The 56696-nt window shown below is 63.3% G+C and carries 56 protein-coding genes (2 of these 56 running past the window's edge); 31 read left to right on the top strand and 25 right to left on the bottom strand.

What is annotated here, in order from left to right; genetic code table 11:
* From YUO_RS0120260 to YUO_RS0120240, 5 genes are all read left to right on the top strand, one after another.
* On the top strand, positions 1-723 hold the 3' end of the coding sequence (locus YUO_RS0120260; RefSeq protein ID WP_035727121.1) for a PAS domain-containing sensor histidine kinase. Its footprint begins 1104 nt before the window's first position; only the last 723 of its 1827 coding nucleotides appear in the window; its start codon lies off the left edge, out of view; the stop codon is at positions 721-723.
* Positions 716-1447, top strand: a complete 732-nt coding sequence (locus tag YUO_RS0120255) for a peptidoglycan-binding domain-containing protein (protein ID WP_028348919.1) — start codon at positions 716-718, stop codon at positions 1445-1447. The genes YUO_RS0120260 and YUO_RS0120255 overlap by 8 nt, the downstream gene beginning before the upstream one ends.
* Positions 1448-1522: 75 nt before the next feature.
* Positions 1523-1798 carry a type II toxin-antitoxin system TacA family antitoxin gene (locus tag YUO_RS0120250; RefSeq protein WP_028348918.1) on the top strand — a complete coding sequence of 92 codons (276 nt, stop codon included), beginning with the start codon at positions 1523-1525 and terminating at the stop codon, positions 1796-1798.
* On the top strand, positions 1788-2279 hold the full coding sequence (locus tag YUO_RS44845; protein WP_083754646.1) for a GNAT family N-acetyltransferase: 492 nt from the start codon (positions 1788-1790) through the stop codon (positions 2277-2279). The genes YUO_RS0120250 and YUO_RS44845 overlap by 11 nt, the downstream gene beginning before the upstream one ends.
* Positions 2280-2376: 97 nt before the next feature.
* A complete protein-coding gene (locus YUO_RS0120240; protein WP_028348916.1) occupies positions 2377-2721 on the top strand; it encodes a DUF1491 family protein in 345 nt (114 codons plus the stop codon).
* A 13-nt stretch (positions 2722-2734) separates the two neighbouring features.
* On the opposite strand, the gene YUO_RS0120235 is transcribed toward YUO_RS0120240, so the two are convergent.
* A complete protein-coding gene (locus YUO_RS0120235) occupies positions 2735-3712 on the bottom strand; it encodes a DUF2336 domain-containing protein (protein WP_028348915.1) in 978 nt (325 codons plus the stop codon).
* A gap of 241 nt (positions 3713-3953) precedes the next feature.
* Here YUO_RS0120235 and YUO_RS47810 point away from each other — a divergent pair, with 241 nt between their 5' ends.
* Together YUO_RS47810 and YUO_RS0120225 are read left to right on the top strand one after the other, a co-directional pair.
* A complete protein-coding gene (locus YUO_RS47810) occupies positions 3954-4154 on the top strand; it encodes a hypothetical protein (protein WP_028348914.1) in 201 nt (66 codons plus the stop codon).
* Positions 4155-4227: 73 nt separating this feature from the next.
* The gene (locus YUO_RS0120225; protein WP_235782767.1) at positions 4228-4944 is read left to right on the top strand and encodes a hypothetical protein; all 717 of its coding nucleotides are present in this window, start codon (positions 4228-4230) and stop codon (positions 4942-4944) included.
* Positions 4945-5075: 131 nt separating this feature from the next.
* On the opposite strand, the gene YUO_RS47210 is transcribed toward YUO_RS0120225, so the two are convergent.
* Together YUO_RS47210 and YUO_RS47205 are read right to left on the bottom strand one after the other, a co-directional pair.
* Complete coding sequence (locus YUO_RS47210; RefSeq protein ID WP_235782773.1) at positions 5076-5465, bottom strand: aspartate racemase/maleate isomerase family protein; 390 nt, start codon at positions 5463-5465, stop codon at positions 5076-5078.
* Entirely contained in the window at positions 5410-5850 is a 441-nt protein-coding gene (locus YUO_RS47205) for a hypothetical protein (RefSeq protein WP_198028057.1), read from the bottom strand. The genes YUO_RS47210 and YUO_RS47205 overlap by 56 nt, the downstream gene beginning before the upstream one ends.
* 247 nt (positions 5851-6097) lie before the next feature.
* Here YUO_RS47205 and YUO_RS0120215 point away from each other — a divergent pair, with 247 nt between their 5' ends.
* Complete coding sequence (locus YUO_RS0120215; RefSeq protein WP_235782766.1) at positions 6098-6418, top strand: DUF6678 family protein; 321 nt, start codon at positions 6098-6100, stop codon at positions 6416-6418.
* Between the two features lie 158 nt (positions 6419-6576).
* Here YUO_RS0120215 and YUO_RS0120210 read toward each other — a convergent pair whose 3' ends face one another.
* Both YUO_RS0120210 and YUO_RS0120205 read right to left on the bottom strand, forming a co-directional pair.
* Positions 6577-7425, bottom strand: coding sequence for a class I SAM-dependent methyltransferase (locus YUO_RS0120210; protein ID WP_028348911.1), 849 nt, complete (start codon positions 7423-7425; stop codon positions 6577-6579).
* A 265-nt stretch (positions 7426-7690) separates the two neighbouring features.
* A complete protein-coding gene (locus YUO_RS0120205) occupies positions 7691-8551 on the bottom strand; it encodes a LysR family transcriptional regulator (protein ID WP_028348910.1) in 861 nt (286 codons plus the stop codon).
* A gap of 93 nt (positions 8552-8644) precedes the next feature.
* On the opposite strand from YUO_RS0120205, the gene YUO_RS0120200 reads away from it, so the two are divergent.
* Entirely contained in the window at positions 8645-9502 is an 858-nt protein-coding gene (locus YUO_RS0120200; RefSeq protein WP_028348909.1) for an MBL fold metallo-hydrolase, read from the top strand.
* 140 nt (positions 9503-9642) lie between these two features.
* On the opposite strand, the gene YUO_RS0120195 is transcribed toward YUO_RS0120200, so the two are convergent.
* The 4 genes from YUO_RS0120195 to YUO_RS0120180 all read right to left on the bottom strand — a co-directional run bounded on the left by YUO_RS0120195 (position 9643) and on the right by YUO_RS0120180 (position 14273).
* Positions 9643-10245 (bottom strand): DUF4337 domain-containing protein, encoded by a 603-nt coding sequence (locus tag YUO_RS0120195; protein WP_051379532.1) that lies wholly within the window; start codon positions 10243-10245, stop codon positions 9643-9645.
* Positions 10246-10639: 394 nt separating this feature from the next.
* Positions 10640-11260, bottom strand: a complete 621-nt coding sequence (locus YUO_RS0120190; protein ID WP_028348907.1) for a DUF1254 domain-containing protein — start codon at positions 11258-11260, stop codon at positions 10640-10642.
* Positions 11257-11835, bottom strand: coding sequence for a DUF1214 domain-containing protein (locus YUO_RS0120185; RefSeq protein ID WP_028348906.1), 579 nt, complete (start codon positions 11833-11835; stop codon positions 11257-11259). The genes YUO_RS0120190 and YUO_RS0120185 overlap by 4 nt, the downstream gene beginning before the upstream one ends.
* Positions 11836-11987: 152 nt before the next feature.
* A complete protein-coding gene (locus tag YUO_RS0120180; RefSeq protein ID WP_028348905.1) occupies positions 11988-14273 on the bottom strand; it encodes a transglycosylase domain-containing protein in 2286 nt (761 codons plus the stop codon).
* A 275-nt stretch (positions 14274-14548) separates the two neighbouring features.
* Between YUO_RS0120180 and YUO_RS0120175 the strand changes: the two genes are divergently transcribed.
* A complete protein-coding gene (locus YUO_RS0120175) occupies positions 14549-15064 on the top strand; it encodes a YcgN family cysteine cluster protein (protein WP_028348904.1) in 516 nt (171 codons plus the stop codon).
* Positions 15065-15225: 161 nt separating this feature from the next.
* A complete protein-coding gene (locus YUO_RS0120170) occupies positions 15226-16800 on the top strand; it encodes an MDR family MFS transporter (protein ID WP_028348903.1) in 1575 nt (524 codons plus the stop codon).
* 149 nt (positions 16801-16949) lie between these two features.
* Here the strand turns inward: YUO_RS0120170 and YUO_RS0120165 are convergent, their stop codons facing one another.
* Entirely contained in the window at positions 16950-18608 is a 1659-nt protein-coding gene (locus YUO_RS0120165; protein ID WP_283806419.1) for a thiamine pyrophosphate-requiring protein, read from the bottom strand.
* 375 nt (positions 18609-18983) lie between these two features.
* Here YUO_RS0120165 and YUO_RS0120160 point away from each other — a divergent pair, with 375 nt between their 5' ends.
* Positions 18984-20582 carry a porin gene (locus YUO_RS0120160; protein ID WP_028348901.1) on the top strand — a complete coding sequence of 533 codons (1599 nt, stop codon included), beginning with the start codon at positions 18984-18986 and terminating at the stop codon, positions 20580-20582.
* Between the two features lie 100 nt (positions 20583-20682).
* On the opposite strand, the gene YUO_RS48515 is transcribed toward YUO_RS0120160, so the two are convergent.
* Positions 20683-20811, bottom strand: coding sequence for a hypothetical protein (locus YUO_RS48515; protein WP_283806418.1), 129 nt, complete (start codon positions 20809-20811; stop codon positions 20683-20685).
* A gap of 216 nt (positions 20812-21027) precedes the next feature.
* On the opposite strand from YUO_RS48515, the gene YUO_RS44310 reads away from it, so the two are divergent.
* A complete protein-coding gene (locus YUO_RS44310) occupies positions 21028-21192 on the top strand; it encodes a Flp family type IVb pilin (RefSeq protein WP_063830309.1) in 165 nt (54 codons plus the stop codon).
* Between the two features lie 222 nt (positions 21193-21414).
* On the opposite strand, the gene YUO_RS0120145 is transcribed toward YUO_RS44310, so the two are convergent.
* Both YUO_RS0120145 and ku read right to left on the bottom strand, forming a co-directional pair.
* On the bottom strand, positions 21415-21651 hold the full coding sequence (locus YUO_RS0120145; protein WP_028348900.1) for a hypothetical protein: 237 nt from the start codon (positions 21649-21651) through the stop codon (positions 21415-21417).
* 40 nt (positions 21652-21691) lie between these two features.
* Positions 21692-22657, bottom strand: coding sequence for a non-homologous end joining protein Ku (ku, locus tag YUO_RS0120140; protein WP_028348899.1), 966 nt, complete (start codon positions 22655-22657; stop codon positions 21692-21694).
* A gap of 263 nt (positions 22658-22920) precedes the next feature.
* Here ku and YUO_RS47200 point away from each other — a divergent pair, with 263 nt between their 5' ends.
* The 4 genes from YUO_RS47200 to YUO_RS0120120 all read left to right on the top strand — a co-directional run bounded on the left by YUO_RS47200 (position 22921) and on the right by YUO_RS0120120 (position 27076).
* On the top strand, positions 22921-23073 hold the full coding sequence (locus YUO_RS47200) for a hypothetical protein (protein ID WP_176722012.1): 153 nt from the start codon (positions 22921-22923) through the stop codon (positions 23071-23073).
* 286 nt (positions 23074-23359) lie between these two features.
* A complete protein-coding gene (locus tag YUO_RS0120130; RefSeq protein ID WP_028348898.1) occupies positions 23360-24031 on the top strand; it encodes a response regulator transcription factor in 672 nt (223 codons plus the stop codon).
* A gap of 98 nt (positions 24032-24129) precedes the next feature.
* Positions 24130-25503, top strand: a complete 1374-nt coding sequence (locus YUO_RS0120125) for an ATP-binding protein (RefSeq protein ID WP_028348897.1) — start codon at positions 24130-24132, stop codon at positions 25501-25503.
* A 166-nt stretch (positions 25504-25669) separates the two neighbouring features.
* On the top strand, positions 25670-27076 hold the full coding sequence (locus YUO_RS0120120) for a hypothetical protein (RefSeq protein WP_028348896.1): 1407 nt from the start codon (positions 25670-25672) through the stop codon (positions 27074-27076).
* 20 nt (positions 27077-27096) lie between these two features.
* Here the strand turns inward: YUO_RS0120120 and mntR are convergent, their stop codons facing one another.
* Entirely contained in the window at positions 27097-27585 is a 489-nt protein-coding gene (gene mntR, locus YUO_RS0120115; RefSeq protein WP_430649554.1) for a manganese-binding transcriptional regulator MntR, read from the bottom strand.
* Between the two features lie 221 nt (positions 27586-27806).
* On the opposite strand from mntR, the gene YUO_RS41210 reads away from it, so the two are divergent.
* Positions 27807-30974: a TonB-dependent receptor domain-containing protein gene (locus YUO_RS41210; protein ID WP_156908696.1), complete on the top strand. Its 3168-nt coding sequence runs from the start codon at positions 27807-27809 to the stop codon at positions 30972-30974.
* Between the two features lie 49 nt (positions 30975-31023).
* On the opposite strand, the gene YUO_RS41205 is transcribed toward YUO_RS41210, so the two are convergent.
* The 3 genes from YUO_RS41205 to exbB are packed head-to-tail and all read right to left on the bottom strand — an operon-like array spanning position 31024 to position 33070.
* Positions 31024-31776: an energy transducer TonB gene (locus tag YUO_RS41205; RefSeq protein WP_051379530.1), complete on the bottom strand. Its 753-nt coding sequence runs from the start codon at positions 31774-31776 to the stop codon at positions 31024-31026.
* A complete protein-coding gene (gene exbD, locus YUO_RS0120100; protein ID WP_028348894.1) occupies positions 31773-32198 on the bottom strand; it encodes a TonB system transport protein ExbD in 426 nt (141 codons plus the stop codon). Before exbD ends, YUO_RS41205 begins: the two co-directional genes overlap by 4 nt.
* Positions 32199-32203: 5 nt before the next feature.
* Entirely contained in the window at positions 32204-33070 is an 867-nt protein-coding gene (exbB, locus tag YUO_RS41200) for a tonB-system energizer ExbB (RefSeq protein WP_083754644.1), read from the bottom strand.
* A gap of 324 nt (positions 33071-33394) precedes the next feature.
* Between exbB and ccmI the strand changes: the two genes are divergently transcribed.
* From ccmI to YUO_RS0120070, 5 genes are all read left to right on the top strand, one after another.
* Positions 33395-34498 (top strand): c-type cytochrome biogenesis protein CcmI, encoded by a 1104-nt coding sequence (gene ccmI, locus YUO_RS0120090; RefSeq protein WP_028348893.1) that lies wholly within the window; start codon positions 33395-33397, stop codon positions 34496-34498.
* A gap of 41 nt (positions 34499-34539) precedes the next feature.
* A complete protein-coding gene (gene ccmE / locus YUO_RS0120085; RefSeq protein WP_028348892.1) occupies positions 34540-35031 on the top strand; it encodes a cytochrome c maturation protein CcmE in 492 nt (163 codons plus the stop codon).
* Positions 35028-37010, top strand: coding sequence for a heme lyase CcmF/NrfE family subunit (locus YUO_RS0120080; protein ID WP_028348891.1), 1983 nt, complete (start codon positions 35028-35030; stop codon positions 37008-37010). The genes ccmE and YUO_RS0120080 overlap by 4 nt, the downstream gene beginning before the upstream one ends.
* A 4-nt stretch (positions 37011-37014) precedes the next feature.
* Positions 37015-37512 (top strand): cytochrome c-type biogenesis protein, encoded by a 498-nt coding sequence (locus YUO_RS0120075; protein WP_028348890.1) that lies wholly within the window; start codon positions 37015-37017, stop codon positions 37510-37512.
* 74 nt (positions 37513-37586) lie between these two features.
* Positions 37587-38108 (top strand): DUF1993 domain-containing protein, encoded by a 522-nt coding sequence (locus tag YUO_RS0120070; protein WP_028348889.1) that lies wholly within the window; start codon positions 37587-37589, stop codon positions 38106-38108.
* A gap of 24 nt (positions 38109-38132) precedes the next feature.
* Here YUO_RS0120070 and YUO_RS43855 read toward each other — a convergent pair whose 3' ends face one another.
* The 3 genes from YUO_RS43855 to YUO_RS0120055 form a co-directional block, all read right to left on the bottom strand.
* On the bottom strand, positions 38133-38648 hold the full coding sequence (locus YUO_RS43855) for an MAPEG family protein (protein WP_028348888.1): 516 nt from the start codon (positions 38646-38648) through the stop codon (positions 38133-38135).
* Between the two features lie 12 nt (positions 38649-38660).
* A complete protein-coding gene (locus tag YUO_RS41190) occupies positions 38661-39101 on the bottom strand; it encodes a hypothetical protein (protein ID WP_063830307.1) in 441 nt (146 codons plus the stop codon).
* Between the two features lie 95 nt (positions 39102-39196).
* Positions 39197-39934 (bottom strand): TSUP family transporter, encoded by a 738-nt coding sequence (locus tag YUO_RS0120055; RefSeq protein WP_028348887.1) that lies wholly within the window; start codon positions 39932-39934, stop codon positions 39197-39199.
* 113 nt (positions 39935-40047) lie between these two features.
* Between YUO_RS0120055 and YUO_RS41185 the strand changes: the two genes are divergently transcribed.
* From YUO_RS41185 to YUO_RS0120030, 5 genes are all read left to right on the top strand, one after another.
* Positions 40048-40926 (top strand): LysR substrate-binding domain-containing protein, encoded by an 879-nt coding sequence (locus YUO_RS41185; RefSeq protein WP_035727118.1) that lies wholly within the window; start codon positions 40048-40050, stop codon positions 40924-40926.
* A 169-nt stretch (positions 40927-41095) separates the two neighbouring features.
* Positions 41096-42691, top strand: a complete 1596-nt coding sequence (locus tag YUO_RS0120045) for a Do family serine endopeptidase (RefSeq protein ID WP_028348886.1) — start codon at positions 41096-41098, stop codon at positions 42689-42691.
* Positions 42692-42982: 291 nt separating this feature from the next.
* Positions 42983-43663 carry a response regulator transcription factor gene (locus YUO_RS0120040; protein ID WP_028348885.1) on the top strand — a complete coding sequence of 227 codons (681 nt, stop codon included), beginning with the start codon at positions 42983-42985 and terminating at the stop codon, positions 43661-43663.
* On the top strand, positions 43647-45113 hold the full coding sequence (locus YUO_RS0120035; RefSeq protein ID WP_028348884.1) for an ATP-binding protein: 1467 nt from the start codon (positions 43647-43649) through the stop codon (positions 45111-45113). The genes YUO_RS0120040 and YUO_RS0120035 overlap by 17 nt, the downstream gene beginning before the upstream one ends.
* Positions 45110-48046, top strand: coding sequence for a bifunctional [glutamine synthetase] adenylyltransferase/[glutamine synthetase]-adenylyl-L-tyrosine phosphorylase (locus YUO_RS0120030; protein WP_028348883.1), 2937 nt, complete (start codon positions 45110-45112; stop codon positions 48044-48046). Before YUO_RS0120035 ends, YUO_RS0120030 begins: the two co-directional genes overlap by 4 nt.
* A 133-nt stretch (positions 48047-48179) precedes the next feature.
* On the opposite strand, the gene YUO_RS0120020 is transcribed toward YUO_RS0120030, so the two are convergent.
* From YUO_RS0120020 to YUO_RS0120010, 3 genes are read right to left on the bottom strand one after another with little or no spacing between them, the layout of a single operon-like run.
* Positions 48180-48545, bottom strand: a complete 366-nt coding sequence (locus tag YUO_RS0120020; protein ID WP_028348882.1) for a hypothetical protein — start codon at positions 48543-48545, stop codon at positions 48180-48182.
* A gap of 28 nt (positions 48546-48573) precedes the next feature.
* Positions 48574-51702 carry an efflux RND transporter permease subunit gene (locus YUO_RS0120015; RefSeq protein WP_028348881.1) on the bottom strand — a complete coding sequence of 1043 codons (3129 nt, stop codon included), beginning with the start codon at positions 51700-51702 and terminating at the stop codon, positions 48574-48576.
* A 12-nt stretch (positions 51703-51714) separates the two neighbouring features.
* The gene (locus YUO_RS0120010; protein WP_028348880.1) at positions 51715-53373 is read right to left on the bottom strand and encodes an HlyD family efflux transporter periplasmic adaptor subunit; all 1659 of its coding nucleotides are present in this window, start codon (positions 53371-53373) and stop codon (positions 51715-51717) included.
* 569 nt (positions 53374-53942) lie between these two features.
* On the opposite strand from YUO_RS0120010, the gene YUO_RS0120000 reads away from it, so the two are divergent.
* Positions 53943-54152 (top strand): hypothetical protein, encoded by a 210-nt coding sequence (locus YUO_RS0120000; protein WP_028348879.1) that lies wholly within the window; start codon positions 53943-53945, stop codon positions 54150-54152.
* 18 nt (positions 54153-54170) lie between these two features.
* On the opposite strand, the gene YUO_RS0119995 is transcribed toward YUO_RS0120000, so the two are convergent.
* Positions 54171-54392 carry a hypothetical protein gene (locus YUO_RS0119995; RefSeq protein ID WP_028348878.1) on the bottom strand — a complete coding sequence of 74 codons (222 nt, stop codon included), beginning with the start codon at positions 54390-54392 and terminating at the stop codon, positions 54171-54173.
* A gap of 276 nt (positions 54393-54668) precedes the next feature.
* Between YUO_RS0119995 and YUO_RS46350 the strand changes: the two genes are divergently transcribed.
* Both YUO_RS46350 and YUO_RS0119990 read left to right on the top strand, forming a co-directional pair.
* On the top strand, positions 54669-54929 hold the full coding sequence (locus YUO_RS46350; protein WP_156908695.1) for a hypothetical protein: 261 nt from the start codon (positions 54669-54671) through the stop codon (positions 54927-54929).
* A 140-nt stretch (positions 54930-55069) separates the two neighbouring features.
* Positions 55070-55960 (top strand): LysR family transcriptional regulator, encoded by an 891-nt coding sequence (locus YUO_RS0119990; RefSeq protein WP_028348877.1) that lies wholly within the window; start codon positions 55070-55072, stop codon positions 55958-55960.
* Between the two features lie 2 nt (positions 55961-55962).
* Here YUO_RS0119990 and YUO_RS0119985 read toward each other — a convergent pair whose 3' ends face one another.
* Positions 55963-56696, bottom strand: partial view of a PAS domain-containing sensor histidine kinase gene (locus tag YUO_RS0119985; protein ID WP_028348876.1) — the final stretch only. The gene runs 1585 nt beyond the window's last position; the window shows 734 of its 2319 coding nt (coding positions 1586-2319); the start codon falls outside the window, past its right edge; the stop codon is at positions 55963-55965.

Genomic DNA, 56696 nt, shown 5'->3' with positions numbered 1-56696 from the left:
ATGATCGTGCACGAAGAGGCGATGATGCTCGACGCCGCGCGCCGCAGGGAATATGCGCAGTTGATCAACGATTCCGGCCAGCATCTGTTGTCGGTCGTCAACGGCATCCTCGACATGTCCAAGATGGAAACCGGCAATTTCGAAATTTCGCCGGAGCCGTTCGCGCCGCGCGCGGCACTGCTGCACTGCTGCAATTTGCTGGCGCTGAAGGCGCGCGACAACGGCGTCGACCTGATCACCCGCGCAGCGGAGGACTTGCCCATGATGAACGGCGATCCCCGCGCGTTCAAGCAGATCGCGCTGAACCTCATCACCAACGCCATCAAGTTCACCGAGCGCGGCGGCAGCGTGACGGTTTCCGCTGCGGTCGAGGGATCGCGGCTGATGCTGAGCGTCACCGATACCGGGGTCGGTATCGCCGCCGAGGATCTCGCGCGGATCGGCGATCCGTTCTTCCAGGCCGGCAAGACCTATCAGCGCAAGCACGAAGGCACTGGCCTCGGTCTGTCGATCGTCAAGGGTCTGGTTGGATTGCACAACGGCGAGATGAACGTGCAGAGCAGGGTCGGCGAGGGTACCACGGTGGCTGTTACCTTGCCGCTTGACTTTGCGCCTTCGCTGACCACTTCGAACAACGTCGCGACGCTGAAACCGGCGGAGCGACCCGAATCTCAGGATCCCGAATCTCAGGATGAAGTCCATCAGGTGAAGAAACGTGCCTAGGCGTATTGACGACGATGACGAGATGCCGCGCCGCCGCCGTCGCAGCGCGAAAGCGGTTGCGATCGAAGCGGAGGAAGGGCGCGGCCTCGTGATGCGCATTGTCCTGCACAGCCCGAAAGACATGATCGCGGGCCTGCTCGCGGCTGCCGCAATCTGCGCTATTGTCGCCAATGCGCTGTTCCTGCAGGCCGGCCGCCATCCCTCGCCGATGTTCGGCTCAGTCGTGACGCTGCCGGCGCCGCAAGCTGCGGTCGTCAGTCCGCTGCCGCGCCCGCGCCCGGTCGAGATAACAAGGCCGGTCGATTCTGATCCGCCGGAAATCAGGCCGGTCGAGGTGAGGGGCGCCGATCCCAAACACGTCGAGACCAAGAGCGCCGAGTCCAGGAACGATTCCAGGAACAACGATTCCAAGAACGCCGATCCGATGGCCAATCTCGTGGTCAAGTCGACCGGCGCGCCCACCGCGGCCCCTTCCAATGTGGCACGTCCGCCGGCGCCGATTCCGGCGAATGGGCAAAACGCCGGCGCGCGTCGCGTGGCGGCGGTGCAGCGCGCACTGACGCAATATGGCTACGGCCAGTTGAAGCCGACCGGCGCGGTCGGTGCGGACACCCAGGCCGCGATCTCGAAATTCGAGCGCGACCGCAAGCTGCCGGTGACCGGCCAGATGTCCGATCGCCTGGTGAAGGAGCTCACGGCGATGATCGGCCATCCGATCGACTAGGGGCGAAACGGACTGTTATTTGTAATGACAATGTCATTGCAAATCGGATATGGTTCCAGCAAAGGAGATTGGACCATGTCGGCGACTGCCCGTGACACCCTGAATATGCGCATCAAGCCCGAGGATCGGACCCTGTTCGATTGGGCGGCCAAGGCTCAAGGTAAGACGCGCACGGACTTCATTCTCGAGGCGGCTCGACGCGCTGCCGAAGAGGCGTTGCTCGATCGCGCGGTCATCCAGGTGAGTGCCAAAGCTTACGCGAAGTTTGTTGCGCGGCTCGAAGCGCCACCATCGCCGAACAAGCGCCTCAAGCGCACCATGCAGGCGAGGGCCCCCTGGAATGAAGCTTAGCCCTCCGTCACCGATCGAGGGCAGTTACGACGTTTCAGCGTTTTCGTGTGGTCATTCAGCTCTTGACGACTGGCTCAAGCGTCGCGCGCTAGCCAATCACAAGAGCGGTGCATCGCGACCGTTCGTCGTCTGCGAGGAAAATCGTGTCGTTGCCTACTACGCTCTCGCGGCAGGCGCGCTTGCCTGCGCGGAGGCGACCGGAAGATTCCGGCGCAATATGCCTGACCCGATTCCGGTAGCCATCCTCGCCCGACTTGCCATCGATACCGGCTTCCAGAAACGAGGCTTGGGACGTGCCCTGTTCCGCGACGCCGCGCTGCGCATATTGAGCGCGGCCGATGCCATCGGCATACGCGGACTTTTGGTGCACGCAATATCCGAGGAAGCTGCAAGTTTTTATCGCGCTATCGGCGTGGAATCCTCACCGGCAAACCCGCAGACGCTGATGGTTACTTTGGCCGATCTGCAGGCGTCTCTTTGAAACACTCGATCGTGCGAGGTAGATATGCCGCGAAGCGTCACGGATCGCAGGCTGGCGGCACTAGCTTCCGCCTGGTCGCTGGCCTATCGTCCGTCACATGCGATTGAAATCAAGCATCTGGGTGGCCGCATACCTGCGCCGCTGCCAGAACGAGGGAATTTTTGGCGCCGTGCGCAAGCGCGGGGCAGAGGAGGCGGGGGCGGTTTTCGTCAAGGTGGCGCTGCTCGACGGCAACGCCATGCTGTATGCGCCTGCGCCGCAGACCGTCTATGACGAGAGTCGTCCAGCCGAGCGGCTGTTCGCGCCGGCCTCGCCGCAGCCGGTGCCCGAGCAATCGGTGGAGGAGCGTCTCGCCAAGGAACTCCGTTTTGATCCCGACGCCTGGATCGTCGAGACCGAAGATCGCGCAGGGCGGCACTTTCTCGATTTGGCCAAAGCCTAGAAGCGGCGAAGGCCTAGCGCTTCGAGCCGTCGGTGCCGGTGCGTGTGGCCGGCGCGGTTCCAGGCTGCACCACGGGACGTATTTGCGAACCCGCCGCACGCGCGCGGTGACGTTCTTCGTCGTAAAGCGCGGCGCGATATTTGGCGCGGCTGACTGCCATGGTCGAGCCGCGCCATGCGGCCAGCATGACGAGCGCGGATCGCTCGCTCAAACGGTCGTAAAGTCGCGACAAGCGATAGACGTTGTGCACGGATGAGCCGAATTCCGGATTGAGGAACAGCAGCACGCGCTGGAAGACTGCACTCGGCATGTCGAGCGCCTTCGCTGCGCATGCCAGCGGCTCACAGCCGGGATCATTGACGACTTGCGTTGCGATCCGCGATGGCAGGATCAGCGCGTCGCCGAGTTCGAGTGCGAAGTTCTCGGCGTCCTCGGCGAACGCGGCCATTTCCAGGATATGAAGCGCTCGCGCGGCGCGGGCTGCGGGAATTCGCGCCGAGGCCTTCAGCGGCGTGTCGGCGAGATTGTGCAGGATCAGCGCGCGCTCGCTGGGACCGGCCATGAAGAACATATCGCTGATTTCGGCAGCATCGTTGGGCCGCATTGCCAGATTGGACGCCATCCGCAACTGCGCCTCGGTCGGCGCCTTCACCGTCGGCGCGTCGGTTGGGGGAGCGGTGATTGCGGCCGCGAGCGGCAGGGGCTGGTCGGGGTGCGGACGCCGCAGGCCGAGCCTGTGCACGATCTCGGCCGGTGTCGCCGGATAGATCGCGAGCCGCGCCCGCACCGCCGCGCGGGTGGCGTCGTCGACCTGGTCGATCAGGCGGGACGTCAGTTCGACGAACTGCCGCTCCTCGTCGGCGGAATGGGCGCTGGCCTGGACATAAAGGTCGGTCAGGACGCGCAGCAAGGTCGGGCGGATATCGACGCCCTCGCGGCGCGAGAGCGTCATCAGCCCGTCGAATCCCGGAAACAATGGAGCTGCAGTCATGTCAGGTGTACGCGACTTCGGTAATCCCTCGCGTCAGGCTACGCAGCGCGCTTTAATGGTTGGTTAAGGAAAACAGCCCGTGAAGGAATTCGATAAAATGCGAGCTTTTCGAACGGAGTGGAGCCGCCGAACCCGTAACTGTACCGGTCCCTCAAATTAAGATGCCGTTAACCACGTTCTGTTCTGAATGATGGCGTGTCGCCGGCCAAGTGGTGTCGGCGGCAACCAGAGAGAACGGAATATGGGCACCATCATTGAATTTCCGGCGGATGCGGCTTCGCGGCGGCCGGGCTCAACCATGGATGGCGCTCCACGCGATGGCTTGGGTACCGTGCTGATTCTTCCTGTTGTCCGTATCGAACGCGAAGCCGGCGGAACCGGTGATGGGCGCGGGCCGGAAGAGGGGACGGCGCCCGGTCGCCGTCGCCGGCGGCGCCCCTGAACGACGGACGTTTGCAATGCCGGAAAAGTGCCTCCCGATCCGGACCAGCGGGCTTCGGTCACTCCCGGCCTTCATGCTGCTTGTTGTAAGCGCAGCGCTCGGCGGTTGCAGCGGCGGCGATTTCGGCCGCACCCGCGCCGATATGCGTAACGACGACATGCACCGCTGGCTAGGGGCCGAGGCCACGGCCAGCGTCGGCCTCAAGCCTTCACACTTCCAACTCACCGAAAACGAACGCCAGCTTCGCGATCTCGCCTATCCCTTGATCGAACCGCCGCATTCGCGGCCCGCCTGGAAGAGCGTGTTCGGCGATTACCAGCCATTGCCTTCGCCATGGCGGCAGAAGGTGGTGTTCGATCGCACCACCTACGGACGCGCGCTGATCGACGAGCCGCACCGCTCGCACACCTCGCGTTATCAGCAGTTGATCGAGGACGTTCGCAACGACATCACGAGGTTCGAGCCGTTCTTTGCCTCCGCCATCCGCGTCATCGAACTCGACCGCAAGCGCAGCGCCAGCCTGAAGATGGTGTCGGAATTGTCGCCGCGCGAACAGGCGGATGCGATCGCGCGCATGGAAGAGAACACGCTGATCGTGCAATGGGTCCAGCAATGCCTGGAGCGGCGCATCTCGTCGTATCGCTGGGCGCTGGAGCGGCTGGTGATCCACGCGCCGGACGGTATCGCAGCCGACGCCGACCGCCTGATCGGCGAGCTCGCGGCGCAAACCGCCAATCCGCCAGTTGCGGCCCAGCCCGTGATCGGACGCGCGGTGACGGTGAAGGGCTAAACTAGGCGGCCTTACTCATAAGTCTGAAAGGAGCCATTTACTTGGCGATGTCCGGATTACGCGCTCAGAAGCGGACACTGGGCGAGTCTGCTTTGGGGCCATAAACGGAAGTCACCTCCACGCACTCGTCTTCAATGCGGTAGATCAAATTCAAATACTCGACCGTAGTTGGTAACTGATGCTCGCGTACCGGAGTGGCGCAAAGCGCTCCAAAACGCGACTTGGTTCGCAGTCAGAACTGGTCGATTAAGACTATCCTCAAGCGCCTTGATCACTCCAATGGCGCGAAAGCCGTTGCCGCCGACGAAAACGGCTTCGGCGCTCGCGGGCACGTGAGAACTGACCCAATCGTAGAGCTGTTCTGGCTGAATAGCTTGCTGATCTGATGGCAACCCGGCCCGTCCGCTGGAAACAACCTCAAACCCGCTGTCCTGAAAATAACGGGCACCCTGCCGATCCATTTTATCAGAGAACCACGGTGGACTTACTAGCGCGATCCGTTTCGCGCCGAGCGCAGTCAGCGCGGTAGAAGCCGCCGCACAGGGGACTACGACCGGTATGCCCCCGTGTGCGAGCCTCTAAACGGGACTTCAGCGCCGCGTCATCGGCAACGCCGCGAACAAAACTGCTGCTGGCGATGCCAAAGACAATCGCGTGCAATGGTGCCATCGCAAGCATTTCGGCGGCATCATCCACCGAAGGTGGATCGGCAATGGCGCGCACGGGATCGCTCGCAATGGTAGGGTCCATCACGCCGCCCGGCTTGTAACCACCAAAGGGGATGTGCGCGGCATGAATTGAAACTCCGTTAGGAGCCAGCGCGCTGAATTCGATTTCTGGGACTATGTCGGCGTGCGGCGTAAGGATACCGATCCTCGTTTGACCCCACCCGTCCGGTTGCCACATGACATTTCCCCCAGTCGTTTGGAAGAGAGCTAAGATTGGCATGTTGGTCGATGCACTATGTCGGTTTTGGGTCACGAGCATCGCCCACTGCGATAGATGGTGGGCTGTCGATTTCCGCATTGCCTTGTAAGCGACCAACGTCCTTTGGCGGTGCAAAATATGACGCGATGGGCCAATAGATGACATCGCGGGCCTCATCCAATATGAAAAGGACCGCCAACAGCGGCGGCCTGACGGGGTAAACGAAGTGGCTCAAAACCTTGGCGTGATGAACAATACAAAATGGGAAGAATTGCGCTTGGCAATGTATGCCATTGAGCCTGCACCAAGGTATCGATGCATGACGATTGCCGGCTACTATTCGGACGAGGACGCCGAGTGGTTTTATCACTTCCGAGCCGGCGGATATGACGACATTCGTTACGTCGATATATTCGTTGAAAGCCAATCTCATCGAGAACAAGTCCGACGCGCCCTGAAGAAAATTCATCTACCCGGAGAGGAAACGGTCGAAGCCTTTAGGGTGTACGGCTACGCGCTGCCGGGACAGAGCCTCGATTACTTGTAAGATGGAGGCCTCACCGGAACGTCTGCAATGGGGCACGAGCGTCGCCCTCTGCAATACTCGGTTGTCCGACAATTTCCGCTATGCCCTGTTAGCGACCGAGGTCTTGTGGCCGTGCAACAACTCGCTCAGGGCCAAGAGCAGTCTTCAAGGGACGAAAACTAGCTTGGTCGGGTACCCGACCCGATAATGAGTTCGAACTCGGTCTCGAAGCCGCCGCTGGTTTCGAGCTGCTTCAGGGATTCGTAAACCTCGTTCCAAGCGGTAGATTTCGCCGCGTCGCTAAGATCCGCCACCACCGCGCGGTATGCCCCGGCGGCCTCCCGCATCAGCTGCAGAGCGTCGGCCGCGCTCGGCAGGACGAGCCGTGCTCGAACGGCTTTCGTTTTCACATCTCCAAGACCACTGTCCTTCATCAGACGTTCCAAGACGCCTTCGCCTCCTAACGCGAATATTCCGGGTTGTCCGGGCACGGGAGGGGACTTGCCAGCATGGCGCAGAAGGATCGCCATCGGCGACGCCATAAAGGGATTGTTGGCTGGCGTCGTAAAGACCAGCGCCGCGAACCGCGCGCCTGGCTTCAGTACACATTGGACAGCTTCCAAAGCTTCATGCGGTGACGGGAAAAGCATCAATCCCAATCGGCAAATCGCCGCATCGAACGGCGCCTGCTTCTCATCCAATTCGTCCGCTGCACATTCAAGCGTTTCGATATTCGTAAGACCGGCGCGAGTGGCGTTTCGGCGCACATGTTCCAGCATGGTGCCCGATATGTCACTTGCTACCACTCTACCGCTGCCACCCACACGCATCGCCGCTTGGATGCTCTGGCTACCGGCGCCGCAGGCTATGTCAAGTACGCGCATTCCAGGCCGGATACCGGCCATATCGATCAGCGCATCAGGGGCATCGGATAGGCTGGCGGCGAACACATGCTCCCACCTCGCCCAGCCGGGTGCTGCCGACTCCCACGTATTGCGAAGTTCCGACTTCAATGTGTTGTCGGCCATCTACAGCCCTCAAGAGCTGCCGCCTCGACGAAACTGGAATAACGCTGGAGCGATGCGTGCGGAACTCCGGTTCTAGCTCATGTCGGATGTTCCGAGAAGCGTTCACCACTTCGGCGCACCACAGTTATCGACGTGCGCAATCCCCACGCTATTTCCCCCTCATCACTGGTCAAGGTCGCCAATGGGTCAAAACGCGAAATTCCGGAGTGACCAGCGCATGTCTGCTTTTGCCTCAAAAGCAGAGTCTCGTTTCATGAGTGCACGCCTAGCGCTCGGTCTTGCCCGCCGATTTGACGCGGCCCGTTTTAGGCCGCTGGCTCTGCAGTTTCGCGATAAAATTCTGCAGCACCTTCGACGGCGGCCGCGCCGCGCTGTAGGCGAGCCCGACCTCGCGCTTCACGTCGACATCGATCTCGCGCACGGCGACATCGGAATTGGCGCGCGCCACGCCTTCGGGAACGATGGCAATGCCGACGCCGGCCGCCACCAGCGCCATCGCCCAGTCTTCCGATTCGGCAATCGCCGCGGGCACGCGCGACGGCGATGCTGCGCGACTGAAGAATTCGCTCTGCTCGCAATGGCAGCGATCGACCATGGCGGCGCCGGCGAGATCGGAGGTGCGTAGCCGCTCCTTCAGCGTCAGCGGATGCGACGGCGGCAGGGCCGCGACGTAGCGCTCGACCCAGAGCGGAACGAAATGCTCATCAGCGCGCAGCAGATTTTTGGAGATGATCCGCGCATCGGCGGCATCATCGACGCCGACGAGCCGGAGCGCGATGTCGGAAGTCCCGGTCAGCGGCTTCAATAGCGCAATGGTTCGCGGGCGGTCGAGCGTGCGCATCAGGCCGAGCGTCAGCGCGTTCCGCGTCGCAGGTTTTCGGAACAGGTTTTTCGCGGCGTCTGCCTCGTCGATGATGCGGCGGGCAACGGCGTGGAATTGTTCGGCGGCTTCCGTCGGCGCCACGCCCTTCTTGTGCCGGATGAATAGCGCCGTGCCGAGCTCGGCTTCCAGATTGGTGATGGCCGCCGAGATCGAGGGCTGCGAGATGAAGCAGCGCTTGGCGGCTGCCGTCAGGTTGCGCTCCCTGAACACGGCGGCGAAGTAGCGGAGCTCGCGGATATCCATAGGTCGGTCCTATTGATGCTATCGGATATCAATATTTTACCTATGAGAGACCAGATGGCAAGCAAGGTGCCTCACCCCAAGGAGGCATCGTCAATGCGCGTCCATCATCTCAACACCGGCACCATGTGCCCGATCGGCCGGCGCCTGGTGAACGGCACCGGCAGCATTTTCCAGCGGGCGCGGATGGTCTGTCATTGCTTGCTGGTCGAGACCCATGACGGGCTGGCGCTGGTCGATACCGGCATCGGATTGGACGATATCGCGAACCCGCCGCGGCTCGGTCCCAAATGGGTTCGGCAGACGACGCCACGGCTCGATCCGGCCGAGACCGCCGTACGGCAGATCGAGACGCTCGGCTTTTCGCGCGACGACGTGCGGCATCTGCTGCTGACGCATCTCGACCGCGATCATGCCGGCGGCATTCCGGATTTCCCGAACGCAAAGGTGCATGTCCATCGCCGCGAATACGACATGGCGGTGGCGCGGACGGCGTCCGCGCCGAAGGGCCGCTACATCACCGATCAGTGGAAGCACGGTCCGGATTGGGCGTTCTACGGGGAGGGTGGCGAGGATTGGTTCGGCTTCAAGGGCGTGCGCGCGCTCGGCGACCGCGAACCCGATATCCTGATGATCCCGCTGCCGGGCCATACGCTCGGTCATTGCGGCATCGCCGTGCGGAGCGGGGACAAATGGCTGCTGCACGCGGGCGATGCCTATTTTTTCCATGGCCAGATGCAGGCTTCGCCGCGAATGCCGCTGGTGCTCGGCATGTTTCAGCGCCGCGCCGACATGGATCGTGCCACGCGCATCCAAAACCAGGAGCGGTTGCGGACGCTCAAGGCAAAGCACGGCAATGCCGTGACGATCTTCAACAGCCATGATCCCGTGGACTACGAGCGCTGCCGTTGCGGGCAGCACCAGGGACAAATCACGAAGTCGGCCTCCTGCTGAGAGTCAGAAGCGGACATTGGCTACGCGACCAATATGTTGGCTAAAAGCCAACACCGAGGAATGCGCTGCCTGTGTCACATTGTCGTCGCTCCCCTCGTCCTTGCCAAACAGCACTTGCACCACCATCCGCGTGGGGACCTCTATGCTGCCAGAAACGGTATCTCGACCGCCAGTGTGTAGCCGTTGACCATAAGCAGGCCACCCGCGGCACCGACGATGCCGCCGACGATCGCAAGCCAGGGCAGCGTCGCGACGATCGAGACCGAGATCAGCACGATGGCGATCTGCAGAAGAGCTTCGGCATAGTCGAAGTAGGGATCCTGCTTCAGCGCATGGTCGCGCCTGCTCTCGTAGTCCTTGGCCCGCGCCATCAATTCCTTCTTGCCCTCCTGCGTCTCGGGCTCGGACTCGTAGCGTGCCGCCGTCTTGCGATAGGCCTCCGCTTTTGCCTTCAGGGCCGTCCTGGCCTCGGCGTTGAGGCTTCCGTCCTGCAGGAACGCCAGTTCGATCGCGTCGGCCGCGAGGTTGTAGTCGGTCTGGCGGATGTTCTTGGCCTGGTAGAAGGCATAGTGGTTCGCGGCATAGATGTTGTTGTTGGTCGCCTCCTTGCCGGCGTTGGCGCCGCCAAGCCCGGTGATGGCCAGCAGCATCGCCAGAATGGCGATGCCGACCGCCGCGCGCTGCTTGAAGCGGTCGTTCTCCTTCTCCTGATCCATCATGTCCGCGGCGTCTTCGGCTTTCATCGATCGGCTCCTCCTCGCTCCTAAAGGGCAGGCACGATAAACAACGGCGTTATGTCAGCATCGCGACGCACGAGCACGTTGATTTGTTCCGCAGAATGCGGCAGGCGCGATCGGTCATACGAACGGACCGGCAATTCCCACGCAGCGATCAAGGTTTACGCAAACGTTGGGATGCTTCAGTTCAAGCGTCACAGGAACGGCGCGCCTTTACGGAGAGAGGTCACGGGAGAGAAGTCGACCAATATGAGGTCGAAACAGGCCAGCCACAAGGCCAATACAAACGGTCCGGGATTCCCTAGTCGTGGCAGCGTGTACGCATTACCCCGCCAAAGCGGACATCTCGGATTTATGAGTACACGTCCTAGGTAAGTGTCGGCCCCGACCAAGTCGTCATTCAGCGCTTGGATTTTGGCGCGGGCGCAGGGGCTGGCACGGGCGGTGCGGGCTCGGGCTGCCTGGCCGGCGTCGGCTCGGTCTCTACGGCGCAACGCGACGCCGCGAGCGCGGCTTGCGCCTGCGGCATCAGGCCGGGCTCCGGCGCCAAGGCCTTGAGCACGATCAGGCCTGTCGTGGTGGGAGAGTCGATGATCAGCCGGTCGGCGGCGGTGACTTCCTCATCCTCTGGCAATTCGCTGTGTTGCTCCTCCGTCATCAGATCGAGCTCGATCACCTTGCGGCCGGCCGAGCGGTCGTTGATGGCGTAGTAGGCGACCTCGTTGCGGGTATAGAACGACACCGACGTATAGGCCTGACTGACCGGCACTGTCAGCTTGAGCGGTCCCCCGGAGAGGTCGTAGCGGCAGATCGCGACCGCAAAGGCAGGGTCCATGAATGGCATCGGCGCGTTGTTCGGTTCGGCGAGCGGCAGCGCCGTGACGGCGTTCTCTTTGGTCATCGGTGTCAGCCGCGAATAGGCGTCTTGCGTCGCGATGCGCGGCAGCGCGAGCACGCTGACGAGATGCACCACGCCGCCCAGCAGCACGCCTGCGATGATGGTGAATGCCAGCCGGATCATGGGCAGTTCACCGTGGTAATGGCGGGCATCGGCGCGTCGCGCTGCGTGCGCGTCGCAACACCGACCGGCGTATCGTAAAGCCGCAGCATCAGCGCGTAGCGCTCGATGCCGCCGGTCGGCAGCCAGTTGCCGGCCCGCGAACGCGCCGCCACCCTGATCTCGAACCCGCCGTCGGAGCCGCGGACGATTTCCTGGCTGGTGAAGCCGTAGCGTTGCAGCGAATTGGCGACCAGATGGCCCTTGCGGTCGAACAGCGTCAGCGTCCAGAACCGGGCCGCCGGCGTCACACCGCTGACGATGACGTCGCAGCGCCCGTCGAGCGGCTTATTCTTGTCGTCGGTAGTGGCCGTGAAGGCGATGCCGTCGCCGGTGCCAACAGGCAATTCGCCGCTACGGGCAATCGAGGCACGCGAATAGGGATCGATTTCGGAACTGCCGGCCTTGGGCCGTGCGGTCCAGGCGCCGATCGTGAGCGTGCCGAGATCGGTGCCGCGCGTCGCCGTCAGGTAGGTCGAGCCGAGACCGACGGCCGTGGCAAGCGCCAATGCCAGCAAGGTGATGAAGATCAGCCGCACAGGCCACTGCTCCGAACTCTCACGGCATCAGATTCCGCTTGAACCGGCTTCATCCGAAACCTGAAGCGCTGCTCTTGTTTCGAACATGTCGGGGCGGACGCTTCGCATCTGTTCCGAGGAACGCCGGTTAAGATTCTGCCGGATCATGCCTTTTAATTCTTCCGCTCCGCCGGCGCGGCCCGCTCGCCAGCGGCTGCGACATAATTCTCGGGAAACGCCAGCGCGCCTGACGTGATCGGCTTGGAGGGCTGCTTCTGGTCGTTGGACGAGGTCTTGCCCGCGGCCCTCCCGGCCTCGTCGAGCAGTTTCTCGACGCGCACCAGAATATCCGCGCCGCGCTTGGTCAATACCGGCGGCGGCCCCGGCTTGGTCTCCGGCGCCCGTGCCGCGCCGTTGGCCGCGGCACTGGCGGATTGGGCGGGCTGGGGCTGCTTCGTGCCCATGCCGTAGCCTGGGATCTCCTTCACCTCGACGCCCTGATGCGCGACCACCATGATGTCGTGCCAGGTTTGCGCGGGAAGCGAACCGCCGGTCATGCGGTTGGTGGGCGAGTAGTCGTCGTTGCCGTACCAGACCGCACAGGTGAAGTTGCCGGTGAAACCGACGAACCAGGCGTCGCGGTAGGCGTTGGTGGTGCCGGTCTTGCCCGCGGTCGGGATGCCGTCGATCGCGGCGCGGCGGGCGGTGCCTTCGCTGACGACATGGCTCATCATTTCCGACATGTCGGCAGCCACGGAGGCGGGAATGGCTTGCACCGGCTTCTTGCCGTCGCGGTCGAAGCGCCAGACCAGGTCGCCGGCGCCGGTGCGCACTTCCAGCACCGCGTGAGGTTTCACCGCCTTGCCCTTGTTCGGGAAGGTCGCGTAGGCAACCGCGTGTTCGAGCACGGTGACTTCATCGGAGCCGATCGGCATCGACGGCGTGTCGGGCAGGGGGGCGGTCAGGCCGAACCGGCGTGCCACCTCGGTAATCTTGGCGCGCCCGGCCTTGGCCGGGTTCGCCACCTTGCCGCCGAGCGCAATCGACAGCTTCACCGGCACGACGTTGATCGAGCGGGTGATCGCCTGGGTCAGCGTCACGGAGCCGGAATAGTTGTGGCCATAGTTCTGCGGGCACCAGTTTCCGATGCAGACCGGGCCGTCGACCACGATCGAGGTCGGCTTGTAGCCGTTCATGAGCGCCGTGGCATAGACATAGGGCTTGAATGATGAGCCCGGCTGTCGATAGGCGTCGGTCGCGCGGTTGAATTGGCTCGCGCCATAGTCGCGTCCGCCCACCATGGCTCGGACGCCGCCGTCGAGGTCGGCAACCACGACGGATGCCTGCGTCGCGTGGTAGTCGCGGCCGAACTGGCGGAGCTGATTTTCGACCGTTTCCTCGGCGGCGCGCTGCACGTTCATGTCGATCGCGGTCCGGACCACGAAGACGCGCTCGGTGTAGGATTTCGGGAAGGTATCAACCAGCCTGCGCATTTCCTCAAAGGCGTAGTCGAGATAGTAGTTCGGCGAATTCTCGTCGCGGCGATCGACGGCGAAGGCCGGGTTGCGCCGGGCGCCGAACACCTGGCCTTCGGTCATGAAGCCGGCATCGACGAGGTTGTCGAGCACGATGTTGGCGCGGGCGCGGGCGGCGGGGAGGTTGATGTGCGGGGCGTATTTGGTCGGCGCCTTGAACAGCCCGGCCAGCATCGCCGATTCCGCCAGAGTGACGTCGCGCGCCGACTTGTTGAAGTAGAAATGCGCCGCGCCGTCGACGCCGAAGGTGCCGCCGCCCATATAGGCGCGGTCCAGATATAGTTTCAGGATTTCGTTCTTGGTCAGCCGCGTCTCGAGCCAAATCGCAAGGAAAGCTTCCTTCACCTTGCGCTCGATGGTGCGCTCATTGCTGAGGAACAGGTTCTTCGCCAATTGCTGCGTGATCGAAGAACCGCCCTGGCGCACGCCGCCGGCCTGCGCGTTGGTCACGAGCGCGCGCGCGGTACCGGGGAAGTCGATGCCGAAATGGTCGTAGAAGCGGCGGTCTTCGGTCGCCAGCGTCGCCTTGATCAGATTGTCCGGAAAATCTTCCAGAGGGATCGAGTCGTTATGTTTGATGCCGCGGTTGCCGATCGGGTTGCCGTAGCGGTCGAGGAACTGCACCGCGAGATCGGATTTCTTCAGCCAGTCGTCATCGGCGGTTTCGCGAAACGCAGGGATTGCCAGCGCCAGCATCACGATCAGCCCGCCAAGGCCGATGGTGGCGGCTTCCGAAAACGGCTCGATGAACACCCAGCGCTTCCAGCGGCCGACATAGAAGCGGTCCATGAAGGTGGAGTAGCGCTCGTACAGCTCGCGCAGGCCCTTGCCCGACGAGAACAGCGTCGAGTCGATACGCGCATCCAGATCCAGAAGGAAGTTCCGGATCTTCTGCTTCAACTCTGGAGGTAGGATCTGGCGCACCGGGACCCTTGATCTGTTCTGGTCGCGTCCGGCGGGGCCGGTCGAGACGTCTTGCTTGGATGTTGCGGCAAACCCAAGGCGCTTTTACGGCCTCGAGGACTCGCCATTGTTCTATCCGAGCGGGGGCTATAAACCAATGCTCTCGCTCACCATTTTGACGGTCAGGCCTAACGCTGCCGTTGGCTTTTGGCTCCGTAGTGAGACCCGCTTGCGCCCCCGTTGCCGGACCTCCTAGAAGAGCCGCAGCCGACCGACCCGAGAAAACGATTGATTGCATGACCGCGCCGCGCAAATCGCCTTCCGGCCAGGAGGGTTTCTTCTGGAAAACCAAGACGTTGGAGGAGATGTCCAGCGCCGAATGGGAAAGCCTGTGCGATGGTTGCGCGCGCTGCTGCCTGGAAAAGCTCGAAGACGAGGATACCGGGAAAATCTACTTTACCCATGTTTCCTGCAAGCTCCTCGATTCCGGCCTGTGCACCTGCAAGGATTACCAGAACCGTTCCGACAAGGTTCCGGATTGTGTCCGCCTGACGCCCGAGAACGTCCGCACCCTGAGCTGGCTACCGCCGAGCTGCGGCTACAAGCTGGTCGCTGAGGGACGCGATCTCTATTGGTGGCATCCGCTGATCTCGGGCGATCCCAATACCGTGCATGAAGCCGGCGTTTCGGTGCGCGGGCGGGTCCAGGGCACCGAGGATGAGATCCCCGACGAAGACCTCGAGGACCACATCGTGCAATGGCCGGCCTTGTTGCCGAAGCGGGCGCGGCTCAAGAAGCGGCCCAAAGCCTGAATCTCCCGCCCTGATCGATCACGGAAACGCGACGATATTCTCGCGGGATGCACCCATGCGCGCGAGGCGCTGCCCCGAGAGGAATTTGCCCTCTAAGGTGCTGGCTATATGGCGAATCCATCTCGGCGGCTTTGGTCGCGCAGAACAATATTACGTCCGACATGAACCAGCACCAGCGGCAGGGCCGTGAACCTGCCGACCAGACGACATTGCCCGACGATATCGGCGACGAGCTCTCGCGCATCACGACAGAGGTCATTGAGGTCAGCGATGCGCCGCCGATTGCGCCGCCCGCGCCGCTGACCCCGGACGAGGTCCGCACCATCCTGATGAGCCTGCTGCTGACGATGTTCCTGGCAGCGCTCGACCAGACCATCGTGGCGACGGCGCTGCCGACCATCGGCCGCCAGTTCAACGACGTCAGCAATCTATCCTGGGTCATCACGGCCTATCTCCTGGCCTCGACCGCGGTCGCACCCGTATTCGGCACGCTGAGCGACATTTACGGCCGCCGCGTCATGATCACGGTTTCGCTTGCCCTGTTCACGGTCGGCTCGATTCTTTGCGCGGTGGCGCCCAACATGCCGGTATTGATCGTTGCGCGCGGCCTGCAGGGGCTTGGCGGCGGCGGCATCATGCCGGTCGTGCAGACCGTGATCTCCGACGTGGTTAGCCCACGCGAGCGCGGCAAGTATCAGGCCTATTTCAGCGGCGTCTGGATGGCGGCTGGGCTGATGGGCCCTGTGCTCGGCGGCGTGTTCGCCGAGCATCTGCACTGGTCGATGATTTTCTGGATCAACGTGCCGCTTGCGGTCGGCGCGATGTTTCTGCTGCTGCCGAAGATGGGCAAGATCCCGGTGTTCCACCGCCGCCGCAAGGTCGACTGGCTCGGCGGCGTGCTGCTGATGGCGTCTGCCGTCGTGGTCATGCTGGTGCTCACCTGGGGTGGCAACCGTTATGCCTGGCTGTCGCCCGCGATCATGGCGATGATCGGCGCCTCTATGGCGCTGGCGCTCGCCTTTGTCTGGCACGCGCGCAATGCCGAAGAGCCGTTCCTGCCGCTGCCGCTCCTCGGCGGGACAGTGGTACCCTACGCCATGGTGGCGGGCGCTTGCGCGCTGGGCGCCATCACCGGGCTGACCGTGCATCTGCCGCTGTATTACGAGGTCGTCTATCATCTGACCGCGAGCGAAGCGGGGCTTGCGCTGATTCCGCTCGCCGCGATCTCAACCTGTGGGGCCGCGATCGCCGGACGGACCATGGCGCGCGCCAAGCATTACAAGCGCGTGGCCATCGTGGGCACTTCGGCTGCGGCGATCTTCGGTATGGTGCTGACCGTGACGACGCTGCCGCTGTGGGCTTTGCTGATCGTCCTGTCGCTGTTCGCGCTCGGGCTCGGCACGACGTTCCCGGTCAGCGTGGTCTCGCTGCAGAACGCAGTGGCGCGCCCGCAGATCGGCACCGTCACCGGGGCGATGAACTTCTTCCGCGCGCTGATGTCGTCGTTCACGGTCGCTGCCTTCAGCGCGATCCTCTTGATGGCGCTCGGCGCCGGCATCTCGCTCGGCGAACACCGGGGACCGGCGAATGCGATCCCCGTCGCCGACATGATCACGGCGTTCCGCTATGTGTTCGGCGCCGCCGCGGTGCTGCTTGCCACTGCTGCGCTCTCCATCATCGCGATGGAAGAGCGGCCGCTGGCCGGTCCGTCGACGCCGGCGGAGTTGGCGGAGTAGGAGTTGCCGTCTCCGGCCTCTTCTACTTTGCATGGGGTTGTTTTCGCGATTTGTGGCTAGGATCCGTGGAGCTCGCGGTTCTTGGGGCTGACCAGCCCGGTTTTGATGATGGTGACGCGCGGCATCGGCGATGATCTGTGCGTTGAGCCTCAGGTGCCCGGCCTTGAAACCTCAGTCTCCTTGCTGGTGATGAATTCCAACAGCACCGGGACGCCTTCCTGTGTTTTCTGGATACCGCGCTTGATGGCGGGGATGATGTCTTCCGGTTTCGTCACCCGCTCGCCATAGCCGCCGAACGCGCGCGCCATCGCGGCGTAGTCGCCGGAAATGTCGGTGGAACGGTATTTCTCGGTCGAGATCGGCATCACCTTCAGTTCGATCGCCATGGAAAAATTGTTCAGCAGGATCGACATGATCGGGATGCGTTCGCGCACCGCGGTTTCGAAATCCATGCCGGTGAAGCCGATCGCGGCGTCGCCCCAGACGTTGATGCAGAGCTTGTCGGGTTTTGCCAGCTTGGCGCCCATCGCAAGGCCAAGGCCGTAGCCGAGCTGCGTGGTCTTGCCCCAGCCGACATAGGACAGAGGCTCGACCGATTTCCAGAACGGCGAGAGCTGGTCGCGCGGGCTGCCGGCGTCGTGAGTGATGATGGTGTTGTTGATGTCGACGGTGTGCTGCAGGTCCCACAATACGCGATAGGGGCTAAGCGGCGCCTCGTTATGCGTCAGCTTCGGCATCCATTTCGCCAGCCATTCCTTGTGAGAGGCGGCGATCTCGGCGGCGACCGCGCTTGCGTCCCGATCGGACGTAACGGTCTTGCCGATCTCTTCCAGCAAGGCATCGAGGACCAGGGCGGCATCGCCGACCAGACCGATTTTGGCTTCGACATCCTTGTTGAGATGATTGGGATCGAGCGTCGAATGAATGATGGTCTTGCCCTTCGGCATGGCGATGCCGAACGAGGTCTCGGTGAACGAGCAGCCGATGCCGAAGATCACGTCGGCGTCGCCCAAAAATTTCGGCACCGCGCGTGGCACGGCGAGGCCGCCCGAGCCCAGCGATAGCGGATGCGTCTCCGGAAACGACGACTTGCCGCCAAGGCTGGTCGTGACGGGAATGGCGAGGCGCTCGGCCAGCCGTCTGAGCTGCGGCCAGGCCTTTGCGTAATGCACGCCCTGGCCGGCATAGATCACCGGACGCTTGGCGGCGACGAGCACGGCCGCCGCTTCCTTTACGTGCACGGGATCCGCGCCGCAACGGGTGCGCAGCACCGGCGTATAGTTGAGAGGCTCCGGCACTTCCTCGTTCCACATGTCGGCCGGGATTTCGACAATGACGGGTCCCCCGCGGCCGTTCTTCAATTTGGTGAACGCTCTTCGGAAGATGTTGCAGACTTCCGCCGCGATGTTGATCGGCTCGGACGATTTCGAGAACGCCTTCATCGCCTGGCTGGAATTGAAGTTCGGCTCGATATTGGCGAGCCTGCGCGCATAACCCATCGGCAGCACCAGGACGGGGACGGATTCGCCGTAGCATTGCGCCACGCCGCCCATCGCGTTCTCGGCGCCGGGCCCGTGCTGCATGCAGAACGCGCCGATCGAACGGCCCGAGGTGACGCGCGAGATCGCATCCGCCATGTGAACGCCGATGCGTTCCTGTCGCACCATCACCGGGCGGATATCGGCATTGGCGGCATCTTCGATGAGATGATTGACCGGATAGCCGCAGAGGATTTCGATTCCCTCGCGCTTCATGATTTCTGCGATGGCGGCGCCGAGTTTCATGACGGTCTCTCCCCCTGGATGCAGGCCGGTTTTGGGTCCGGCCGATTTGCGACAGTTGGACAGGATTTTCCGGCCCGGTAAAGCGCGGACGGCGCGTACGTTCGGAAGTGCTGATATGCGTTTTGCCGCTCAGGCCAAAAGATGAGGCAACCGGGGGGAATATTCTTGCTGTGAGCGCCCGAGCTGCAGGCGAAAGTGGATCGTTTTGACTCGGCTTCGACGCTGCTGCGTTGCGAAAAAATCACATCCGCCGGCCAACTGAAGCGGTTTCACGGTCTTGTCATTCTCGCTGGAGATTTTTGCATTAGGTGTGTGCGCATGCATTTGCATGAAACGCGGGGCATCGCGGGACACAACTTGCATAGGTCGCGGGGCATCGCGAACAGGAGATATATAACAATGAAAACAGCGCGAACTTTAATTTTAAGCTCGGCGGCAGGCTTGATTGCCCTGAGCGGCGCACAAGCGGCCGACCTTCCGGTCAAAGCCAAGGCAGTCGAATATGTGAGGGTCTGCTCGCTCTACGGCGCCGGCTTCTTCTACATCCCGGGCTCGGACACCTGCATCAAGCTCGGCGGCTATCTGCGTGCGGACGTCACGTTCAACGGTGGCGCGCACGGCGCCCCCGCCTGGAACGGTGATATCGGTCAGCAGAACCGATATGCCAATTACTTCGTCGCCCGCTCCCGTATGGCGCTGACAGTCGACACCCGAACCGCTACCGAATACGGCGTCGTCCGCACCTTCGGCCAGGCTGACATTCAGTTCACCACGCTCGGCGGCAGCACGTTCAACCCCAACAACCTCGCGACCAACCTCGGCAACAACACGAACCTGCTTGACCAGGCCGGCGGCGGATATGTCGCGGTCGAATTCGTTTTCATCCAGTTCGCCGGCTTCACCTTCGGTAAGTCCGCATCAGCCTATGCCACGCCGTGGCAGGGCTTCCCGGGCAATATCAACTCCTCCTTGCTGGGCGGCCAGAATACCGACACCGGCGTCAACAACATCCAGTACACCGCCGAGTTCGGCAACGGCGTATCGGCCTCGATTGGTCTCGATGACCCAACCGTGTGGGACCGCACCGCCGTCTACAATCTGAGCATCCCGGGCGCGATCGGCGCCAACGAGACCGGATCGAACGCCTATGCCGGCGTGCACGCGCCCGACATCGTCGGCAGAATCCGGGTGGATCAGGCCTGGGGGCTGTTCCAGCTTTCGGCCGCCGCGCATGAAGTGAGCGGTTCGTACAACACGCTGGGCGCGGGCTCTGTCCCGACCGCTCTTTCCGAAATCAGCGGCCACCCCGAGAGCAAGTGGGGCGGCGCGGTGATGGCGGCGTTGCAGATCAAGAACATTCCGACCGGTGCAGGCGACGATATCAAGCTCGACGTATCCTACGCCAAGGGCGCCACCAAGTACGTCATCGCCACCAGCGGTTCCTCGCCCAACTTCGCGATGTTCGGCGATAGCGGCTTCGGCTATCAGAGCGTCGGCTTCGGCGCGACCACCGACGGCGTCTACTTCCCGGGCGCGGCCGGCACCGGCGGTATCGCTTTGACGACGGCCTGGGGCGTCCGCGGCGCATTCAACCACAACTGGAATCCGAACTGGTCGACCAGCCTGTTCGGCAGCTATTCCGCCGTCAGGTACGATGGTGGCGCGAACGACAATCTGCTGGGTGCGGGGACCTCGACGGCCAAGGGCGCCCTTTGCGCCGCCTTCGCCGCCAGCCACCCCGGTCAGGCGCTGGTCGGCAATGCTGCGGGCAACTACACCTGTAACCCCGACTTCAACGTCTCGCAGCTCGGCGTCGTTACCCGTTGGACCCCGGTCAAGAACCTGACGTTCTCGGGCGAAGTCCAGTGGTTCCATCTCGACCAGAAGATGTCGGGCTCCTCGGTGTTCACGGCGACCGCTCCGAAACCGAACGCGCTCTACGAGTTCAAGGATCAGGACACGGTCCTGCTCCAGTTCCGCGCCCAGCGTAACTTCTGAGAACGATGCTCGGACCAGGCCATTGCCCGGTCCCTTTTTCGACGCCGCGGCGGGTGGGGTGACTACCTCGCTTCGCTGCGGCGGCTGAACATCGCCGCAATCAGCTCGAGTACCTGATCAGGATAGGGTAGTTCGCGGCCGCCGAAATGTCGGCGATGCGCTGCTCCTCGGTCTCGTCGTGCAAGAGACCGATGTAATTCCTTCCCGCTTCGCGCTTCTGCGCAATCATGCGCGCTCACTCCGCAAGACGCCGATCAGGCGAGGGTGGCTGGTCGGCACACAATCGATGGTAAATTTTCCGTACCGTAGGATTCCGGGGCGGGACTCCTCGTCAGCCTTAATCAATCGTTCATTCTGTTCCGCAAGGCCTCTTCAACCGTTCCGACCTAGAGTTTAAGCAGTATGGCGCGGGAGAATTTCGGGGAGCGTCGACAGGAGTTTGTCTATGCGTCGATTATTGGAGCGATTTGTCGACGATGAATGCGGCGCTACCGCCATCGAATATTGCCTGATCGCGGCCGGCCTCAGCATCGTGATCGTCACTGCCGTCAACGGCATCGGCAGCGCGCTCAGCTCGAAATTCAGCGACGTCAGCACCTCGCTCAAATAGCGGCAAGGCCGCACAGACACATGCTGGAACTGCTATTGGGGCCGCTGTTGGTGTCCTGGGGGCCATCAATCCTGGCCTACGTCCAGCAAAATCCGTGGCGCGTGTTCTCCGTGATATTGGTCGCAGCCTTGTTGATCGATTGGATGGTCAACGACCGGTCGTTGCGACGGCGGGCTGGACTTTGGCAGCGGGGACGGGGACGGCGGCGGGGACTGAAACCGGCTATTTGTCTTTTGGCTCCGCATTGAGGGCCCGCAGCATCGCAATCCGCGCGAACATCAGCCACCCGCCGCCGGTCTCGGCCGCGTTGATCAGATTTTCCACCGCGACCTGCCAGTGCGCCTCGTGCTGCACTTCCTCCGGCAATGCCATGACATAGTCGGCGGCCTGCTGCAGCGTCGCGAGCTTACGGCCGCCGCAAAGCGGTATCGGATCATCGAACGGGGTAGACCACGGCATCGCGCGCTAGATGGTGCTATCTATCGCGCTCCTTGCCCGATCATCCGGCCTTCTTGGTGCGGGCGGCGGTACGCACCGGCTTTTCCGCCTTCTTCGGCGCTTCCTTCGCCGTCTCCTTGGCAGCGCGCTTTCCGCTACCGCTGATCGGCAACAGCATCTCGCGCTGGCCGGCGGCGGCCTTCTTCGGCTTCTTGCCCTTGGCCTTGGCGGCGGCAGGGGCGGCCTCTTTCTCGCTGGCGATGCTGCGCTTCAGCGCGTCCATCAGGTTGATGACGTTGCCGGTGGTCTTCGGCGCCGCCTTGGCCTTCGTACTCAGGCCGTTGCGCTTCTGGTTGATCAGATCGATCAGCGCCTGCTCGTAGCGATCCTCGAACTGCTCGGGCTCGAATGAGGCGGATTTCTGCTCGACGATATGTCTTGCCAGATCAAGCATATCCTTGGTGATCTTCACGTCCTGGATATCGTCGAAATATTCCTTCTCGTTGCGCACTTCATAGGGATAGCGCAGCAGCGTTCCCATCAGCCCATTCTCGAGCGGCTCCAGCGCGATAATATGCTCGCGGTTGGTCAGTACCACGCGGCCGATCGCGACCTTGTCCATGCTGCGGATGGTTTCACGGATCACCGCAAACGCATCGTGGCCGACCTTGCCGTCCGGCACGAGGTAATAGGGGCGGATCAGATAGCGGCCGTCGATATCGGATTTCGGAACGAATTCGTCGATCTCGATGGTGCGGGTCGATTCCAGCGCGATGTCGTCTAGCTCATCCTTCGACACTTCGATGTAGGTGTCGGTATCGATCTTGTAGCCCTTCATGATGTCTTCGCTGGCGACTTCCTCGCCGGTCTCGGCGTCGACCTTGGCGTATTTGATGCGGTGGCCGGTCTTGCGGTTGATCTGGTTGAACGAAACCTTCTCGGTATCCGAGGTCGCCGGATAGAGGGCGACAGGGCAGGTCACGAGCGACAAGCGCAGAAAACCCTTCCAATTGGCGCGGGGGGCCATGGGGCTACTCCGAAAATACGCAACAGACGACTGGGAAGGATACCACCGGATGACCCCGTCTCAAACATGCCGGGATACGGAATCTCCGAACGGCGTTAACCCTTGAGGAGGCCGTTCTGCGGCGGCGGGTCTGCGACCTTTTGAACTCGGCGGCCGCGTGACACGGCCCAATACCCGGAACATCACTTTCGATCATGCGTTGCTTTCACAGGCAATGTCGGAGCATTCGCTGACATTACAGGCACTTACTCGAAGAGGTCCCCATGGCAACGAAACGACATGGCCAGATCGTCGAAACCCCGACCGAGGCCCGCCAAGCCGAGCCCGGTCCGTCCGTGCTTGCACTCCTGACGGTATCCACCGGGCTTGCGATACTGATTCTTGGCATTGTCTGGTTCATATTCTTCCGCACGTAAGGGACTGACCGAGGCTGCGCGACCGGGATGCTTGCTTATCCGCGCGGCTGGGAAGAGGGTCCCGCTTTTTCGGGAGCCGTTGCCATAAGCAACCTGCCGGGGCCCCCTTGGGGCATCCGATCGGGCATGTTAGGCGTTGGGCCTGCGGTTTGCGGGCGCGCCCTGGCCCGCGGAAGTGTCATGACGAAAAAGTCGCACTACCCGGTGTGCCTCGTTCATGGCCCGTTCACCCCGCTGAGCCTCATCATGAGAACTGATATTGTAGGGCTCACTATTGGAGGCCAGCTTGCGCCTGCTTGTTGTTGAGGACGATCCGGATCTCAACCGTCAGCTTACGACGGCTTTGACGGATGCCGGCTATGTGGTTGATCGCGCGTTCGATGGCGAGGAGGGGCACTATCTGGGCGACAGCGAGCCTTATGACGCCGTCGTGCTCGACATCGGGCTGCCGAAGATGGACGGCATCTCGGTCCTGGAGGCGTGGCGCCGCAACGGCCGCGCCATGCCGGTCCTGATCCTCACCGCGCGCGACCGCTGGAGCGACAAGGTGCAGGGGTTTGATGCCGGCGCCGACGACTATGTCGCAAAGCCGTTTCACCTCGAAGAAGTGCTGGCGCGCATTCGCGCGCTGCTACGCCGCTCCACCGGCCATGCCCAGTCGGAACTGACCTGCGGCCCGGTCTCGCTGGATACCCGCACCGGGCGGGTCAGCGTCTCAGGCAATCCGGTCAAGATGACCTCGCACGAATACCGGCTGCTGGCCTATCTGATGCATCACACCGGGCGCGTGGTGTCGCGCACCGAACTGGTCGAGCATCTCTATGACCAGGACTTCGACCGCGACTCCAATACCATCGAGGTGTTCGTCGGCCGCATCCGCAAGAAGCTCGACGTCGACATCATCCAGACCGTGCGTGGGCTCGGCTATCTCTTGACGCCGCCGTCACCGGGCGCCTGATGAGCCTTGCTCTTTTATTCGAGCATGATCTTATCCGAAGGCCCGTCTCCATCCGCAGGATTGGAGCCTGGGGATATGCTTTTCGGGATCTTGTTCTGATGCGCGGAAGTTCGCTCGCCACGCGGTTGTTCCTGTCGGCGACCGCGTGGGTGGTCGTGATCCTGATCATCACCGGCGTGATCCTGTCGTCGGTCTATCGGAACGCGACCGAGCGCGCCTTCGACCGCCGCCTCAACCTCTACCTCCGCACCCTTATTGCCGAAGTCGCAACGCCGGACGAGCCGCCTGACCAACAGTTCCAGTCGCTCGGCGAACCCCTGTTCGAACTGCCCTTGTCCGGCTGGTACTGGCAGATCGTCCGGACCGACGAAAAGGCCGAAACAAAGGCCTCGCGTTCGCTATGGGACAAGAAGCTGCCGAAGCTCGAGGATATCGGCGCGGAGTTGACCCCGGCCGGGATCCGTCTCGGTTACGTCGACGGTCCGGAGGGCCAGGATCTGAGGGTGGTCGAACGGCCGGTCGACCTCGGCGCCGACGGCAAGTTTCTGGTCAGCGTTGCTGGCGACGCATCCGAGATTTTCGACGAAATCCGCGCCTTCGATTATTACCTCGGCGGCACCTTTGCAGCGCTCGGCATCGTGCTGCTCCTGACCACGATCTTCCAGGTCCGCTTCGGGTTGGCGCCGCTCAAGCGCATTTCGGAAGCGATCGCCGACATCCGCTCCGGACGCGCCGAGCGGCTTGAGGGCCAATTTCCGGTCGAGATCGCGCCGCTGGCGCGCGAGACCAACGCCCTGATCGACGCCAACCGCGAGATCGTCGAGCGCGCGCGCACCCATGTCGGCAACCTCGCCCATGCCATCAAGACGCCGCTGTCCGTGATCGTCAACGAGGCCACCGCCCACACGGTGGACCCCTTTGCGAACAAGGTTTTGGAGCAGGCTTTTGTGATGCGGGATCAGGTCGCGCATCACCTCGAGCGCGCACGTATCGCCGCGCGCGTCACCATCGTCGGCACCGTCACCGAGGTCGCGCCGGCCATCGAGGCGCTGCGGCGGACCATGGAAAAGATCCACCGGGATCGTGGCGTCAAGATCGTGGTCAAGGCGGACCCGCAGGCAAAGTTCCGCGGCGAGCGCCAGGATCTTGAGGAGATGGCCGGCAATCTGGTCGACAATGCCTGCAAATGGGCGGCCTCGCAGGTATTCATCGAGGTGCGCGCCGAATCGCCGGCCGAGCCCGGCACCGGGCCACGGCTGCGGCTCATTGTCGATGACGATGGCCGCGGATTATCCGCTGCCGAGCGCGCGCAGGTATCCCGGCGCGGCCAGCGCCTGGACGAATCCAAGCCGGGCTCCGGGCTTGGGCTTTCGATCGTGGTCGATCTCGCCGGCCTCTATGGCGGTAGCCTCGTCCTGGGCGATGCCCCGATCGGCGGGCTGCGGGCAGAGCTGGTGTTGCCGGGGATATGAACGCCTTATCGGGCTGAATTACCTGGGATTGAAGGGGCCGCTGTCCGGCGCTGCCCGGCCGCCGATTTCGTTATTCCTAAACGGGTTCTTAACACGCGCACTTCTAAAATCGGCGGTGGACGCGCTTTGCCGTCCGCGTGACCACAAACATATCCACACCAGGCGAATGAGTCAGACATCGACAGAGCGGCTGAGGGACTATCTCGCCCAGCTCCCGCCTCAATCGCAGGCGCTGCTGATGCGGGAGTTCGAGCGCGCCATCGAGCGCGGGGAAGACCTCGCAGTCGCCAATTTCGTGCTCGAGCAGTTGCGCAACGTCGTCCGCGGGGCCGAGGAAGACGACCAGGCGCGTCCGCGCACCGACGATCCGGCGCGGCTGTTGTACGGTCCGCTCGAGCCATTTCTCGTCGAGGGCAATTTTCCGGTGCGTGCCGGGCAGATCCGGCGCGCGTCGCTGCTGCCGGTCTGGCAATGGCTGGGCCGCGACGGCGCGCCCGAGGCCGTGCGCGCATTCGAAGCGACACTCAGCGAGATCAGGCTGAGCGGCTCCACCGCAGGCCTCGGAGCCGCGACTCGCAAATTCCAGCTCGCCACAGCCGAGGCGATCGTCAAAATCGCCACTCCGGTGCAGGGCGAGGACAGGCATCGTGCGCTCTCGCGCATTGGCTCGCCGAATGTAGTTGAGGATTTGTTGTCGATCGGCGCGGTGCTGCGGGCCCGTGAGGCGATGGAGACGCTCGGCAGCCGGCTTCCCGGCCAGGTTCGGGCGCTGACGCCCTCCCAGCTCGAGACGGTGACGTCGGCGCTCAACGTGCCGTCGTTGCAGACGCCGCAATTGCTGCCGTTCGCGCTGTCGCTGATCATGCAGCGATTGGCGGCGCCGTGGCAGATCATCCGCCTCGCGGTCAAGATGGCGGCCTCCGACGACGAGATACGCGTGGCGGCCACGCCCTACGGCATCGCCGTCACGATCGCGCTGCACGATCTCTCGTTTCTCACGGCCTGCCTGCGCACGGACATCAGGCGCGGCCATTTCGATAATGTCGGCGACCAACTGAAAATCCTGCACGATGGCGTGCGGGGCTTGCGCACCGAGCTCGATCTGCGCAACGATTCCGCGTGGGGCCGCCAGCTCACGTCGATCCGGGCCGATATTTCCAATTCGCTGCAGTCTGAGATCGAGAGCGTGCCCGGCCGGGTCCGCCGCATCCTGCGCCAGCGCGCCGACAAGGATATCGCTTCGGCGCCGAAGATCGACGCCGCGGAGGTCGAAGAGATCGCCGCCCTAATCGACTTCGTGGCGGTATGCCGCACCTATGCCAGCGAACTCGCCATCAACGAAGTCACCCTGCGGACCTATTCCGACCTGCAACATTACGTCGAGCATTCCACCGAGAGCCTGGTGCAGGCGCTGCGCGGCGCCGACACCAGAGCGCGCGCCTACCGGCAGATGCAGGCCAAGGCGGCGATCCGCTTCTGCGAAATCCTGTTCGGCCATGACTACGCGTCGCTGATGAGCCGGGCGGCCGAAAATGCCGTGACCGGCGAACGTAAAGCGACCAAAGCCGGCTAGCGCCCTCTCGATCTATCGCGTCATGCCTTGCGTCGATCCTTGGCGTCGCGAAGAAATTCGGCGAAGGCCTTCAGCGTCACATCGGAAACATGATGTTCGATGCCCTCGGCATCAGCCTCCGCGGCTTCCTGCGGAACGCCGAGCGCCAGCAAGACGTCGACCACCAGACGGTGACGGGCGCGGACGCGCTTGGCGAGGGTCTCACCCTTTTCGGTCAGGAACACCCCGCGATAGGGGCGGGCCGTAACCAGGTCTTCGCGCTTCAACCGCGCAATGGTGTCGATCGCCGTCGGGTGCGATACGCCCAGCCTGCGCGCGATGTCGGTCGGGCGTGCCTCGCCGGTCGTGCCGAGCAGATCAGAGATCAATTCGACATAGTCTTCCAGAACCGCGGTCGATCGCGCCGATCGCGCCTTTCCGAAGCGGCGCGCCTGCGTTTGTTCCGCGGGCAGCGGCGTCATCGGCTTGGCCCGATTTGTCGAGGGCTTACGCACCACTGCACCTTCCAGGCGAATCCATCCAGACGAGGCGCGACCATGGCGTGCTGCCGACCACATTGCAAGTTGGCGGCTTGTCGCCGATCTGCAACAGGCCGGCACCTGGAATTTGCGACTCGTTCGCAGCATCTTGACAGTTAATGGGTCAGCATTAACATGTAGCCTCACCTACGTTTGGTGTTTGCGGCTTATCAAGCAGGCTGTTGCTGAAGCGCGATCGGTTGGGGATGAATATGCGCGCGACGCGAATGGCCCTTGTGGGCACATCGGCACTGGCCGTGGTTTGGTTGAGTCACGCCGCGGCGCTCGCGCAAACCGCAGCGCCCGCGTCACCGACGCCCCAGGCGGCGCCGTCTGCCGAACCAGCCGTTCCGGCGCCGCCGACAGCGGGGCAGGCCCCGGCGGAGCCGGCTCCGTCGCAGACCGCGCCGGCCCCGGCGGCCGGACCGCAAGCCACGCCGAGCGCGCCGGCAGAAATCGAGATGCCGCAAGTGACGGTCGAGGGGCGTCAGCCTAAACCCGCGCGGCGGGCCGCGCGCAGCGAGCCTGGTCGGCGTTCGACGACCGTGGCGGCGCCGCTGCCGGGCCCGACGCCCGCGACCGTGCCGACGTCGCCCTTCAATCCGCCATTTGCGCCGCTGTCGACGATCGGGAGCAACCAGATCCAGACCGGCAGCAGCAACGGTGGATTCGGCAGCCTGTTCACCAATATGCCCGGCGCAACATCGGCCGGACTTGCCACGGAATCGTCGCGCCCGATCTTGCGTGGCCTGTCGGACGCAAAGGTCCGCATTCAGGAGAACGGCGTCGGTGCGGTCGACGTGTCTGACATCGCGCAGGACCACGCGGTGCCGATCGACCCTCTCGCCATCCAGAAGGTCGACGTCATTCGCGGACCGGGTGCGCTCCGCTTCGGCTCGCAAGCCGTCGGCGGCGTCGTCGACGTTAACAACAATCGGATTCCGACCGCTGCGCCCCTCGGGGGAGTGGCTGCGGAACTGAGGTCGGGCGTGACGAGCGTCAACAAGGGATGGGAGAGCGGCCTGTTGCTGGATGCCGGCGGCCGCAACGCCGCCGTTCATGCCGACATCTACGGTCGCTCCTCCGGCGACTACAGCGTCCCGAGTTATCCGTATCTCGTCCCGCCAATCCCTGCGCCTGCCTTCAACGGCACGCAGCCGAATTCCGCTTCGCAAAGCGCGGGCGCGGCGGTCGGCGGCTCCTGGCTTTTCGACGGCGGTTATGCCGGCATCGCCGTCTCCCGTTTCACCAGCGACTACCACGTCCCCGGTATTGCGACCGCGGAAGCCCGCCAGCACAACGACCTCGAGCAAACCAAGATCAGCTCCAAGGGCGAGTATCGCCCGGACGCAAGCGCGCTTGCCGCGATCAGGTACTGGACCGGATATTCGGAGTACTGGCACGACGAGACGGTGCTCGCCACCACGGGCTTCCAGGAGATTACCGCAACCTTCAAGAACCGGCAGACCGAAGGCAAGCTCGAGTTCGAACTAGCGCCGTTCGCCACGCCGATCGGTGCGCTGACCAGCATTATCGGCGCGCAAGGCGCTTACCAGCAACTGGATACGGCAGGGCAGGCGATCCTGCTTCCGGCCCAGACCAGAACGGCGGCGGCGTACTTCCTCAATGAAGTCAGGCACACGGGCACGCTGCGCACGCAATTGGCGGGTCGCATCGAGGGGGTCAATGTCGCGGGAACGGCGTTCACCTTTCCGCCGAACTTTCTCCCACCACCGGATGAGCCGGGCAGGGCTGCCGCCAAGCTCGACTTCATGCCGAAGAGCGTCAGCTTCGGCATCATCAAGGATCTTCCATCCTCGCTGGAAGCCAGCCTGACGCTGCAACGGATCGAACGTGCGCCGCGCGCTCTCGAACTGTTCGCCCAAGGTCCCGACGGTTCGGAGAAGACGTTCAAGATCGGCAACTCGAATCTCGGAATCGAAACCGCGCAGACGGCGGAAATCGGCTTGAAACGTACGGATGGCGATTTCAGGTTCGCCGCGAATGCCTACTACACGTCGTACGACAAGTTCATTTTCTCGCGCGCCACCGGCATCTTTTGTCAGGAAACGTTTGCTTCATGCGGCGCCGGCACCGACTACATCCAGGTCAACTACGATCAGCGTGACGCGACTTTCCGCGGCGGCGAACTGGCGTGGCAGTGGGACGCCGCACAGCTTGCCAATGGCACCCTTGGCCTCGATGGCCAGTATGATGTGGTGCGGGCGACCTTCACCGACGGCAGCAACGTGCCGCGCATTCCTCCGATGCGCCTCGGCGGCGGCGTCTACTGGCGCAACGACAATTGGTTCGCGCGCGTCGGCGTGTTGCACGCGTTTGCGCAGAACGACATTCCGCAATTCGACACGCCGACCGCCGGATATGATTTGGTGAAGGTGCAACTCGAGCACCGGAAATTCTGGAAGGATTCGCCATGGGGCGCGGTTGAGGTCGCGACCGGCGTGGTTGGCGACAATCTGCTCAACGCCAACATTCGCAACTCCGTTCAATTCCACAAGGACGAGATCTTGCAGCCGGGTCGTGGCTTCAAACTGTTTCTCAACGTCAAATACGGTGTCGACCGGCCAAGCGGCCCGCCCGGCACCTGGATCGGCACGGCGAGACGGCCGGCCGGCAACGGCTACTACAAGAGCCCCGCGCTCGAAGCGGCGGCCTGGAACTGGGCGGGCATCTATGCCGGCGGCAATGTTGGATATTTGAGGGGTGAGGGCGTTACCAACGCTGCGTTCAACGACGTTGCAACCGGAGCCTCGCTTGCCGGAGCCCGCCTGTCGTCCACGCACCACACCGCCAGTATTGGTGGACAAGCCGGCTATAACTGGACGTCGGGCCGGATGCTGGCAGGCATTGAAGGCGATTTTGAATACCGCAATCAGCGCGGAAGCAGCGCCACCGCTTGCCCCGGCAAGATCTGCAACCCGGCGCTCGCTCCGCTCGATGCCACCGTGACGGCGAGCGTGGACTATCGCTTGGGGTGGGTAGCCTCGGTTCGCGGCCGCGTCGGAACGCTTGTGACGCCGGACCTGCTTGCCTACGCCACCGCGGGCGTTCCGTTCGGCAAGATAACGACGTCAACGGCGGTTGCAGGTTTCGACAATGCGGGTGTCGCAACCACGGCGTCTCTGGATCGGCACTTGTATCGGTTCGGCTGGGCTGTCGGCGCCGGTTTCGAGACGCGGCTGACAGGCAACTGGACCGCAAAGCTCGAATATCTCCACATGGATTTCGGCTCGGTGCGTTCGACGCCGCCTGCGGCGCTCAACACCGCAGTTGCGTTCGACGCCAACACGCGGGTGACCAGTGATGGTGTGAGGATCGGGGCGAGCTACAAGTTCGGCGGCCCGATCGTCGCGGATTAGCCGCCAACTGAAGCCCGCGGTCAGACGACCAGGTGTTGCGGTCGTCGCTCTATTTGACCGTGAAGCGGATCGGCTGCCTCACGACAACGAATTCGCCGGGAAATGTTGCGGGCGGCGAAGGGAAGGGCTGCGCGCGCTTGAGGAGCGCGAGCGCTTCCTCATCAAGGGCGCCGGATCCCGAACTTTGAGTTACACGCGCGCTGACAACCATTCCCTTGCGATCAAGCGTAAACGACATCTGCGTCGTCCCTTGCTCGCGCCGCGACCGCGCGGTTTCCGGATATCGCTTGTTCTTCTCAACCAAAGCGAGGACCTGGGTTCGCCACGTCACGACGGCCTCCGAATTCTTGTCATTCGGCACACCCTGGGTCGGTGCCACGGCGACCGGTGCGATCCGCTCGTTGATTGCAGGCGGTGCCGATGTCGTGGCCGCCGCCTGCTGCTGCGGCGCCACGTCAGGCTGCGGCTTGCTCTGCAAAGCCACAGCCGCGTTCGGATTGGGAGCGGGCGGCAACTCGGGCGTTTCATCGGGCGGCGTCTTCTCGGGCTTCGCCACCGGCTGCGCCTCCGACATCACCTGCTCCGGACCGGGCGCAATGTCGGTCGGCGTCGTCGTTGGTGCTGCGGCCAACGGTGCTAGGTCGACCACGATCGCGCCCGAAGGTTCGGCAGCCACCGTGTCATCCACATCGCGCCAGGTGGCGAGCGTGGCAGTCAATCCGGCATAGACGCACAGCACCGCGAGGCTGCTGAACATCCATCGTCGAAGATCGGAACGGTCTTCGGCCGCAAGCTGCATCATGGCGATGAGGCTTGCTCCATTCCGACCAGGGCGACCTTAAGGTACCCGGCGGACCGCAACATGTTCATGACCTGCATCACCTCGCCATAGGGGACGAGCTTGTCGGCGCGCAGGAAAATGCGGGTGTCCTTCTGGCCGCTGGTGCTCGCATCGAGCGCGCCGGGCAGTGCGCTACGCCCCACAGTTTCGTTCCCGACGGAAAGCGACAGGTCCGGCTTCACCGTCAGATAGACCGGCTTGTCCGGCCGCGGCTGCGGCTGCGCGTTCGACGCCGGAAGATCGACGGCGATATCGACGGTCGCAAGCGGCGCGGCAACCATGAAGATGATGAGCAGAACGAGGATGACGTCGATGAACGGCGTCACATTGATCTCATGGACTTCGGCGAGATCGCCGTTGCCCTGGTTCAGACTGGCGGCCATGGCTGCTACTCCGCCGCTGCGAGGTGCCGCCGCACCAGCATGGCGCCGCTATCGAGGTCGCGGCCGACCAGTCGCGTGATCTCAGCGGATCCGTCCCCGAGCAGCGCCCGGTAGGAAGCGATCTGGCGTGCAAAGAGATTGTAGATCATGACGGCGGGAATCGCCGCCACCAGCCCGAGCGCCGTCGCCAGCAGCGCCTCGGCGATTCCAGGCGCGACCACGGCGAGGTTGGTGGTTTGCGACTTCGATATTCCGATGAAGCTGTTCATGATTCCCCAGACCGTGCCGAACAGTCCGACGAAGGGGCCGGTCGATCCAATGGTCGCAAGCACGCCAGTGCCTAGTCCGATGCGCCTGCTTGCCGCCGCCTCGATCTGCTGGAGCCGGGAAGCGATCCTTGCCTTGATTCCCTCCTTGTCCATTCGATCGGTGCTCAATCTCAATTCTGCCAGGGCAGCGTCGAGCAACTGCGCAACCGCGCCGTCGGGTACCTGCCGCACGGCGTCTTCCACGTTTCGGACGTTGGCGAGCTCGCGTAAGGCATGTCGGGCATTCCGTCGCGCCTTGATCAGCTCGATCGTCTTTGCGAGCCACACCGTCCAGGTGACCGCGGTGGCAAATACCAGACCGATCATCACCGCTTTGACGACGACGTCGGCCTGCATGAACATGCCCCAGGGGCTGAGATCGCGGGGCAGCACTGCAGCCGCGATCGCTGTCCTTTCCGTTGCGTCCTGGGCGGCTGCTGGAAATGGCAACAACAGCAGCGGAAGTGACAGAAGCGGAACGCTACGGCGGAGTTTCAAACCAAATGGAGTTTTGACAGGGGCGGACCGAACAGCGCCACGTCGAAATGCTTTCCAGGATCGCATCGATCTGCCTTCACGCAATTAATGCCTCAGCCCCATTGTGTAGCATCGCCTACGTCTTGGTGCAAACGCCAGAGGCCAAGGCACCAGGCTCGACGGTGCATGCAGGCAGGCTCCGCTGCAATTTAGGGTTAATGGATTTGCGAGCCGCGATCCGGCGGAGAAGCCTGGCCTAACTGCGCTGAGGAACTCCGGATCGCCGGCGGCCGTAGGCCGCCTCCCGGTTTTTCTGCCGCAATTGTCAATTGCCGGGCTTGCCGCCGGTAGTGTAAAGCGGCGTATCGGCGCTGGCTCGGAAAGCGCCGTTCCGCCCCCGGGAACTACTTGATGACGCTGTGGTTTGTGTTCGCGCTGATGACGGTCGCGGCAATTTTTGCCGTGCTCTGGCCGTTGAGCCGCGGCTCGTCCGCGCAGGCCGGCGGCAACGAGGCGGTCGTCTACAAGGATCAGCTCGCCGAGATCGACCGCGATGTCGCAGCCGGGTTGATCGGCTTGTCCGAAGCCGAGGCGGCGCGTGTCGAAATCGGCCGCCGCCTTCTCGCTGCCGCGGACGGGGAGCGCAACCTGCCGGCGCGCGCCAACCTTGGCCTGCGCCGCGCCTCGGCCGTCGTCGCGCTGGTGGGGTTGCCGATCGCGGCAGTGACGTTCTACCTCGCGCTCGGATCACCGCGTCTCGGTGACTTCCCGCTCGCCTCGCGCACCCGTATGGCGGACGCCAGCCAGTCGCTCGAAAACATGGTGGCGCAGGTCGAAGCGCATCTGGAGAAGAATCCGACCGACGGCCGCGGCTGGACGGTGCTGGCGCCGGTGCTGGCGCGGCTCGGTCGCTGGAATGACGCGGTCCGGGCCTATCGCAACGTGATTCAACATGCCGGCGACAGCGCCGAGCGCCGCTCCGATCTCGGTGAGGCGCTGGTCACCAGCGCGGGCGGCGTCGTCACGGCGGAGGCCAAGGGCGAATTCGAGCGCGCGGTGGCGCAAAACGCCGACGATCCCAGGGCCAGCTATTTCCTCGGGCTCGCTGCCGAGCAGGACGGCCGGAAGGCCGACGCTGCGGCGATCTGGCGGGCGATGCTGTCAAAGGCGCCAGCCGACGCGCCGTGGCGGCCGCTGATCGAGGCGGCGCTGACCCGGGTCGGCGCCCCCGTCGCGCCGGCGCTCTCCGATGATGTAATGGCCGCGGCTAGGGACATGAGCGAGGCCGACCGCGGGACGATGGTCCGTGGCATGGTCGATCGGCTGGCGGCGCGGCTGAAGCAGGACGGCAGCGATGTCGAGGGTTGGTTGCGGCTGGTGCGGGCCTATATGGTGATGGGCGAACGCGACAAGGCGGCGAGCACGCGCACCGAAGCGCGCCAGGCGGTCGCGGGCGATGCCGAACGCTTGCGCCAGCTCAATGAAGGCCTGAAAAATCTCGGGCTTGATGGATAGAGCCGGATGGCGGAACCCAAAGACGAAGGCAGGGGATATTGATGACGCGCAAGCAGCGGCGTTTGACCATGATCTGCAGTTCGCTCGCGGTGCTTGCGGTCGCGGCGGCGCTGGTGCTGAACGCGATGCGCGATTCCATCGTGTTCTTTTCCACGCCGACCATGGCGGCGGAAAAGCAGATCCCGCCCGGCAAGCGGTTCCGCCTCGGCGGCCTGGTGCAGCCGGGCTCGCTGGTGCGCGGCGACAACCTTGCCGTGAACTTCAGCATCGCCGACGGCAGCGCCACGCTGCCCGTCGCCTACAAGGGAATGTTGCCGGACCTGTTCCGCGAAGGGCAGGGCGTCGTCGCCGAGGGCGCGCTCGATGCGTCAGGCGTATTCAAGGCTGATACCGTGCTGGCCAAGCATGACGAGACCTATATGCCCAGGGACGTCGCCGACGCCCTGAAGAAGCAGGGGCACTGGAAGGACGACTATGGCGCAAAGCCCGGCGCCACGGCCGCATCTGCGCCGGTGCAGGGGACCGTGAAGTGATCGCGGAAGCCGGGCATTACGCGCTGGTGCTGGCGCTCGCGCTTGCGCTGATCCAGTCCACGGTGCCGATGCTGGGCGCGCGCTGGGGCGATCCTGCACTGATGAATGTCGCGCGCTCCACGGCGCTGGCACAATTGCTGTTCGTGGCGGCCTCGTTCACGGCCCTGGTGATGCTGCACGTCGCCTCGGATTTCTCCGTCGTCAACGTGTTCGAGAATTCGCATTCGATGAAGCCGTTGCTCTACAAGATCACCGGCGTGTGGGGCAATCACGAAGGATCGATGCTGCTATGGGTGGCGATCCTGGCGCTGTTCGGCGGCCTGGTTGCCGCCTTCGGCAACAATTTGCCGCTGTCGCTGCGCGCCCATGTGCTGGCCGTGCAGGGCTGGATCGCGGCTGCGTTCTATCTGTTCATCCTGGTCACGTCGAACCCGTTCCTGCGCATCGCGAGCCCACCGATCGAGGGCCGCGATCTCAATCCGGTGCTGCAGGACATTGGGCTGGCCGTGCATCCGCCGATGCTCTATCTCGGCTATGTCGGGTTTTCGATCTCGTTCTCGTTCGCGATCGCCGCCTTGATCGAAGGCCGGATCGACGCGGCATGGGCGCGCTGGGTGCGGCCGTGGACTCTCGTGGCCTGGATCTTCCTCACGCTCGGCATCGCCATGGGCTCGTACTGGGCCTATTACGAACTCGGCTGGGGCGGCTGGTGGTTCTGGGATCCGGTCGAGAACGCTTCGCTGATGCCCTGGCTCGCCGGCACCGCGCTGTTGCATTCCGCTGTCGTGATGGAAAAGCGCAACGCGCTCAAGGTCTGGACGATCCTGCTGTCGATCCTGGCGTTCTCGCTGTCGCTGCTTGGCACCTTCCTAGTGCGCTCGGGCGTGCTGACCTCGGTGCACGCGTTCGCGACCGATCCCTCGCGCGGCGTATTCATCCTGCTGATCCTGTGCCTGTTCATCGGCGGCAGTCTTACGCTGTACGCCTGGCGCGCCCCGGCACTGAAGCAGGGCGGGCTGTTCGCGCCGGTCTCGCGCGAGGGCGCGCTGGTGCTCAACAATCTCTTTCTCACCTCTGCCTGCGCCACCGTGTTCATCGGAACGCTCTATCCGCTGGCGCTGGAAGTGCTGACCGGCGACAAGATTTCGGTCGGCGCACCGTTCTTCAACCTGACCTTTGGGCCGCTGTTCGTGCCGCTCCTGGTCGCCATGCCGTTTGCGCCGCTGCTGGCCTGGAAGCGCGGCGATCTGCTCGGCGCGGCGCAGCGGCTGACTGCGGCCGGTATCGCGGCGCTGGTCGCGATTGCGGTGCTGTTTGCATGGACCCATGGCGGAGCCACGCTCGCGCCGCTGGCGATCGGGCTTGCGATATTCGTGATTGGCGGCGCCTTGAGTGATCTTGCCGAACGCATGGCGCTGTTCCGCGTTCCCTTGGCCACTGCGATGGCTCGTGCGCGTGGCCTACCGCGCGCGACCTGGGGCACGGCGTTCGCGCATGCTGGCATTGGCGTCGCGCTGATCGGCATCGTCTGCGAGACCACCTGGAATAGCGAATATATCGGCACGATGAAGCCGCGCGATGTCGCGAGCGTCGCCGGCTATCAGTTGAAGCTCGACGACATCACGCAACGGCAGGGACCGAACTTCCGGGAGATGATCGCGCAGTTTACGGTCAGCCACGACGGAGAAACGCTCCAGGTGATGACGCCGTCGAAGCGCAACTTCACCACGCGGGACTCCTCGACGACCGAGGCCGCGCTGCTGACCCGCGGCGCCAGCCAGGTCTACGTTTCGCTCGGCGACACTAATGCGGAGGGCGCCATCGCCGTGCGCATCTATCACAAGCCGCTGGTGCTCCTGATCTGGTGGGGCCCTGTCCTGATGGCGTTCGGCGGCCTGCTGTCGCTCTCGGACCGCCGCCTGCGCGTCGGCGCGCCGAAGCCGGCCAAGACTGCCCGCGCGCTGCAGCCGGCGGAGTAGGGCCTTGAAGCGCTTCATTGCAGCATGTGTACTTGTTGTCGCCGCGGCGCTCTGCGGGCCGGCTCACGCCGTGCAGCCCGACGAGATCATGGCCGATCCGGCAAAGGAGGCGCGAGCCCGCGACCTGTCGCGCGAGTTGCGCTGCATGGTGTGCCAGAACCAGTCGATCGACGATTCCGACGCCCCGCTGGCGCGCGATCTGCGCCTGTTGGTGCGCGAGCGGATCGCCTCCGGCGACAGCGACAGCCAGGTGATCGACTTTCTGGTCGCGCGCTATGGCGAGTTCGTGCTGCTGAAGCCGCGCTTCACGCCGCACACGGTGCTGCTCTGGCTGCTGCCGCCGCTCGCCTTGGCCGGAGGCGGGCTGGCGCTCTGGTTCTACAGCCGCCGCCGTTCGAATACCGGCAGCGCGACCGATCCTTCGCTGTTGCACCTGACGGAAGAGGAACAGGCGAGGCTGGAGCGCTTGCTCGCAGCCGATGCGCCGGACAAGAAGGCTTAAGCCCACCATTGCAAGCGGGCAGGCTTCAGCTATGACTCCCCTGTCAAAATAAACATAACCAGGGGAAACCGGACATGGCCTTCTCACTCTACGACGCCAGCGTGGCGAACTATCTGCAGACCCTTGGCGCGGTCAGCGGTTTCCTCGAGCGCGGCCTCGTTCATTTTCGCGACAACAACATCGATCCGGATCGCATGGTCGAGGCGCGGCTGGCGCCCGACATGCTGCCGCTGCGTTTCCAGATCATCTCCGTCGCCCAGCATTCGCGCGGCGCTATCGAGGGCGTGCAAAGCGGAGAGTTTCGTCCGCCCGCGTCCAACACGCCATACGATTATGCGGGATTGCAGGGATTGGTCGCGCAAACCCGCGAGGCTCTGGAGGGCTGGACTCCGGAGGCAGTCAACGCGCTCGGCGGCCGCGACGTCGTCTTTCACCTCGGCGATCACAAGCTGCCCTTCACCGCGGAAGGCTTCCTGATGTCGTTCTCGCTGCCCAATTTCTATTTCCACGCCACCACCGCCTACGACATCCTGCGCACCAACGGCGTACCGCTCGGCAAGCGAGATTTCATGGGCCGGCTGAAGATGAAGAAGTGATCTTCGGTGCCGGGTTGACGCAATTCAGCTCCGCAGAATGTTCCAGCCCGCCCAGGCGAGGATGCCGATGTTCAGATACATCGTGGCCGCCATGCCGAACGCCCGATACAGCGGGTGGATCCGGTAGCCGATCCAGAATGCAAACCGGGCGACGATGAACACTATGGTCGCCGCAGCGATGACTTTCATCTGGCTGGCCGGCAAACTGACGCTCAGAGCCAATGTGCCGATCACGAACAGCACATATTGCTGCAGCGTGTTATCGAGCACACGTCCGTTGATCAGTGTTGCCTGATCCTCCTTGTGCAGCGTCGGATCGATCGCTTCGCTGAGGAAGCGGTTGTTCGCGACGGTGATGGTGCCAACCATCAGCGGGATCGCGGCAAGGGCGTTTGCCTTCAGGGTATAGGCAAGCCGACCGGCGACATCGGTCAGGGCCGAGGTATCCGCCCAGATCTTCGAGATGCCGGCTATTGCCGCCACCATGCTCAACACGCCGCTGGCGGCGCCGATCGCAACGGTTTTCTGTTCACGGGTCATGGGGCGTCTCCACTATCGGTAGCCGGACGAAATCGGACCGGCGTGAACCGCAGCGCTGTCCGGCATCCGGGCCGAGGTCGCGGCAGACATCTGCAGCACGACGAACAGGCCATGCAGCGCCGTGGTGACGTAACCGACCAGCAGCATGTCGGACACAATGAAGAGCTGCCAGAATATCAGATTGGCGGTCCCCAGCAGAACATGAATGGCTGCAGCCGCGAGGTGCCAGCCGCGCGCTGGCTGAGCGCGCCACATCAGGATGCCCAGGATGAAGGCCAGGCCGTGCGCCTCGATAAAGCCAAGTCCGGCATAGGGCGCCTCGGCCACAACACGCGCGACCGGCCCAAGGCCGAAGAAGATTCCGCGCACGTCGCTTGCAAAGCCGCCCGCGGACGCTGCGAGGAGAAACGTTGCATTGGCGCTCAGGATGATGTGTCGGATGGCGATAGTCATTGGAGACCTCCATTGTGACGGTGCGTATGAAGATGAAGACCTGAGGTGAATCGGCAGGGAGGACACCGGTTTTCTGTCAATCTGCACGGCGCGGGTCACAGCAGCACCACGCCTTGAATCAGATAGACGGTGGACACCGCGCCGATCACGTAGCGCGACCAGGTCCGGAATCGTGTCTCGCTGATCGCCTCGATCACGAACCGCGAAAGGTATCCTCCGGTGATCGCAAGCGGAATCGCAACGATGACGGCGATCGGCGACAGGGTCTCATCGCCGGCAAGCAGGTGGCCGAAATAGGCGGCCTTCAGGAAGTGCCCGATCACTTGCGCGGCGGCCTTGGTGGCGATCAGTTGCCGGCTGTTGAGCTGCGAGCGCACGAAGAACACGTCGAGGATGGGACCGGAAACCCCGGCCAGGAGCTGCAGCACGGTGCACAGGGCTCCGCAGCCGTGACCATGGCTGGGCTTTCCAATGTCGGGCGCGAGCCGGCCGGGAAGCAGAAGTCCCAGGAAGGGGCTCACGCCAACGATAATTAGGGCTATCGCCTTGCTCGCCTCAATGGCCATGGCGCCGACCGCGGCTGCTGCGACGACGGCGCCGGCGGCATAATGGGCAACGATCCGCCAATCGATATGCGCGCGCCATTGCCAGGCCCGCCAGCCATTCGAGGCAACCTGCACCAGGCCGTGCAAAATCATGGCCGGCGCAAGAGGCATGAAAATCAGCAAAATTCCCATCAATATCATGCCGCCGGCCATCCCGAAGATGCCGGAGATGAAGGAGGTCGATACGATGGCGGCGGCGAAACCCGCCGCGAGCGGGAGGCTGAGCATGGGCGTCGTCCGGTTGAATTCGATGCCGTTTGATGCGCGTTTGACAGGGGCTTCGCAAACGCGTTTAGTTCAGCCATAGACCAAGGAAAAGTTAGTCTAAGAATTGGCTCCCCATGCGCCGTCTGCCTTCGCTGAATGGTTTGCGTGCCTTCGAGGCCGCGGCGCGCCATGGAAGCTTCGTGGGTGCGAGCCAGGAACTGAATGTCACCCAAGCGGCGGTGAGCCGCATGGTGCGGTTGCTCGAGGCCCGGCTCGGTCTCGCGCTGTTCGAGCGGCTTCCCAACGGCCTTGCGCTCACCGCGCAAGCAAAGGCGCTGCAGCCGAGCCTCACTGCGGCGTTCGATTCGATCGCTGCCAGCGTCGAGCAGGTTGCAGCGATGCGGACCACACCGGTCTTGACGATCGGCGTCGGACCTTCCTTCGCGGTACGCTGGATGATTCCGCGCCTTGCGAGCTTTTACGGCGCGCATCCCGAAATCGAGGTGCGGCTCGCGACCGGTGGCGCGATCAATCCCTTCAAGGACGACTGGACCTGCGGAATCCTGCTCGGCAATGGCGATTGGCCGGGGCTGGCGGCCGAGCCGTTGTTTTCGGCTGACCTCTTTCCCGTATGCACCGCCGCGACGGCACGGCGGCTTGGCAAGCCGTCGGATCTGGCCAACGAGAACTTGCTGCAGGTCGTGCATTCGCCGGAAGACTGGCCGTTATGGCTGGCCGCAGCGGGTGTCAAACTGCGCCGCAAAGCGCTCGGCCCAAGCTTTGCCAATTACGGAATGGCCTTGCAGGCTGCGCTCGATGGCGTCGGGGTTGCCATCGGCTTGCGACCGTATGTGGAAGACGACCTCGCGATGAGGCGCCTGGTTGCGCCATTTGCGATTTCTGTTCCCAAGGGACGCGCTTGGTACTTGGTGTATCGTCCGTTCCGCGAAACCGATCCGGGTCTGATCGCCTTTCGCGACTGGTTGCGAAGAAGCTTCCGGGCGTCGTCTTAACCGGCTGATTTGCCTGCGATATTCCGCCGCATCCATAAGCCGCCGCATTACAAAAGTTTAATCCCCAAGCCAGCGCGCGGTAAGGCGGCAGGCCCCATCTTCCGACGTGACAGGTGCCAACCCCCGCACCGTAGAAGTGAAGAATTCTCGCTCTGGAGATTTTACAGACATGACCGAACGTCCCGTCGATCTATCCTCGCTTCCGTCGCACGGCGCACCCCGCCGTTCGCTGTTCTCCGCCCGCAAATTCGCGCTGATGGCCTCCGTTGTCGCCGGTGTTGGCGCCGCCGTGTATGGCTTCTCACCGCAACAGGGCCCGGCTGATATCTTTGCCGGCGCGGCGCACGCGCAGGTCAACACCGAAGTCCGCAAGGTCGAGCGGCCGATCGGTTTCGCCGACATTGTCGAGCGCGTGAAGCCGTCGGTGATTTCGGTGAAGATCAACATCGCCGACAAGAGTTCCAAGGACGACAGCGCCAACAAGGACGATGACTCGCCGTTCCCGCCGGGCTCGCCGATGGAGCGCTTCTTCCGCCGCTTCGGTGGTCCGGATGGCTTGCCGCCCGGCCTGCGTGGCGGACCGCGTGCCCCCCGTGGCCCGGTAACGGGTCAGGGCTCTGGCTTCTTCATCTCGCCTGACGGCTACGCCGTGACCAACAACCACGTGGTCGACGGCGCCGACAAGGTTGAAATCACGATGGAGGACGGCAAGACCTACACCGCGAAGGTGATCGGCACTGATCAGCGCACTGATCTGGCGCTGATCAAGGTCGAGGGCCGCACGGATTTCCCGTTCGCCAAGCTTTCGGATTCCAAGCCGCGGATCGGCGACTGGGTGCTCGCGGTCGGTAACCCGTTCGGCCTCGGCGGCACTGTGACCGCCGGCATCGTCTCGGCCTCCGGCCGCGACATCGGCAACGGTCCGTACGACGATTTCATCCAGATCGATGCGCCCGTGAACAAGGGTAACTCCGGCGGTCCGGCGTTCGACACCAACGGCGAAGTGATGGGCGTCAACACCGCGATCTACTCGCCGTCCGGCGGCAGCGTTGGCATCGCGTTCTCGATCCCTGCCTCGACGGTGAAGTCGGTAGTCGCCCAGCTCAAGGACAAGGGCTCGGTCAGCCGCGGGTGGATCGGCGTCCAGATCCAGCCGGTGACCTCCGAAATCGCCGACAGTCTCGGCATGAAGAAGGCCCAAGGCGCGCTGGTGGCGGAACCGCAGCAGAATGGTCCGGCGGCCAAGGCCGGCATCCAGTCCGGTGACGTTATCACCGCCGTCAATGGCGAACCGGTCAAGGATGCCAGGGAACTCGCCCGCACCATCGGCGGTCTCGCACCCGGTACCGCGGTCAAGCTCAACGTGCTGCAAAAGGGCCAGGACAAGGTCGTCAACCTCACGCTCGGCCAGTTGCCGAACACGATCGAGACCAAGGCCGACATCGGCAAGGAAGACAAGGGCAGCGGGACCAAGGGAACCGACGTTCCGAAGCTCGGCCTGACGGTGGCGCCCGCTAACAGCGTGGCCGGCGCCGGCAGGGAAGGCGTCGTGGTTACCGAGGTGGACCCGAAGAGTGCGGCGGCCGAGCGCGGCTTTAAGGAAGGCGACGTCATTCTTGAGGTCGCCGGCAAGACCGTCGGCAGCCCGAGCGAAGTCCGTGAGGCAATCGACGCCGCGCGGACCGAGAACAAGAACAGCGTTCTCATGCGCGTGAAGAGCGGCGGTTCGTCGCGCTTCGTCGCGGTGCCGCTAGCGAAGGGCTAAACGAGGACTAGATACCAGATGGAGGGTCACGCCGGCATTCGTCGCCCCCGCCGACGTCTCCTTCCGGGGAGCGGGTGCAAAACTCGCTCCCTCTGGCAACCTTCCTTCGGAATACGCCCCCCTCCGTCGGAAGGGCCTAAGGGCGGTGAGGTCCCCCAGCCTCATCGCCCGCTCTTTTCACTTGATTGCGATACCGCGCGGTCGCCTTGCATGTGCAGGGCGGCCGCGCCATGGTGAGAGGAACCAAATCCTGTGAGCGCCCCCGCAGCAATCCCTACACCCGTCACTCAGATGCGCCTGTTGATCATAGAAGACGACCGCGAGTCCGCCGACTATCTGGTCAAGGCGTTCCGTGAAGTCGGCTATGTCGCCGATCTCGCCAGCGATGGCGAAGAGGGACTATCGATGGCCGAGAGCGGCGATTACGACGTGCTGGTGGTCGACCGCATGTTGCCCAAGCGCGACGGACTGTCGGTGATCGGGAGCTTGCGCGATAAGGGCATTCGCACGCCGGTTCTGATCCTCTCCGCGCTCGGCCAGGTCGACGACCGCATCAAGGGCCTGCGCGCCGGCGGCGACGACTATCTGCCAAAGCCCTATTCATTCGCCGAATTGCAGGCCCGCGTCGAAGTGCTGTCGCGCCGCAATGTCGGCCCGGCCGAGGAGACCACCTACCGCGTCGGCGATCTCGAGCTCGACCGTCTTTCCCATCGTGTCGCCCGCGGCAAGGACGAACTGACGCTGCAGCCGCGCGAGTTTCGCCTGCTCGAATATCTGATGAAACATGCCGGCCAGGTGGTGACCCGCACCATGCTTCTGGAAAACGTCTGGGATTATCATTTCGATCCGCAGACCAATGTCATCGACGTGCATATTTCGCGGCTGCGCTCCAAGATCGACAAGGGCTTTGATCGGCCCTTGCTGCACACGATCCGCGGCGCCGGATACATGATCCGTGACGGCCTTCGGTAAACTGATCCGCACCACGGCGTTCCGGCTGACGCTGGTCTATCTGTTTCTGTTCGCGCTATTTGCCGCGTCGCTGCTGGGTTATTTCGCCTGGAATACGCGGCGGATGATCAACGAGCAGATCACCACGATCGTCAATGCCGAGATCGCCGAGATCCAGACCATCTACACGCGCCGCGGCCTGCGCGGCCTTTTCAACACGCTCGGCTACCGCGCGCTGCGGCCTGGCGCCAATCTCTATCTTGTCACCACGCCTGAGGGGAAAGCGTTCGGCGGCAATGTCGAATCGCTGTCCCCGGGCGTGATGGCCTCCACAGGCTGGTCGGAGACGATGTATCGCAGGCTCGACGAGCAGGATACCACCAATCATCGCGCGCTGGTGCGTGTCACCGAACTTGACAACGGATTCAGGCTGCTGGTCGGCCGCGATCTTGAGGAACGGCGGCGGCTGTTCGGCATCGTCGCCAAGGCCGCGCAATGGTCGCTGCTGGTCGTCATCGTGCTTGGCATCGGCGGCGGCATCTTCGTGGCGCGGCGGGTGCTGCAACGGATCGACGCCATGACCGGCACCACAAGGCGCATCATGGCGGGCGACCTCTCGGAGCGGCTGCCAATCGGGCGCTCCGGCGACGAGCTCGACCGTCTCGCGGAAAACCTCAACGCCATGCTGGAGCGCATCGAGACCCTGATGATGGGGCTGAAGGAAGTCTCCGACAATATCGCCCATGACCTCAAGACGCCGCTAACGCGCTTGCGCAACCGTGCCGAGGAGGCGTTGGCGAGTTCGGGCAGCGAGGCCGAATACCGCGCGGCGCTGGAGCGAACCATCGAGGAATCCGACGGGCTGATCCGCACCTTCAACGCGCTGTTGATGATCGCGCGCGCCGAGTCCGGGCAGGCGCGCGGCAACATGGATGATTTTGACGCGGCCGACGTCGCCAAGGGCATCCACGAATTGTATGAGCCGCTGGCCGAAGACGACGGCATGACGCTCCGCGTCAAAACCGCGACCGCGCGGCTGCATGGCAACCGCGAACTGATCAGCCAGGCGCTTGCCAATCTGGTCGAGAACGCCATCAAATACGGCAAGCCCTCGCCGGTGGTTAAGCCGCTGGACCCTGCCGCCGCGGCGCGCACCCGGGAGATCCTGATCGAGGCGCGGCGCGAAGGCGACCACGTGCTGCTCAGCGTCACCGATCATGGACCCGGCATTCCCGAAGGCGATCGCAAGCACGCGGTCGAGCGATTCGTGCGGCTTGAGGCCAGCCGCACACTGCCGGGTTCCGGCCTCGGGCTCAGCCTGGCGTCCGCGGTGGCGACCTTGCATGGCGGCGAACTCAGGCTCGGCGATTCCCGTCCCGGCCTGACCGCGACGCTGGTTGTCCCGGCGCTATCTGCCACGGGCAACAGGCTTGCGGCTCAAACGCAGGATGTGCCACAGAAGGTGGCATGAATTCCTCCGCCTTGGCCGCGCGGTTCGTCAGCGGGCCGTATATCGCAGCCAGCAGTAACGCCGAACAACGCCTGGGAGACTGGCTCGCCGAACTGGAGCCGGAGCAATCGGCTGAGATCATGGCGTGGCTGGATCGCCCGCTTGCCAGGACCATCCTGCTTGGCATCGCCGAGTTCTCGCCATACCTGTTCGACCTGATCCGGGCTGACCCAGCGCGGCTGCTGCGCTTGCTGGCATGCGACCCGGAATCACATCTCTCCTCGCTGATCGAGAAAGGCACGCGCGACGTACTCGCTGCCGCGGGCGAGGCCGACGTGATGCATCTGCTTCGCCGCATGAAGTCGGAGGCCGCGTTGTTGATCGCGCTGTGCGATATCGGCGGGGTCTGGCCGGTGATGCGGGTGACGGCGGCGCTGACCGATCTTGCAACCGTGTCCGTGCAGACGGCGCTGCGCTTTCTGCTACGTCAGGAGGTCGCGCGCGGCCGCATGACGGCGCTCAATCATGACCGGCCGGAGGAGGACTGCGGATTGATCGTGCTCGCGATGGGCAAGATGGGCGCGGGCGAATTGAACTACTCCAGCGACATCGACCTGATCGTGTTTTTCGATCCCGCCCGCACCTCGCTGGTCGCAGACATCGAGCCTGCGCCGTTCTTCGTGCGGGTGACGCAGGCGCTCGCCCGCCTGCTGCAGCAACGCTCCGGCGAAGGTTACGTGTTCCGCGTCGATCTGCGCCTGCGCCCCGATCCGGCCTCGACGCAGGTGGCGATTTCGACCGAGGCGGCGCTGCACTATTACGAGCGGGAAGGGCGGACCTGGGAACGCGCCGCGATGATCAAGGCGCGCGTTTGCGCCGGCGACGCCAAAGCGGGCGAGGCGCTGATCGCGGAACTGTCGCCGTTCGTCTGGCGCAAGCATCTGGATTTTGCTGCGCTCGCCGACGTCCACGACATGAAGCGGCAGATGCAGACCTATCGCGGCCAGAGCGAGATCGCGGTCGAAGGTCATAACGTCAAGGTCGGCCGTGGCGGCATCCGCGAGATCGAGTTCTTCGCACAGACGCAGCAGCTCATTGCCGGCGGCCGCCATCCGGAACTGCGGGTGCGCCCCACGCTGCATGCGCTGCAGGTGCTGGCGACTAGCAACTGGATCAGCTTTCAGGCCCACGACGAGTTGACCGCGGCCTATGAGTTTCTGCGCCGCGTCGAGCACCGACTGCAAATGATCGCGGACGAGCAGACCCATGCGCTGCCCGAAGATGCCGAAGCCGTAGAGCGTTTTGCGAACTTCTTCGGTTATGAGAGCCGGGCGGCCTTTGCGAAGGACTTGCTCGGCCATCTCAACGTCGTGCAGGGACATTACGGCAAGCTGTTCGAGGGCGATCCAACCGGCACGGTGAAGCTGCCGCAGCTCAATTATGCCGGCGGACCTGAGGATGCGCGTCTGCTCGATCACCTGACGATGCTCGGCTTCAAGAAGCCGGTCGCGGTGGCTGGCACCCTGCAGCAGTGGATGCAGGGCAACTATCGCGCGCTCCGCAACGAGGCGACCAAGGCTGCCTTCATCGAATTCGTGCCCGGCCTGATCCACGGTCTCGCGCATGCCGAAGACCCCGACGACGCCGCGACCACGTTCGATCGCTTTCTCGGCGCATTGCAGCGCGGCGGCCGGCTGATTTCACTGTTGAACCAGAACCGCGATCTGGTCGCGCTGGTGGCCTTGATCCTCGGCGCCGCGCCGCGGCTCGGCGACATGCTGGCGCGTCAGCCGCAGATCATGGACGGCTTGATCGATCCCCGTTTCTTCGGCGCGATGCCGGACCGGAAGGAATTGTCGGCGCGGCTGGCGGCGACGCTGAAAGACGCGGACTCTTACGAGGACTTCCTCGACCGCCTGCGGCTGTTCGGGCAGGAGAGCCTGTTTTTGATCGGAACGCGGATCCTGTCCGGCACGGTTTCCGCCCAGCACGCTGGCGTCGCCTTTGCCGACGTCGCCGAGGGCATTGTGCATACCGTGCACGGCCTGGTGAGAGACCAGTTCGCGACCCAGTACGGCCGCATCAAGGGACAGGAGACCGCGATCCTCGCGATGGGCCGGCTCGGCAGCCGCGAGATGACGGCTTCTTCCGATCTCGACCTGATCCTGTTGTATGATTTCGATGCGGACAATCCCGATTCCGACGGCGAACGATCGCTGCACGGCGCGCAATATTTTACGCGGCTGACCCAGCGGCTGATCTCGGCGTTCACGACGCGGACCAATTACGGCGTACTCTATGAAGTCGATATGCGGCTGCGGCCGTCGGGCCGCGCCGGGCCGCTGGCGTCGCGGATCGATTCCTTTTCCGATTATCAGGAACGCGAAGCCTGGACCTGGGAGCACATGGCGCTGACGCGGGCGCGCGTGATCTCGGCTTCACCGGCGTTTCGGAAGGAGATCGAGGACGCGATCCGCAGCGTGCTGACGCGGCCGCGCGATGCGACCTCTACCGCCGGCGACGTCGCGGACATGCGCCGGGCGATTGCGCTGGAGAAGGGCGAGGACGAAATCTGGGACCTCAAGCAGGCTGCCGGCGGCCTGGTCGACATCGATTTCATCGCGCAGTATTTGCAACTCGTTCACGCCTCGGAAAAGCCCGAGATCCTCAGCGTCTCCACGCTGCAGGTGCTCGACAATGCCGCACGCCTCGGCGTGCTGCCGCCATCCGACGCCGAGATTTTGCGTTCGGCGGCGCGGCTCTATCACGATCTGACGCAGATCCTGAGGCTTTGCGTCGCCGGCAAATTCAAGCCGGAGACGTCGGGAGAGGACCTCTTGCGCGTGATGGCGCGCGCCGGCGACACGCCTGACTTCTCCACGCTGGAAGCGCGGGTACGTGAAACCCAGGCCGAGGTGAGGCGGGTTTTTCGGGCCATGGTGGGCGGGGACTAGAGCATGATCCGGAAAAGTGCCAAGCGGTTTTCCGAAAAGATCATGCTCAAACAAAGAGATGAGATCATGATGAGATTCTACGAAATCGCATCATGATAATAGGCATTGGCCCACCGATGGCGCGAAGGGCGCGTCAATCAAACCGCGCGGTTGCGGTCTTGCCGTCGGGCGCCGTGAACTGAACCGCTCCCTTGAGATGGGCCGGCAAGGCCGTAGCCGACGTTCCGCTTAGCACGTTTTTCTCCGAAGGAGCGAGTGTTATGCGCTCTGCCTTTTCTCCCAAATTGAAGATGGCGACGCCCTTGAAGCCTTTCGGGTCAATTGGTTTGTCGTCTTCACCTGTCAGGAAGATCTCAATCGTCTTATCCTTCACGACGAGTTCCGCATGGTAAGCGCCGGCATCGCCAACACGTCCTCCATGTGAACCTTTCGGCTCGTGTGCGTACGCCGGTATTCCGGCCAGCAGGATGGCGCTAAGCGTGAGGTATCTGAGTTTCATGGGCGATCTCCTTTCAAGACGTGAGCAATCAATAGGAATGTGAAGCGGCGTGATCCTGGAGAGACTCGTCGGACTGACGTTGCACTAGCCGCATCAGCGGCTTTCTGCCGAACATGAGAAATAGCACCGGCGTAATCAGCGCATCGAGCAAGGTCGCGCTGATAAGCCCGCCGAAGATCGTCACTGCGACGGGATGCAAGATTTCCTTGCCCGGCTCGTCCGCAGCGATAAGCAGTGGCAGCAGCGCAAGCCCCGCAGACAGCGCGGTCATCAGCACGGGCGTCATGCGCTCGAGGCTTCCGCGGACTACAAGCTCCGGCCCGAACGGCATCCGTTCGTGCAAGGCAAGATTGATGTAGTGGCTTATCTTCAGAATCCCGTTGCGTGTGGCGATTCCCGTCAGTGTGATGAATCCGACCATGCTGGCGACAGATAGCGGCTGGTCGGTCAGCGCCAGCGCCGCGACCGAACCGACCAGCGCCAGCGGGACGCCACCCATGATGATCAAGGCCAGCACGGTGGAGCGATAGCGGCTGTAGAGAATCGCAAAGATCAGCGCGAGAGAAATGGCTGAAAGAATGCCGATTCTGCGGCTGGCTTCCTCTTGGGCCTGGAATGTGCCTTCGAGGCTTGCAGTGACGCCCTGCGGCAGGTTCGTCGCCTGCAGCTCTGCGCGAATGCGGCGCACGATCTCCGCCATGTCGGTTTTGCCGTCGGAGTTCGCAAGCACGACGATGCGTCTGCGGCCGTTTTCTCGCAGGATTTGGTTCGGCCCATCCGTTTCTTTCACATCCGCGATCTGACGTGCCGGTATCCAGCCGGAGGGGGTCTTGATCAGGAGCTCGCCGAGCTTCTCGGTCGTGCGCAGCCGCTCGGGCAGCCGCATAACCACGTCGTAGCGCTTGTAGCCGTCGACCACGCGCGAGATGACGCGTCCGCTCGACAGCCGCGATAGTTGGTCCGTAACGGCGCCGGGCTGGACGCCGTACAAGGCAGCCCGCGTATAATCGACGCGGACTTCGAGCTGCGGAATACGCACCTGCTTTTCGACCTGGAGGTCCTGGATCCCGTCAATCTTCGCAAGCCGCACGCGGAGTTCTTCCGCGCTGTTGCGCAAGGTGTCGAGGTCGTCGCCGAACAGTTTGAGGGCAAGTTCGGCACGAACGCCCGAGAGCAGGTGATCGAGCCGGTGCGAGATTGGCTGCCCGACATTGATCGAGAGCGGCAGCACCGAAAGCCGGGAACGGATATCCGCGATGATCTCGGATTTTAGCCGCCGCGAGGACTTGAGATCGACGTCAAGTTCCGAGGAGTGAACGCCTTCCGCGTGCTCGTCCAGCTCGGCGCGTCCTGTCCGCCGCCCAACACTGATTACTTCCGGCACATCGAGCAGCAGGCGTTCCGCGATCGATCCAACCCGGCTGGATTCCGTAAGCGAAACTCCCGGGGCGAACGCAAGGTTGATCGTGAAAGTACCCTCGTTGAAAGCCGGCAGGAACGCGCGCTTCAAGGCGAATGCGCCCGCGCCGGCGCCCAACACGGCGAGCGCCGTCAGGCTAAGCAGCAATCCTTTGCGGGCGAAAGCGAACCGGAGCGCCGCATGGTTGGCGGACTTGAGCTTGCGAACAAGCCAGCTCTCCCGTTCCGCAAGCCGCTTCATCCCGGGCAGCAGGTAGTATGCCAACACGGGCGTCAGCGTGATCGAAACCAGCAGGCTTGCGAGGATCGAGATGATGTAGGCGTGGCCCAGCGGTGCGAACAGTCGTCCCTCGATGCCCGAGAGCGCAAACAGCGGCACGAACACAAGGACGATGATCATCGTGGCATAGACAATTCCCGATCGTACTTCATTGGATGCCGAAACCACCACGTCGAAAACTGAACGGGGATTACCTTGCTCCCTGTTCTCGCGGAGCCGGCGGAAGATGTTCTCGACATCGACGACGGCGTCGTCGACCAGTTCGCCGGTGGCGATAGCAAGTCCTCCCAGGGTCATCGTATTGATCGAGAGACCGAGCAGCGTGAAAATGATGGCTGTGGTCAGGATCGAGACCGGGATCGCCGTAAGCGAGATTGCCGTGGTGCGCCAGTTGAGGAGAAACGCGAACAGGATGGCCGCTACGACGAGCGCTGCTTCGATCAATACCCGTTCGAGGTTCTGGATCGAATTTTCGATGAAGTCAGCCTGCCTGAAGATGATTTCGTTGGCTTTCACGCCGGACGGCAGGCTGGGCTCCAGCTCGGCGAGCGCCTGCGTGATCTGTTGCGTCAGCCGCACTGTATCGACATTGGGCTGCTTCTCGACCGAGACGATCACAGCGGGCCTGCTCATATAACCTGCATCGCCGCGTTTGACCTTAGGCGCGAATTCGACGTTCGCCACCTGCCGCAGCAGGATAGGGCGTCCCTCGATGGTAGTAACGACGATGTTGCGCAGGTCTTCCAGGCTCGTGGTGCGCCCGATATTTCGGATCAGATATTCGCGGGCGTTCTGATCGGTGAATCCACCGCCGGTATTGGTGCCGAACTGCCTCAGCGCCAGCTCGACTTGCTCATAGCTCACACCGAGTGCGCGCAACGCAGAAGGCAGCGGCGCAATCCGGTACTGGCGGACCTCGCCGCCGATCGGGATCACCTGCGCGACGCCGGGTATGGCGAGCAACCGCGGCCTGATCGTGAAATCGGCGATCTCGCGCACCTCCATCGGGGAGGCAGTCTTCGAAGTCACCGCGACCAGCAGAATTTGACCCATAATCGAACTGATGGGCCCGATCTGCGAGGTGACGTTCAACGGCAGTTGGCTCTGTACTTGCGCGAGACGTTCCGCGACCAGTTGACGGTTGCGGTAGATATCGGTGCCCCAGTCGAACTCCACGTAGACGATCGAAAGGCCGATGCCCGAAACCGACCGCACGCGGCTGACGCCCGGTACGCCGTTCATCTGGGTTTCGATCGGGAAGCTGACGAGCTGCTCGACTTCCGGCGGGGCGTAGCCTTCCGATTCCGTCATGATCGTGACGGTCGGACGATTGAGGTCGGGGAATACGTCGACGGGCAACTGGCGCGCGGTATAGGCGCCGAGCACAACGAGGATGCCCGCGATCGCAAGAATGAGGAGGCGGTTGCGGAGGGAGGCGCTGACCAGGAATGTGAACATGAACGTGTTCCTTCAGCGAACGTGATCGAGAAGGTCTGCGCCTTGCGACACCACCCGCTTGCCCGGGGAGAAACCGGACACGATCAGCACCCGGTCGCCGTCGAGGGGCTCCGTGCGCACGCTCCTTGCCACGAACCGCTCAGGCGCGACGTGCTCGTACACGAAATCCTGGCCATTAGACCCGCGCACGACACTGCTGCGCGGCACCGCAAGACCTTCTTTTGTTTCGTCGGTGGCGGCCAGCACGGTCAGGAACTGGCCGGCCCTGAGCCCTGCCGTGTCGCCCGTTACGGCAAAATGCACCGGAACCGACTGACTGCGGTCGGCGAAGCCGGTACCGCGATAGATGAGGTCGTAATTTCTGCCCGTATAGGTCGACGCCCGTGCACCCTGCGATGGTTCGACGGTCTCGAAGCTGAGCGCTTCGACCCAAAGCCGCGCGGGATCGATGATGTTGAAGACCACGGAGCTTGGCTGGACGATTTGGCCGGCCACAGCGCTGCCTTCAGCGATGACGCCCGCGACCGGGGCAATCAGCGGTTCGGGTTCGCGGCGCGATTTTTCAATCGATGCGCGCCGCTCGCGCAGCCCTTCCAACTCCAACCGCGTGTCCTCGAGTTGGGTCCGGGAAATGGCGCCCGACGGCGCAAGTTGTTCGTAACGCGCGAACCTGCGTTCCACGATCGAGATTTGCTGATCGAGCTCGCCCTGGCGCTGCCGCATGTCGGAAATATCGATCGCCTGAATCGGCGGCGTGACATAGCCCAGGATATCGCCCTGTTTGACCCGTGTGCCCAGCCGAGGAAAACCCTCCGGCGGCGCGGAAAGCCGGCCGCCCACGGCTGATTGCACATACCCGCTGGCATTGGGATCGGGAATGATCCTGCCTGGAAGTTCGGTTACCTTCCTGTGCTTCGCCTGTTCGGCGACCAGCGTCCGCAGCGCAAATATTCGCTGCACTGTCTTGGGCACGAACACCGTCCCATCCGGCAGGCGCTGGGCGCGTTCTCCTGAAACGGCGCTGATCGCGACTTGCGCCTTGTCTTCCTCATGGCCGTGGCCTTCATGCGCTTTCGTCTCGCGGACCCCGGTCAGCGCAGCAAGGATGGCGATGGTGGCCGCCGCTGGTCGCCCACGGAGCGCCACGGCCGTTAGCAGCGCGCCCGCCACCAGGCCGCCCAGAGCGAGAAGGATCGAAGTCTGGCCAATGCGTTCGCCATGAGTAGCTTGACCTGGCAAGGCACTTTGCGCCGTCTCACGCGCAGTCTGGATCGTCATCGGCAAGATATCGGCGGCGCCTCCCGCTGTAACCGTGAAAATGAGTTCGGTACGTCCGTTCTTTGCCAGCCACGGCGCCGGCAGCCGGTATGTGCCGTCGGTATTCTCGGTGGCCTTTACGGAGCCGTCTGGAGTTTCAACCTCAAGCACTGCGCCGGTCACGGGCTCGTTCGTAGCGAACCGGTCAAGATGAATCTCAAGATGGTCGCCCCGTGCGACGGCAACGATCTCGAAAGCGTTGGAATCGGCCTCGCCACGTGGCAACGCGCCTGCCGAGACGGCAGGTTGCTCGCCATGGTCATGACCCTCATGGGCGGAAGCAGGAGCGATCGCAGCGCACAGAGCTGCGACTGCCGCGAGAGCACGCAGGGCGCGCCCGAAATAGGAAAGCATACCAAGAATCCTTCAGTCTGAATGACCGTCAGCCATCGGCCGTAACGCGGGCCGCGCGAAATTCACTGATTGTTTGCGTTCAGATGAAGTATTTGGGAGGGCGCCTGAGGGAATCAGGCGCGCGGTCTGGCCCTATCGGGGACGGGACAAATGCGACACGTGTTGCCGACCGGGGCAGGGAGACGAGTTGCACAAAGCTCGGCAACCCGGCCGCACAGCAAGCGGCGCATGTCAAGGTGCAGCAGGCGCCGACGCAATTCCGGTCAGAAGAGGCGGGTGTCTCGGTTTGTCCCTGCTGAGCCTGTTGCAACGCTACTTGCGTCACCGCCCGTTCGGATGGATTAAAAGCGGCATGATCAGGGGCGCCGTAGATATCAGCGGCAGCATGGTGCGCATGGCCGACATGGGCTTGGGCAACAGAGGGCGCGATTGAAAGCACGATCAGGACGATCGCGGCTCGCAATGCGCATATAACTAGCTGCTTCAGCATAATCCAATTATAGCACACTTGGGCAGCGCATTGGAACTCCTGGGGCCACTATGAATTGTCGCGGGAATAGGAGGCCGGGATGCATACCGAGATCAACATTTTCGACAAACCCATCGAGCGCATCAGGAAAGCCTGCGAGCTGATGGGCCTTGGCGCCGATTTCGACCGCAGGCTGCCGGAGCTCGAAACCTACCTTGAAAGGCTGGTGGCCGAAGGCGAAACCAGCGAGGAACGGCTGACCGTGAGCGGTCTGACCTTCGTCAAGCAGACACACGACGGATCTGCGTGAAGCCCTGGCAAGGCGGCGTCAGGAAATTTCGTCTGGAAGCCTCCAGGCGGGATCCGGCGCGCAACACTCTTCCCTGATTTCCTTCACGTGATAGCGGGTCAACAGAACCGCCCCGCCTGCTTTGTCGGGAACGGGAAGATCGGAAATCAGGGAAGCGTCGAGGGCTTGCTTCCAGACCTCTGCCTCGGTCGGCAGGCCAGGACCGATCTGCCTGTCGTCGGCGAACAGCGCGTAGGGCACAAGCCTCTCCCAATCAAAACCCCGCCAGCTATCTGAGATAACTGACGGGGCTTTTGAGCTGATAATTCCGGTGGATTTCTCCTTCCTGAACTACCTGCTCACCCCTGTAACGCCGGACGATGGATGTCGTTCCCAATTTTTTCGGTTGCGAGTGAAAGAAATGGCGCGGCCCCGCCCGATTTGAACGCTTTCGGAAGTCCGCCTCAATCGCGTGGAACTATTGCCGCTTTTTCCTGCTTGAGAGCGGCATCTTCAACCCCCGGAGCGGAATGGCCCATGCGTAAACTACTATTTGGAATCGCACTCACACTACCGATCGCCTTCATGTCCCCGGCAACGGCGATGCCCCGTGGCTACCCACTGATCCACGACTCTCTGGTCAAGGGAGATCTGATCGAAGTAAAGGGCGGGCACGGCCGCGGGCATGGTTGGGGCCGCGGGCACGGCTTTCGCCCGCATGGTTGGAGCCGCGGCCGGAAGGTCGGTTGGCGCGGCCGTGGCTGCCCGCCCGGTCACTGGAAGAAGGGCTGGTGCTGAAACTGGAAGGCCCAGCGGCGGGACGCTGGGCCTTCTTCAGAGTCCCTCGGATAGCGTTTTGAAGTATTGGCGCCTTCACGCCCGTGCTATTTGTGGCATGGGCGACCGCCCATACGGCCAAATTTCGTGGGATTTTCTCGGTGATCGACAAGCTTGAACTTCTGCTGGCGCTGGCAAAGGAGCGGCATTTTGGGCGGGCGGCGGAAGCCTGCGGCGTCACCCAGCCGACCATGTCGACCAGCCTCAAGCAGCTCGAGGAAATTCTCGGCGTCATGCTGGTGCAGCGCGGCTCCCGCTTTCAGGGTTTTACGCCGGAGGGCGAGCGCACGCTCGACTGGGCGCGGCGCATCGTCGGCGACGCCCGCGCGATGCGGCAGGAGATCAACAGCCTCAAGGACAAGCTCTCCGGCGAAATCAGGATCGCCGCGATCCCGACCGTGCTCGGCATGGTGGCGCAGCTTACGACCCCGTACCGCGCGCGATACCCGGACGTGCGCTTTCGCATCCAGTCCTGCACGTCGGCCGACGTGCTGGGTCTTCTCGAAAATCTCGAGGTCGATGCCGGGCTGACCTATATCGAGAACGAGCCGATCGGCAAGGTTCGCACTATTCCGCTTTACAACGAAAGCTATCGCCTGCTGACGGCGCCCGACGCCATGTTCGGCGATCGCAAGCAGGTCACCTGGAAGGAGGTCGGCCAGGTGCCGCTGTGCCTGCTCACGCCGGACATGCAGAACCGCCGCATCATCGATCGCGCGCTGGCATCCGTCGGGGCCGAGGCCACGCCGACGCTGACCTCGAACTCGCTCTTGGTGCTCTACACCCATGTTAAGACTGGGCGCTGGGCGAGCGTGATGCCGGCCAAGCTTGCGGAGACGCTGGGGCTGGCCGATTCCGTCCGCAGCATTCCGATCGTCGATCCCGTCGTCGACTACAGCATCGGCATGGTGATCCCGCAGCGCGATCCGATGACGCCCTTGATTGCGGCGCTGGTGCAGGTCGCCCGCGAGGTGGCGCCGACGCTGACGTAAGGTCAGGCCGCCTCGGCCTCGGTCCTTGCGATCGGCTTCGGCTGCTGCGGTTCGCGCGGCAGCACGATGCGGACGACGGTGCCGGTGCCGAGCTTGGAGCGTAGCCGCATCGTGCCGCCGTGCAGGCTGGTCAGCGACCGCGCGATGGCTAGTCCGAGGCCCGAGCCCTGGTAGGTCTTGGTGAGTTGGCTCTCGACCTGCTCGAACGGCTTGCCCAGCCGCTGCAGCGAAGCAGGCGCGATGCCGATACCAGTATCGGCGATCATCAGCACGATCGAGTTGGGCAGCACATGGCTGCGCACGGTGACCTTGCCGTTGTCAGGGGTGAATTTTACGGCATTGGACAGCAGGTTGACGAAGACCTGCTTGACTGCGCGGCGGTCGGCCACCACCGAGATGGTGCTTTCGATATCGGCGTCCAGCGTCAGGTTCTTGTCCTCGGCACGCCCGGACACCACGCGCAGCGACTCTGCCAGGATCTTCGACAGGTCGAGCTGCTCCATGTCGAGCTTCATGCGGCCGGCCTCGATCTTCGACATGTCGAGGATGTCGTTGATGACTTCGAGCAGGTATTTGCCGCTGGTCAGGATGTCGTGGCAGTACTCCTGATACTTGTCGGAGCCGAGCACGCCGAACATGCCGCTGCCCATGATCTCGGAGAAGCCGATGATGGCGTTCAGCGGGGTGCGCAGCTCGTGGCTCATATTGGCGAGGAATTTCGACTTCGCCTGGTTGG

This window comes from Bradyrhizobium murdochi (genome assembly GCF_000472965.1).
GTDB lineage: Bacteria > Pseudomonadota > Alphaproteobacteria > Rhizobiales > Xanthobacteraceae > Bradyrhizobium > Bradyrhizobium murdochi.
The sequence above is the reverse complement of the archived record's forward strand: the minus strand, read 5'-3'. Positions and strand labels throughout refer to the sequence as shown.

What these genes read in the sequence shown, in the direction of transcription:
- YUO_RS47205 (WP_198028057.1), bottom strand. Translation starts at nt 5,850, where the DNA reads ATGTGGCAACCGGACGGGTGGGGTCAAACGAGGATCGGTATCCTTACG.
- YUO_RS41210 (WP_156908696.1), top strand. Translation starts at nt 27,807, where the DNA reads ATGCGCGCGACGCGAATGGCCCTTGTGGGCACATCGGCACTGGCCGTG.
- YUO_RS0120120 (WP_028348896.1), top strand. Translation starts at nt 25,670, where the DNA reads ATGAGTCAGACATCGACAGAGCGGCTGAGGGACTATCTCGCCCAGCTC.
- YUO_RS0120240 (WP_028348916.1), top strand. Translation starts at nt 2,377, where the DNA reads ATGCGATTGAAATCAAGCATCTGGGTGGCCGCATACCTGCGCCGCTGC.
- exbB (WP_083754644.1), bottom strand. Translation starts at nt 33,070, where the DNA reads ATGCGATCCTGGAAAGCATTTCGACGTGGCGCTGTTCGGTCCGCCCCT.
- YUO_RS0120045 (WP_028348886.1), top strand. Translation starts at nt 41,096, where the DNA reads ATGACCGAACGTCCCGTCGATCTATCCTCGCTTCCGTCGCACGGCGCA.
- YUO_RS0120145 (WP_028348900.1), bottom strand. Translation starts at nt 21,651, where the DNA reads ATGCCGTGGTCTACCCCGTTCGATGATCCGATACCGCTTTGCGGCGGC.
- YUO_RS0120235 (WP_028348915.1), bottom strand. Translation starts at nt 3,712, where the DNA reads ATGACTGCAGCTCCATTGTTTCCGGGATTCGACGGGCTGATGACGCTC.
- YUO_RS0120205 (WP_028348910.1), bottom strand. Translation starts at nt 8,551, where the DNA reads ATGGATATCCGCGAGCTCCGCTACTTCGCCGCCGTGTTCAGGGAGCGC.
- YUO_RS0120040 (WP_028348885.1), top strand. Translation starts at nt 42,983, where the DNA reads ATGCGCCTGTTGATCATAGAAGACGACCGCGAGTCCGCCGACTATCTG.
- YUO_RS43855 (WP_028348888.1), bottom strand. Translation starts at nt 38,648, where the DNA reads ATGACCCGTGAACAGAAAACCGTTGCGATCGGCGCCGCCAGCGGCGTG.
- YUO_RS0120175 (WP_028348904.1), top strand. Translation starts at nt 14,549, where the DNA reads ATGACCGCGCCGCGCAAATCGCCTTCCGGCCAGGAGGGTTTCTTCTGG.
- YUO_RS41190 (WP_063830307.1), bottom strand. Translation starts at nt 39,101, where the DNA reads ATGACTATCGCCATCCGACACATCATCCTGAGCGCCAATGCAACGTTT.
- YUO_RS46350 (WP_156908695.1), top strand. Translation starts at nt 54,669, where the DNA reads ATGCGTAAACTACTATTTGGAATCGCACTCACACTACCGATCGCCTTC.
- YUO_RS0120210 (WP_028348911.1), bottom strand. Translation starts at nt 7,425, where the DNA reads ATGGCCGACAACACATTGAAGTCGGAACTTCGCAATACGTGGGAGTCG.
- YUO_RS44310 (WP_063830309.1), top strand. Translation starts at nt 21,028, where the DNA reads ATGCGTCGATTATTGGAGCGATTTGTCGACGATGAATGCGGCGCTACC.
- YUO_RS0120250 (WP_028348918.1), top strand. Translation starts at nt 1,523, where the DNA reads ATGTCGGCGACTGCCCGTGACACCCTGAATATGCGCATCAAGCCCGAG.
- YUO_RS0120055 (WP_028348887.1), bottom strand. Translation starts at nt 39,934, where the DNA reads ATGCTCAGCCTCCCGCTCGCGGCGGGTTTCGCCGCCGCCATCGTATCG.
- YUO_RS0120015 (WP_028348881.1), bottom strand. Translation starts at nt 51,702, where the DNA reads ATGTTCACATTCCTGGTCAGCGCCTCCCTCCGCAACCGCCTCCTCATT.
- ccmE (WP_028348892.1), top strand. Translation starts at nt 34,540, where the DNA reads ATGACGCGCAAGCAGCGGCGTTTGACCATGATCTGCAGTTCGCTCGCG.
- exbD (WP_028348894.1), bottom strand. Translation starts at nt 32,198, where the DNA reads ATGGCCGCCAGTCTGAACCAGGGCAACGGCGATCTCGCCGAAGTCCAT.
- YUO_RS0120200 (WP_028348909.1), top strand. Translation starts at nt 8,645, where the DNA reads ATGCGCGTCCATCATCTCAACACCGGCACCATGTGCCCGATCGGCCGG.
- YUO_RS47810 (WP_028348914.1), top strand. Translation starts at nt 3,954, where the DNA reads ATGGGCACCATCATTGAATTTCCGGCGGATGCGGCTTCGCGGCGGCCG.
- YUO_RS0120125 (WP_028348897.1), top strand. Translation starts at nt 24,130, where the DNA reads ATGCGCGGAAGTTCGCTCGCCACGCGGTTGTTCCTGTCGGCGACCGCG.
- YUO_RS0120160 (WP_028348901.1), top strand. Translation starts at nt 18,984, where the DNA reads ATGAAAACAGCGCGAACTTTAATTTTAAGCTCGGCGGCAGGCTTGATT.
- YUO_RS0120225 (WP_235782767.1), top strand. Translation starts at nt 4,228, where the DNA reads ATGCTGCTTGTTGTAAGCGCAGCGCTCGGCGGTTGCAGCGGCGGCGAT.
- ccmI (WP_028348893.1), top strand. Translation starts at nt 33,395, where the DNA reads ATGACGCTGTGGTTTGTGTTCGCGCTGATGACGGTCGCGGCAATTTTT.
- YUO_RS0120070 (WP_028348889.1), top strand. Translation starts at nt 37,587, where the DNA reads ATGGCCTTCTCACTCTACGACGCCAGCGTGGCGAACTATCTGCAGACC.
- YUO_RS44845 (WP_083754646.1), top strand. Translation starts at nt 1,788, where the DNA reads ATGAAGCTTAGCCCTCCGTCACCGATCGAGGGCAGTTACGACGTTTCA.
- ku (WP_028348899.1), bottom strand. Translation starts at nt 22,657, where the DNA reads ATGGCCCCCCGCGCCAATTGGAAGGGTTTTCTGCGCTTGTCGCTCGTG.
- YUO_RS0120010 (WP_028348880.1), bottom strand. Translation starts at nt 53,373, where the DNA reads ATGCTTTCCTATTTCGGGCGCGCCCTGCGTGCTCTCGCGGCAGTCGCA.
- YUO_RS48515 (WP_283806418.1), bottom strand. Translation starts at nt 20,811, where the DNA reads ATGATTGCGCAGAAGCGCGAAGCGGGAAGGAATTACATCGGTCTCTTG.
- YUO_RS0120030 (WP_028348883.1), top strand. Translation starts at nt 45,110, where the DNA reads ATGAATTCCTCCGCCTTGGCCGCGCGGTTCGTCAGCGGGCCGTATATC.
- YUO_RS0120000 (WP_028348879.1), top strand. Translation starts at nt 53,943, where the DNA reads ATGCATACCGAGATCAACATTTTCGACAAACCCATCGAGCGCATCAGG.
- YUO_RS47200 (WP_176722012.1), top strand. Translation starts at nt 22,921, where the DNA reads ATGGCAACGAAACGACATGGCCAGATCGTCGAAACCCCGACCGAGGCC.
- YUO_RS41205 (WP_051379530.1), bottom strand. Translation starts at nt 31,776, where the DNA reads ATGATGCAGCTTGCGGCCGAAGACCGTTCCGATCTTCGACGATGGATG.
- YUO_RS0120190 (WP_028348907.1), bottom strand. Translation starts at nt 11,260, where the DNA reads ATGATCCGGCTGGCATTCACCATCATCGCAGGCGTGCTGCTGGGCGGC.
- YUO_RS0120170 (WP_028348903.1), top strand. Translation starts at nt 15,226, where the DNA reads ATGAACCAGCACCAGCGGCAGGGCCGTGAACCTGCCGACCAGACGACA.
- YUO_RS0120195 (WP_051379532.1), bottom strand. Translation starts at nt 10,245, where the DNA reads ATGAAAGCCGAAGACGCCGCGGACATGATGGATCAGGAGAAGGAGAAC.
- YUO_RS41185 (WP_035727118.1), top strand. Translation starts at nt 40,048, where the DNA reads ATGCGCCGTCTGCCTTCGCTGAATGGTTTGCGTGCCTTCGAGGCCGCG.
- YUO_RS0120020 (WP_028348882.1), bottom strand. Translation starts at nt 48,545, where the DNA reads ATGAAACTCAGATACCTCACGCTTAGCGCCATCCTGCTGGCCGGAATA.